This window comes from Solibacillus sp. FSL R7-0668, assembly GCF_038006205.1.
Lineage (GTDB): Bacteria > Bacillota > Bacilli > Bacillales_A > Planococcaceae > Solibacillus.
On the sequence record NZ_JBBOUU010000001.1, the window covers coordinates 307,672 to 365,342 of the forward strand.

Genomic DNA, 57,671 nt, shown 5'->3' on the forward strand with positions numbered 1-57,671 from the left:
ACTCCTTAGATATCATTGTCATCAAAGCTGTCTAAATCGAAGAAATCACCATCATCTTCGAATAAGTAAGATACATCATTTTCATCTGTTGTTAAGTAAGTATAGTTTGTCATATTGTATCAGCTCCTTTTTATAACTATACAATAATCAGAAAATTAAGTAAAGTAAAATGTAGTGGAGAATTTTCGAGGGGAAATTCTTGAAACCGCTTTATATCAAGCTATATATTGATTGGTTACGGTTACAAAATAAAGAAAAATTAGTTGATTTCTATTGTTTTTATACAGATTTTCATACATTAATTACTGAAAATTCATGTGGAGAATCTCGTTTAGACCAAAAAGGAGGGGAGTAAAATGGATAAAAAGCCATTTAATGACGTAGATGAGCACTATCAAAAGCATGTTGGCACACCAAGTTCATATAAATTAAAACAAATGCCAAAACCGATCCGTTATATTGGCTATTTTATGATTGGCTGTATGGTAATCGCTGCTCTATTAATTATTGGCGGTATTGTGATGGATAAAATATTTAGTTGAAAATGCATATACTTTTACAGATGGCAATAAAATGATTGGCAGTAAAGTTTGTAGGTTCGAATAATTATAAACGATAAATTTCGCTATAAAAAGCAAAAAAAATATGGTTTGTGTTAAAATATTGTTCGATAATTGATGTGTGGGGAGTGGTCGCATGGAACAACATATTTTTGTATCAAAGTTAATTCCTCCAACTCCAACGAATTACTATTTACGACGAGCGAATTTAATGAAGAAGCTAGCTGGTTGGCAACAAACGAAATGCACGATATTGCATGGGAGCGCAGGTTACGGAAAAACATCGCTTCTTAGTCAATTTATCCATGATAGTAAGGCTTTATGTGCGTGGTATCAAACGACATCAGATGATGATTCAATTTTTCCGTTTTTAAGGCATCTCATTTATAGTGTTCAACAACATTTTCCGTCATTTGGTGAAAACCTAAAAGGTTGGGATACGAACTTAAAGTTTCATAATGTAGAAGATTTATTGCAGCTTTCAAAGCAGCTTGTAAATGAATTGCATAAAATTACAAAGCCACTCATTATCGTGTTGGATGATTACCACCATGTGTCCCATGTGTTTGCGATAAATTATGTCATGAATCAGGTGCTTCAATATTTGCCCCGGCAACATCATTTAATCGTCGCCTCGCGAAAAATGTTGGAATGGAATTGCCTCCTTCCATTACGAATGAACAATCAACTGATTGAATGCTTAGAACATGAATTTATATTTTCTGAGGAAGACGTACAATTTTTATTTGAGACATATTTCGAACGCAAGGTGTCGGACGAAGAATGTGACTTTGTTATGCAAATGACAGAGGGGTGGGCAATGGCGGTCATGTTACTCGCCTATCAAGCCAAATATAACCAGCGTCAATTAGTTGATATTGCACAAGGGACAGTCGTGAATTTTTTTGCGTATTTATCAGCAGAAGTTTTTGAAAAGCTGGATGTACAGTTTCAGCAGGATTTGTTGAAGCTAGGCATTCATCAGGTTATTTCACTAGAAGAATTGACGCACTTTTATGGGGCAAATTGGGTAGAGAACATGCATGAAAAGCTGAAAAATCTGGCTTTTGTCATTCCTTTAGCAGGAGGCACGAAGTATCGTTTTCATGCGTTATTCCAACAGTTTTTACAGCAGCGTTTACAAGAGCATGCACCAGAACTTTTTGAGCAGTTTAATAAGGAGGCCGCATATTACTATGCCCGTCAGCAGCAAGGGATACAGGCTGTTTCTCATGCGGCTCAACTAAAAAATAGAGCTATTTATATAACGCTTTTATTACAGTTTTCGCCACAGTTTATTGAGGCGGGGCAGTTTGAATATTTGCTGGATCGGTTAAAAGATTTGTCTCCTGAGGATAAAAACTACCAATTGCTATTTTATGAAGGGGAGAGTCAGCGATACCGGGCACAATATGAAAAAGCGAAAAATGCGTACATGGCATGTTTTCATAAGGCACAATCGGCGCAAGATGCGTTGTTTATGATGCGGGCACAGTTTGGCTTAGCGAATATTTATTTGGATACATTACAGCCAGTGTTTGCTGAAGTTCACTTACAGCAGGCCATTGAATTATTAAAGCAAGTGAAGGTAAGCGAGGAAGAAAGGCAGCTAATTAACTGCTACTACACCGAAAATCTCATTAATTTAGGGAAAGCAGGCGAAGCACAGCGTTGGAGTAATGGGCAAAATTTGGAGCTCAGCTTAAATAATATTGATGCACGTATGTATTTACGTCAAGGTCAGCTCGAGCAAGCAAAGGACATCCTACAGCAACGGCAGGCGAGGCAATCACGGTGGGAAGAGGCCCATCGAACAACGGATTTATTACTTGTCCTCATTGATGTTTTAATGGGTGAAAATGAGCAAGCTTTTACACGCATTATAGAAAGTGAGAAAGAACAGTTAGTGGATATGCCCTTTACGCTTGCGATCACAAAGCTGAGAAAAGGTCTTGCATTATTAAATATAGATACAAAAGATTCGACCTTAGCCAAGCAGTGCTTAGATGAAACATTAGATTTGATGGAGCAAATTCATGTGAAGCGGGTAAAAGCAGAATGTTATATGGGTCTTGTTTTGTACTACCGAGATAATGTAAATGAGGCAAAACGTCATGCGCAACTAGGCTTGAAGGAAACAGAAAAAGTACATGATTACTGGATGTCAGCGCTACTTTTAGCGGCGTTGACGAAAGTGTTGGCAGAAAACAAGCATTATGAGGCGGCATTGGAGACGGCCAAACAAGCCCTTGCTTATTATACAAGTAGTGAGGATAGCTACGGCCAAATGATTTGTTCGTTTTGGTTGGCCTTTTGCTACGAGCAATTAGGGAAACGAACACAGGCGATGCAGGCATATGAAGTCTATTGGGATCTTTGCTCAGAAAAATATCCGTACTTTCTTAAAAAACGTACGCTATTTGGTCCACAAAATGCGCTATTATTTATCCGATTGGCACAATATGTAGGCAAGCAGCAGGATTTGCTTTCCCTGATGGTGGCAGAAAATATACCAAAGACAAAATTGGATTTAACGTTATTTGGTCCTGTGACGATTCAACGCGAGCAACAGGAAGTACATGATAAAGAATGGAAAAGAATGAAGGCGAAAGAATTGTTTTTATATTTGTATAGTAACCGGGATCAATTTGTGTCCAAACAGCAATTATGCGAAGTAATTTGGCAGGATGACGAGGAAGCGATGGTACGCGATATGAAGGTCGTCTACAATGCGATGTTAAAAACATTAGAGCCAAGCCGTTCAGCTCGTGAAGAAAGCCATTTTATAATCCGACGTCAGCATCTCTATAAGCTCCAAACAGCTTGGATTCAAAGTGATGTCGTTTTATTCGACTATTATTTGCAAAAGGGGTTTGATGAGCGGACACCGAAAGTTTCGAATGAATGGTTGAAGCTAGCGATTCACTTTGCAGACGCGCCATTTTGTTCAGACCTTGATCGGGAGTGGGTAGCTGCCTTGCGTACTTCTTATGAGGAGAAAGTGTTAAAGGGAATGGAACGCCTTGCCCAAAATTATGTGCGGCTACAAGAATTCACAAAGGTCATCCACTGGGCCAATCGCATGCGCACAATGGATCAGGGGCATGAAGAAGCGTACCGTTTGCTAATATTGGCGCATTATTACTTAGGAAACCGTAGAGAAGCGCTAAAAAATTATGATGACTGTGTCAAAGTATTAGACGAACACTATCAGCTCGCTCCAATGGAAACGACCGAGCAATTATATGAACTGGTTTTAAAAATGTAAAAGGCATTCCTTAAGTGATAACAACTTAAGGGATGCTTTTTTGTAACTCATTTGTAACTTGAGGTTGGTAAAGTACGATAAAGCAGCAATTCATGCTGAAAATATTGCTAGGAGGGACAGTTAATGAAAAAGCATTTATGGTTAGTTTTTGCGGTATTATCGCTATTTTTATTAGTTGCGTGTAATGACGACTCAAATGAAAGCGCTTCAACCAATACGGATTCAGACGTACAAGGAGACAGCGGTAAAGAAGAAGCTGTTTCAAGTGATCCTGTTAAAGTAGGCGTTCTTGCTTCATTAACAGGAGCGCTTGAATCGTACGGCAAGCAAACGAAGAATGGTTTTGAACTGGGCCTAGAGTATGCAACAGGAGGCACGATGGAAGTTGAAGGGCGCAAAATTGAAGTTGTTTGGGAAGATACAGAAACAAAGCCAGAAGTAGCAGTGCAAAAAGCAACGAAGCTATTAGAAGATGATGCAGTTGACTTTTTAGTAGGCTCTTCTAGCTCGGGGGATACGTTAGCTGTTTTACCGTTAGCTGAAGAGTACGAGAAAATTATGATAGTTGAGCCAGCAGTAGCGGATAGTATTACAGGTTCAGAATTCAATCCCTATATTTTCCGAACTGCACGTAACTCTTCACAGGATGCCTACGCAGCGGCGGCAGCCATTGCGGGAGACGGCGTGAAGATTGCAACATTCGCACCGGACTATTCATTTGGTTGGGATGGGGTGTCAGCGTTCAAAACGGCAGCAGAAGAATTAGGGGCTGAAATCGTTTTAGAGGAATATGCAGATCCAGCGGCAACCGATTTTACATCGAACTTACAAAAAATTATTGATGCCAAACCAGACTTTTTATTTGTTGTTTGGGCAGGAGCGAACTCTCCATGGAATCAAATTGCCGATTTAAAGCTTCAAGAAAAGGGCATTAAAATTTCGACAGGTGCGCCTGACATTATCGCACTTCAATTTATGGAGCCATTAATTGGTATGGAAGGCTTCACTGTGTATCACCATACATTACCAAAAAATGAGGTCAATGATTGGTTAGTAAAAGAACACAAAGCACGCTTTAATGGCGAAGTGCCTGATTTATTTACACCAGGTGGATTCTCGGCAGCAGTAGCGGTTGTAGAGGCTCTGAAAAAATCAGGTGGCGATGCGGATGGCAATACCTTAATTCCATTAATGGAAGGCATGTCATTTGATACGCCAAAAGGCACAATGACTTTCCGTAAAGAAGACCACCAAGCATTACAGCCGATGTATGCCATTAAATTAGAAAAAGTCGCAGAGTTTGATTACCCGATTCCGGTGCTAATTCGCGAACTATCACCAGAAGAAACAGAGCCACCGATTATGAATTAAACTGGCAAATACGAACAGATGACAGGGGTGTCGTCTGTTCTTCTTAACCACCTTCGATAAGAGGAAGGTGGCTAAGAAGAACAGGAAGGAGTGAGATGATGGAACCTATTTTAAAAACAACAAATCTATCAATAAAATTCGGTGAACATAAGGCTGTAGACAGTGTGAACTTTGAAATGCCGGCTAAACATTTCAAATCAATTATTGGTCCTAATGGTGCAGGGAAGACGACCTTTTTTAACTTAATTAGCGGGGAGCTTGAACCTACTGAAGGCGATGTATTCTTAAAAGGGGCATCATTAAAGAAAAAGTCCTCTGTTGATCGCACGCGCTTAGGAATTGGGCGTTCGTTTCAAATCACCAATGTATTTCCTAATTTAACAGTTTTAGAAAATGTACGCTTAGCAGTACAGTCCAAACGTAAAATTCGCTTTGATATGTTCCGCCATTTTTTACAATACAAAAACATTACAGCAGAGGCGGAGCAGATTTTACAGCAAGTGCTTTTAAAGGACAAAATGCATCAAGTAGCCAATCAGCTATCACATGGAGAAAAACGCAAGCTCGAAATCGGTATGCTTTTAGCGCTAGATACAGAGATTTTACTATTAGATGAACCGACTGCTGGCATGTCATTGGAAGAAGTACCTGCCATTTTAGAGGTGATCCGTTCGATTAAAGAGCGCGGTGACAAAACAATTTTATTAATTGAACACAAAATGGATATGATTATTGATTTGTCGGATTCCATCATGGTGTTATTTAACGGGACATTGCTGGCAGATGGGACGCCGAAAGAAATTATGGACAATGAAACGGTGCAACAGGCGTACTTAGGGGGGCTTGCGTATGAATGATATTTTAAAGCTAGATCAGGTAGAGACTTATATTTCGCAATACCATATTTTACAGGGGATTTCGTTTGAAGCGAAGGTCGGGGCGGTATCGGTGTTATTAGGCCGAAATGGCGCCGGAAAAACGACGACGCTTCGTACAATTATGGGATTAACGCCGGCTGCAAAAGGCTCGATTGTCTTTGATGGCAAGGATATTTCAAAGTTGACGCCATACGAAATTGCCAATCATGGAATCGGCTATGTACCAGAGGATCAAGGGATATTTGCACAACTAACCGTAGAAGAAAATATGCGTGTAGCCATTCGTAAGGAAACCGAATCCGTTATGCAAAAGCAAGAGTATATATTAGAGCTCTTCCCTGATTTAAAAAAGTTTTGGAAAAAGCATGGTGGCAATTTATCGGGTGGTCAAAAGCAGATGCTGGCAATGGCGAGAGCGTTTGTGAATGACAGCAAGCTACTACTCATTGATGAGCCATCTAAGGGGCTAGCGCCAATCGTAATTGAGAAAGTAATGGAAGCAATTACAGAAATGAAAAAGCATACATCGATTTTACTTGTCGAGCAAAACTTTATGATGGCCAGTCGAATTGGTGACACGTATACATTAATTGATGATGGGTGCACAGTGCAATCCGGTACGATGAAAATGCTGATTGAAGACGAACAATTGAAACGTAAATATTTGGGGATTGGTTAAAGGAGGAGTTGGCAATGGAGTTAATTATCAGTTTGACAATCAATGGTTTGGCAACCGGTATGCTTATTTTCTTATTAGCAGCAGGGCTAACACTGATCTTTGGCTTAATGGATGTATTGAATTTTGCGCATGGCGGCTTATTTGTGTGGGGCGCTTATACAGGGGTGTTCACTTATGCATGGAGTGAGAGTTTCATAGTAGGAATTATCGCCGCCATTGTTACTGGTCTTGTACTTGGCTTTGTTACGGAAAAGCTCATTATTACCCCGGTTTATGGCAATCATGTGCAACAAATTCTCATCACATTAGGGTTTATGCTCGTGCTTCAAGAAATGATTAAGGTTGTATTTGGTCCGAATGGTGTGCCAGTAAAGGTGCCGCATTATTTAGCGGGAAGCTGGGAAATCGGTGAACTAACGATTATTAAGTATCGCGTCTTTATTATTGTTGTCGGCTTTGCTTTATTTGGAATACTGCAATTTATTTTAAAGCGTACGAAAGTCGGGTTAATTGTACGTGCCGGAGTGATGAATAAGGAAATGACACAAGCATTAGGAATTAATATTAAACGTGTGTTCCTACTTGTATTTATGTGTGGCGCGGCGCTTGCTGCTTTAGGCGGTATGCTAATGGCTCCTTATTCAGGAATTGTCTATGCCGAGATGGGGATGGAATATGCCATTTTAGGCTTTATCGTCGTTGTAATTGGCGGAATGGGCAGCTTCCAAGGCTCTTTAATGGCCGCAATATTAGTTGGTCTTGCTGGGAGCTTCATGGCGTATTATGTCCCGTTTTTATCGGTTGCGGTCAATATGATTTTAATGGCAATCGTGTTAATTTTCCGTCCTCAAGGCCTATTTTCAGTAGCGAAAGGGTGAGCATATGATCAAGCAACCATCAATTTTATCAAAAACAAATGTCTTTTATACGCTGATCGTTGGCGTGATGATTGCGTTACCATTTGTGATGGATTCCAGAACCTTAACGATTTTGTTAACGCAGTTTTGTATTTTTGCCATTTTAGCGATGAGCTATGATATTTTATTAGGCTACACGGGAATTATTTCATTTGGTCACGCGATGTTTTTTGGAGTGGGCGCTTATTCAACGGCGATTATGCTCAGTGATTATGGACCATCTATGGGGATTTTTATCGCTTCAATGGCTGTTGGTGTGGTGCTATCGGTCTTAATTAGCATCGTTAGTGGCGCGCTTACATTGCGACTAAAAAATCACTTTTATGCGATGTTTACGATGGCGATTTCGGGTTTATTCTTAGTTGTTGCAGAAAAATGGCGTACGGTGACGAAAGGCAATGACGGGTTTACATTTCGAGCACCAGAGTTATTCCGTGAGCGTCTCTATTTCTATTTATTCGTCGTGATTTGTTTAGTTGTTGTCTTTATTTTACTGAAACGATTTGTCGCTTCTCCGTTTGGAAAGGTGCTTGTTGCGATTCGGGAAAATGAGCAACGCACTCGTTCATTAGGCTTTAAAACATTAGGGTATAAAATTGTGGCCTCTGTTGTAGCTGGCGCCGTCGCAAGTGTAGCGGGCTCGTTGTATGCGGTGTCATTACGATTTGTAAATACGAGTGTCATGACAATGGATATTACATTGGATGCGCTCATGATGACGATTATCGGTGGTGTCGGAACATTAATTGGACCGATCATTGGCGCGGGTGTGATTGAGTTTGCACAGCATTATTTATCGGGGCTGGCACGAGATTATCCGATTTTTGAACGTTGGATTATTTTCTTCGGCATTTTATACATTTTGGCAGTGATTTTCTTCCCTCGAGGAATTGTTGGGACGGTTCAATTAAAATATCGCGAATGGACCGTGATGAAGCAGCGTAAGTCGACACCTACAATAGTGATGGAAGAAAAGGAGGGACATCAATGATTGGAATGACGGGGCTTGGGGTGTATTTGCCAAAAGGACGTATGACAGCAGAAGAAATTGCAACGCGAGCAAACATCCCAAAAGCGGTAGTAGAAGCCAAAATGGGCATTATCGAAAAGGTTGTCGCAGGACCAACTGATCATCCGGTTGAAATGAGCATTAAAGCGGCGCGCAATGCCATTTCAGAGGCGCGAATCGATGCAAAGGAAATTGATGTCGTGATTTATATCGGCGAGGAGCATAAGGAATATCCGCTTTGGACGGCAGCGATAAAAATTCAAGAAGAAGTGGGCGCTGTGAATGCGTGGGCCTTTGATGTACAGCTAAGATGTGGGACGGCCATCATGGCGATGAAGGTGGCAAAAAGCTTAATGCAGGCAGATGAATCCATTCGTACGGTGTTATTGGCGGGCGGCTATCGCAATCATGATTTTATTGATTATCAAAATGAGCGTACCCGGTTTATGTTTAATTTAGGCGCGGGTGCAGGCGCAATGGTTTTACAAAAAAATGCAGGTGGTCATGAAGTGCTTGAAACAGAGCTCATTACAGATGGCTCCTTTTCAGAAGATGTGGTCGTCCCTGTTGGCGGAACGAGGGAGCCTTTAACGCCAGAACACTTACAGCAAGGCAAATATATGTTAGATGTATTAGATCCTGAAGGCATGAAGCTTCGTTTAGAGCAAAAATCATTGGAAAACTTTTTAAAGGTAATCCGTCGTTCTTTGGAGAAAAGTGGTTATAACGAGCGGGATTTGAGCTATGTGGCGATGTTACATATGAAAAAATCTGCGCATGATTATGTTTTAGGGGAGCTTGGATTGACGGAGGATCATTCCATCTACTTATCGCATTATGGGCATATTGGCCAAATCGATCAAATTTTATCGCTCTATCTTGCAAGAGAAGCAGGGATGCTCCAACAAGGGAATATCGTTTCTCTAGTGAGCGCAGGGATTGGTTATGCGTGGGGCGCAATTACTGTTAAATGGGAGGCTTCAATATGAATCAAGTAGATACTTTACACAAAGTTGAATTATCCAATGGTGAAACATTATCTTATCGTAAGCGTGATGGTGGTGCGGAGGTCGTTGTGCTAATTCATGGCAATATGACATCCTCCAAGCATTGGGATTTATTAATGGAAGCACTTGATGAGCGTCTTACCATTTACGCAGTCGATATGCGTGGCTTTGGTGAATCGACGTACCATCAGCGAATTACAGCCATTAAAGATTTTAGTGAAGATATCAAGCTATGGGTGGATGCGTTACAGCTAAAGGATTTTACCCTTATTGGCTGGTCAACGGGTGGCAATGTGGCGATGCAGTATTGCGCAGATTACCCAAATGACAGTAAAAACCTCGTACTTTTTGCATCAGGCTCAACGCGTGGCTACCCATTTTATAGCTCAAATGCAGATGGCACACCGAATGTAGCGGATCGCCTTGTGACGCTTGAGCAAATCGAGCAAGATGTGGTGAAAACGATTCCAATGCAGCAAATGTATGATACAAAAAATCGCGATGGCTTAAAATTTGTTTGGAATAGTGCCATCTATACGCACAACCAGCCAGATGAAATGCGCTACGAGCAATATGTGGATGATATGCTGACACAGCGCAATTTAGCGGATGTTTATCATGCACTTAATACCTTTAATATGAGCGCGGTTGATAATGAAGTAGCAAAAGGAAAAAATCAAGTGAGCGCCATTCAAATCCCGACGTTGATATTGTATGGTGACCGGGATTTTGTCGTAATCGAGGCCATGACCAATGAAATTATTGAAGACTTCGAGGGACGAGCACACGTAAAAAAACTACAAAATTGTGGACATTCGCCACTAATTGATTGTTTAGACGAAACAAAGGAAAGCATTGAACGATTTATTTTTATATAAAAGGGGATGAGAGAATGCGTTTAGAAAATAAAGTAGCCGTCATTACCGGTGGTGCAGGAGGCATTGGTTATGCAGCGGTCAAGCGCTTTTTACAAGAGGGGGCAAAAGTGGCGATTGTGGATTATGATCAAGCGCTAGGCGAAAAAGTGGTCGCTGAATTAGGAGACAATGTCGCCTTTTATGCTGTTGATATATCGGTATTAGCGCAAGTTCAAGAAATGGTCCAAAAGGTTGTCGCACATTTTGGGAAAATAGATATTTTAGTTAACAATGCGGGCATTACACGAGATGCAACATTAGTGAAAATGAGTGAAGTGGACTTTGAAAGGGTCATCCAAATTAATTTAAATGGGGTGTATTACTGCACGCAGGCTGTCGCGCCACATATGATTGCACAGGGATCAGGGAAAATTATCAGTACCTCCTCTGTAAGTGGTGTTTACGGAAATTTTGGACAAACGAACTATGCGGCCACAAAAGCGGCGATTATCGGCATGACAAAAACCTGGGCGAAGGAGCTTGGGCGTAAAGGGATAAATGTGAATGCCGTAGCACCGGGCTTTACCGCTACACAAATGGTAGAAAAGATGCCCGAAAAGGTACTACAGCAAATGGAAGGCATTACGAGCTTGCAACGTTTGGGGAAACCTGAGGATATTGCAAATGCGTATTTATTTTTAGCATCAGAAGAATCAAATTACATTACAGGTCATGTCCTGCATGTAGATGGTGGAATTATGATGTAAAAGGTGGGAAGGCGAATGCAACAACTCGATTTTTGGATTGCTAAACGTGCATGCCAATCACCAAATAAGACGGCCTTAATTCAAATGGAAACCGGTGAATCCTGGACATATGAACAGCTCATGCAGCATGTAAATGGTTGGAGTACATGGTTTTCTCACCAAGCATTTCAAAAAGGGGATCGAATTGCCGTATGCATGGAAAACACGATACACAGCTTTGCGATTATATTTGCTTGTCGTCTGAATGAGCTGATATATGTTCCGTTAAATACAAAGCTGTCCAATGCTGAGTTGGGCGCTGTGCTAGCGGATTGTACACCGGTACAAATAATTTGCGATCAAGTTCATGAGGCACGAGCAAAGCTTCTTATGCCGGGGCGAACATCGCGAGTAGAGCAGTGCAAACCAGCGCAACATTCTCCATATGAATGGCAAGATCAGCCAACATTACCGTGGCTGATAATCTATACAGGTGGGACAACGGGAAAATCTAAAGGGGTAGTACTATCCTATGAAGCAGTGACAGCCAATGCGATGAATACAGTGATTAGTTGGGGATTAAATGACCAAGATTGTACGCTAAATTTTATGCCATTATTTCATACAGGTGGCATTAATGCCCTAGCATTGCCGATTCTTCTTGCCGGGGGTACCGTTGTCATCGGTCAAAAATTCGATCCGGAGCTAGCTATTCGCGCTCTTAATGATTACCGAACAACGATTTCACTCTTTGTACCGACGATGTATCAATTGATGACAGACACATCCTATTTCAAGGAATCTCCTTTCCCAACCGTGAAAGTATTTTTGTCTGGCGGTGCTCCCTGTCCGAAACCGATTTATGACCGTTTTAAAAAGCGTGGCTTGTTATTTAAGGAAGGCTATGGCTTAACAGAAGCTGGTCCAAATAATTTTGTCATCGATGCAGAAATCGCCATGATTAAACAAGGCGCTATAGGTAAAGGCATGCTATTTAATGAAGTCCAAATTATGAATGATGCTGGTGAAGCATGTGCCCCAAATGAGGTGGGCGAGCTTTGTTTAAAAGGAAGCCATGTTTTCTCGAACTATTGGAATAATGAGGAGGAGACGGCCAAGGCATTTCGAAATGGCTGGCTAAAAACGGGTGATCTAGCAAAGAGGGATGAAGATGGCGACTATTATATTGTTGGTCGAAAAAAAGAAATGATTATTACCGGTGGCGAAAATGTCTATCCACAAGAAGTGGAACAATGTTTAATCGCAGAGCAGTACGTAGATGAAGTATCCGTCATTGGTATCCCGAATGATAAATGGGGAGAGTGTGTTGTGGCATTTATTGTAGCAAAGCAGCCAACCGAAGCGCTAGCACACGCATTGAAAAAGGTGTGTAAGGAGCGGCTGGCGAATTATAAAGTACCGAAGCGATTTTATTTTTTATCCGAGCTTCCAAAAACAGTCGTTGGGAAGATTGATAAAAAACAATTAGCTAATTATGCGATAACAGAAAATGGAAGTTGAATAAAAGTGAAATTAAAGTGCAAAGGGAATGTACCAGAATTTTTTCTGTGACATTCCTTTTTGTTTGAAGAAAGCAAAAAATATTATATTCAAAGTTTATATAAAGTTTATATTCCTTTTTTATAATCGAAACGTAACAAAAAGGAGGAACTTATGAATAAATTATTACATCCGATTACGGACTGGGTATCAACAAAGCGTGGTGCTTGGATTACGTTAATTATTTGGCTTGTTCTAATGATTGGTTTAAGTGCTGGTCCAAAGCTAAGCGAATATAAAACATCAAATTTCCAATCACTACCGGATGATGCAAAGTCAATTATCGCAGAAAATAAATTAACCGAATACTTCCCGAATGAACAGGGAACACCAGGGATTCTCGTTTTCCATAATGAAAAGGGCGACATTAATGCTGAAAGTGTAACAGCGATAGTAAATGCAATTATTGCTGAAAGTATTGAAGGCATTGACCAAATTATCGATATATCACAGCTACCACCGCAAGCATTAGAAGGCTTCATATCAGAAGATCAATCGACAATGATTATACCAATGACACTTGAAAAAGGACTTGGTAATGCAGCTTACGAACAAATCAACGACCATGCTTCTGAAATAGGAAATGAAGCAGCGAAAGCGACAGGCGACACGAAATTCTACATTACAGGTCCAGCTGGGATTGCTGGAGATACAATTAAGCTGTTTGAACAAGCAGACTTCCAGTTATTATTTGCGACAGTCTTTATTATTTTAATTTTATTAATCATTATTTACCGTTCCCCATTACTAGCGATTATTCCATTACTTGCAACAGTTATCGTGTATCAAGTAGCCAACCAAACGATTGCATTAATGGGGGCTGCTGGCTTAGAAATTAACAATTCAACGACTTCAATTATGAGTATATTATTATTCGCAGCGGTAATTGATTACTCATTATTCGTGTTCTCACGCTATCGTGAAGAGTTAAACCATTATGCAGATAAATACGAGGCGATGAAGCATGCGATGCGTGCAACAGGTGAACCAGTATTTTTTGCGGGTGGTACCGTTTTAGCAGCGATGCTTGTGTTATTCTTCGCTGATTTCCGTGATTATCAAAACTTCGCGCCAATCTTTGGTATGGCAGTATTCATCATCATGCTCGGTTCAGTAACATTAGTACCGGCGTTATTCGCATTATTTGGACGTAAAGCATTCTGGCCAAAAGTACCGAAATATGGCGAAATTAAAGAAGTAAAGCACGGTATTTGGGGACCAATCGCCAAATTTGTTGTGAACAAACCGTATATTTCAGGTGGTTTAGTATTAGTGTTCATGATTATTACATCGCTAAACGTTCTTAACTTAAAGTATGAATTTGATACGGTAAAATCATTCCCAGACGATTTACCTTCACGTGTTGGCTATGAAATCGTGGAGTCCCGCTTTGATAAAGGGGAGCTTGCACCAACGTCTCTACTTGTAGAAAGTAAAGAAGCGATTACAGAGCAGCAACAGCAAGCATTAACAGCAAGCTTGTTAGCGGATGAGCTGATTGCTTCAGTTCGTCCATCAGCGGTGTCTGAAGATGGCACAAAAGTAAAGCTATCAATGGCATTCAACTTAAATCCATACTCTCCAGAAGCAATTGAAAAGCTAGAAAATATGCGTGACAATAGCGCAGACTACTTAAAAGAGGCTGGCATTGACGGCGAATTATTATTTGCAGGCACAACAGCGAAATTAGTAGATGAACGTAATGTGAATAACGCAGATATTTATAAAATTGTTTTACTAGAAACATTATTAATTTTAGGATTATTATTCGTATTAACACGTTCTTGGAAAATGCCAATTTATATGATGGCAACAATTTTAGTGTCGTACTTATCGGCATTAGGCTTAGGGTTATTCTTAGTGGATGTATTATTCGGCTATGAAGCAATTAGTACACGTGTACCGGTATATGCGTTCATCTTCCTGGTAGCGCTTGGAATCGACTACAACATTATATTAGTATCACGTTTCCTTGAAGAACGTAAAACTCATAGAGTGAAAGAAGCGCTTGAAATTGCAATTCGCAATACAGGTGGTGTGATTTCATCGGCTGGTGTGATTTTAGCAGCAACATTTGCAGCACTTATGACAATGCCAATTGCTGATTTATTCGTATTCGGTTTCATGGTAGCGGTCGGAATCATTATCGACACCTTCCTGGTACGCGGTATGCTATTACCGATGCTCATACTAACATTTGAAAAAGAGAAGAAATAACGAGTAATATGATGAGGGATCGAGTAAATCGATGCCTCTTTTTAAACTATAAAAGTAGGTGAACGCATGCAAATTTTAGTGGTAGATGATGATGCATTTATTCGGAAATTAATTGGCATTCATCTTAAGAAAGAAGGCTACACTGCACATTTTGCAAGTGATGGTATAGAGGCACTGATATTGCTTTCAGAACATGATTTTGATTTAGCAATCGTCGATGTGATGATGCCAAAAATGGACGGTATTCAATTAACAAAGCGTTTGACTGAACAGGATATACCTGTGTTAATGCTAACGGCGAAAGCAACATTAGATGATAAAGAAAAAGGCTTTTTAGCAGGAGCCGATGATTATATGATCAAACCGTTTGAACCTAAAGAGCTCTTGTTTCGAGTGCGTGCCATATTACGCCGCTTTCAAAAAATGGAGCGGGGCATAACAAAAATTGCGAATATGATGATTGACCGTCAAACATTTGAGGTGAAGGTAGGGGAGCAGGGGTTACTGTTACCGTTAAAGGAGTTTGAATTATTAAGTATTTTATGTAGTCGTCCAGAAGTTGTGTTTTCACGCAATCAGCTAATGGAGCATGTGTGGGGGTATGATTATGATGGAGATGATTTTACCCTGACAACGCATATTAAGCGTCTACGTACCCGTTTAGAAGAGGTAAACGCGAACGTAAAAATTCAAACGGTGCGCGGTATTGGTTATAAGGTTGAAGAAATAAAATGAAAACATTATATAAGCAGTATATTATTGTGACACTAGTGGTCATTGTAGCAAGCATTACACTGTCAATGCTATTGCTTGGCCAAATTTATAATGCGCAAATACGTCCTGATACGGATGAGGAAAACTTTGAAGTGGCGCAAGAAGTAAAGCAAATCTTAAATGCTATGCCAGAGGAAAGCTACGACGCATATTTCCAGGCAGTTGCCAAGTTAGGATATCAAGTAACGATTGCAAACGAATCGGGGCAAATGACACATTACGGGTCAGCGTTTAAAAAAAATGAATTGAATAGAGCGATGCGTGCAATTATCGGTACAGAAAATGTTTATCACGGCATTCAAGGGTATAAGGAAAGATTTTTCTTTATGAACCATTTTGCGAATGATGTGCAAAATACAATTGGTGTTTCGATTTCATTGAGTGGAGAGCCTCATGCGCTATTTATTCGTCAAGATAATGCGACATTGTTTTCAGAAATGCATTTTTTAATTGTTGGCGTGATTATCATTAGTGGGATTATTATTTTAGGCACGATGATTTTTTTAGCGCGACAGCTTGTACAGCCGCTAAAGCAATTACAAAAGGCAACGGAACAAATCGCGCAAGAAAACTATGATATTCAGTTAACTATTGAACGTGATGATGAACTTGGAATGCTTGCCACTCAGTTTCAAAAGATGGCAAAGCGTCTAGCGGAAAATGATCAGACAAAAAAGGATTTCATAAATAATGTGTCACATGATTTTCAATCGCCGCTGCTCAACATTCAAGGCTATGCTAATGTGTTGAAGGATGGGGAGAACACCGAGGAAGAGCGAGTTCAATACTTAGGAATTATAGAGCAGGAAACGAAGCGATTATCGGCGCTAACGAAGCAACTTCTATTATTAAGCTCGCTTGATCAAAAAAGCTTACCGATTGATAAAACGTATTTTTCACTTGATCAACAGTTGAAGGAACGTTTATTTTCGAAGCGTTGGAAATTGGAAGATAAGCAATTGGAGCTGATTTATGAATTAGAGCCGGTTGAAATTTATGCAGATCAGCATTTACTTGAGCAAGTATGGGATAATTTGTTATCCAATGCGATTCGTTATAGTGAGGGGGGCAGTAAAATTGCTGTAACGTGCAGTAAAAAAGAGGGTTTTGTGCAAGTCGTCATTCAAGATAACGGCATCGGTATTCCTAAAGAAGCGCTCGAAAAGGTAAAGGAGCGTTTTTACAGAGTTGATCCATCACGTTCTAGTCAAAGTAGTGGTTTAGGACTTGCAATCGTCACGGAAATTGTGAAGCGTCATGACGGAGAGTTTATTATTGAAAGTAAGCTGGGAAAAGGCACGAAAGTAACAGTGCGCTTTAAACATTAATAATCCGCTTTATGTCGGTGCTATTGCTGTGGAAAAATAGCGAATGAAAAACGTCTAACATCGTACAGGCCTCATTTCTCAACATATAGGAACTATCCAGAGAGGGCTTTCTGGATAGTTCTTTATTTTTACATTATTTTCGCTTCTTCTAATGTAGGGAGTGCTTTGATTGCGCCTACCTTTTCACAAACTTTAGCGCCCACACGGTTTGCAAATTCAATAATGGCTACCCATTCTTCTTGGGAAAGCGTCGCTGTGTCACGCTTCGCCAGTTCATACAAGACAGCGCCAACAAAGGCATCACCCGCTCCTGTTGCATCAATCGCGTTGACCGCAATGGAAGGAATCGTCGTAATGCGCCCATTTTGGATAAATAATGTACCTGCTGCCCCCTGTGTAATGGCGATGGCTTTATTTTTGAATGGCGTTGCCCATTTTAATGCTTCCTCAAAACTATCTGTACCCGCGAATAATAGCAGTTCCTCGCTACTCATTTTAATAAAATGCGCGGCATCGATAAACGGTATACATTTTTCGATAAAGCGCTCTGTATCACCTTTCCATAGATTGGCGCGGTAATTCGGATCAAATGAAATAAAATGATTTTGCATGAGCAATGTTTGCATCAACTGCTCGTAGGTTTTACTAAAAGGCTCACTAAGTAGTGCCGTAGCAGAACCGAAGTGAATAATATCCATGGCCATGAGCTTTTGTAAATGCAAGTCTTCAATGCGTAGCAGCTCATCAGCCCCACGATTAAAAATAAAGTCGCGCTCGCCACCGATTTCGCGCGAGACAAAAGCAAGTGTTGTTGGTGCAGAAGAGTCAAAAATGAGCTGTTCCGTGCAAACGCCTGCCTGTTGCAAGGTTTGTTGTAAAAAGTGACCAAACGCATCATCGCCTACTTTACCGCAAAAGTAAGCGTTTCCACCGAGCTTGGCAATAGCTGCTGCGACATTTGCTGGAGCTCCACCTGCCTGTTTTTCAAACGTTGTTGCTTCTATAAGAGATTGCTGAATTTCAGTCGTAAAAAAATCGATTAATAATTCGCCAATGCAAAGAATTTTTTTCAAAAGAGAGTCCTCCTAATTATCATCATCCTTTAAATTTTGGCATAAACACAACTAAATTAAAAATAATTACGCTGACATTGCGTTATAAAATGTATAAAAATAACAATAATGTGTCGGCTTACTAGGTTGTTATCCACTGAAATACAAAAACACCTTCACAATGAAGTGAAGGTGTTCAAAAGCTCAATATTAGCTAGCATGCTTATGTAAGCAGCCACATTGCCGTAGTTATTATAGAAAGTTTTAAACCACCACTCCTCAAAGTGGGTGTTCGCAAATGTTATCTTGTCTATCCCAGAGTCAAAAGAGTCCGGGCACGCCATTCCAACATCGATGTAAAACTCCCTGTATAAGTATAAAGGTTAAAACTTAATATTCGTACGTACAACGTAGCCTTATTGTTATCATATAGTAAGTGTTTGTGCATTGCAAGAAAGTATGTTTTCGAAAAAAAGTCAAATAATTTGAATGCATTTATTGAATATCGTGTACCGTAATTTCTGAATTCGCTTGGAATTGTAGGCTATATTTTCTTTGGTAGTAGATGTCAGCATAGCCTTCCTTTTTACCGTCGCGATTATCGACTTTTTCGTCCATATAAATGAAAACCGAGTCATAGCGAAGTTCATCTGCATCAAGTGCAGCTTGAATCTCCTTTACCGTCTTTAAAAAAGCTTCCTTCGATTCACCTTTATACAAAGCAAATTCAATCGTGATCGAAGGGGCGACAGGTACATCAACAGTCGGTGTCCATTCTTTTTGTGGGAACTGTTTTGGCACCTCAATAGAATAGCTGACACCACCGCTAAAAACGTCTGCTAATAATTTTTTTACGTAGCTGGACCCTTGCACACTCCATAGAGATGACATGCCTTCATCCTTCGAGTCGTAATGGAGCGTTGCTGTTTCTATGGATATTGGGCTATATTTTGGTCCAATTTCAATTGAATAAGTCCAATTGTTTGGCGGCTCATAAAAAGTGACATCAAACATATACGTGCCCGATTTAAAATTATAGCCACCTTTTTCTATTTGAACATTTGTATCGGTATAGGTTTCGGTTAAATGCTTCTTCAACGTAGATTTGGCGATTTGTTTGGATATAAAATTGCCGTTAAATTCATTATAGCCAAAAAGTACAAAGCCCGTAATGATGAGTGCAGGTATAATAAAAAGCCATTTTTTCATGAGGCATCCTCCTTTTTAAATGCTTGAATAAGTAGTTTTACAACAATGACACCGAGTATCGTAAATAGGGTATGGATGAAGGCTGTGAAGATACAACCCCAAACGGTATTCAGAACTAATGACAACGCAGAGGAATAATGCTCAATTTGCTGTGTATACCAATTCGAATAGGAGCCGAAAGATTGAATCGTTGCATAAATAGACCAAATCAAGATTGGTAAAAATGAGAGTAACAGCGTCAGCAGTACATGGCGATAAAAATAAAATGTAACAGCGCCTAAAATGAAATAAGACAAAATAAAGGCAAAGCTCTCATTTAATAAAGACGTATTGATGGCAAAAACAAAGGATAGCACAACGAATAGGAGCTGATAAATCGTCAGTTTCACTTGGACATGCTTCATCATTGCGGAAGCAGATTTTTTAGGTGGTATTAATTGTGGCATTGCTTCCATCACATTAGAAGTAAGGTTTCGGCAGTTGGTACAGTTTGATAAATGCTGCTTGATCCATTGCTCCGTTTCCTGGTGCACGAGTTTTTCTTCATATAAAGGCAATAAATCTTCGACGATTTTACAGGCATTCATGATATATCCTCCTCTCGCTGTAACTTGATTTTTTGTCGGTGAAAATTGACACGTACATAGTTTTCGCTGAGCTCAAGCAAATCGCCAATTTCCTTAAAGCTGAGTTCGCCAAAAATTCGGAGTAGCACAATGTCCTTAAATGGAGGGGCGAGCTGCTCGATTTTGAGTAACAGCCGTTTCGATTCCTCTTTTAGTTCAACCAATTGCTCGATCGTAAACAATGGTACGGCTGGCTGTAATTCGATTTTAGTTAATAAGTTTTTTTCATAGTTCTTTTTGCGATAATGTTTTTTTAATAAATTGTTGGCGATCTTAAATAACCAAGTCGAAAGGGCAGCTTCTCCGCGATATGTATGAATCGATTTTGTAGCTTCGTAAAAAACATCCTGCGTTAAATCTTCAGCGATGGCTGAGTTAGACGTTTTAATATAGAAGAAAGCGTAAAGCTTTGGCTGTAACTCCCGATAAATTTGCGCTAACGCATCCACTCAGTTCACCTCTCAAAATGATCTTCACTAGTATAGTACCTTCAATGGAGGTTTCGTTACAAAAAAGTCAAAATAAAAAAGCCTTCCTGCCATTTCGGAAGCCTTTGTAGTTAGTCTATATGCTGTTTTAAAATGCTTTCAGTGAGCTCTGCAATATCGATGACCGTTTTTTCAGCGACTGCATCCGTTAAAATTTCGTTGCGGAAGTATTGGACACTTGTTGGTAAGTTGATGAGCAGCAGCTTAGATAATGCAATTTGGTACATATGAACAAATTCTTGGTCTGTATTGCCACGCTTTAATTCTGCGAACGACTCGTAAAACTGATCCAGCTTATCGGCAAATTCGAGTAAACGGCCTTCGATTGTGCCATCCTTACCTTCTTTCATCCGCTCAAAAAAGATGGCTTGCAGGTCTTCTGGGATTTCTTGGACAATAAATTTCTCCATCATCTTTTCTTCAACATGAGAGAGCATTTGCTTTAACTCCACGCTTGCATGTTTGACGGGTGTTTTAATATCGCCGATGAATACTTCTGCAAAATCGTGGTTAATTGTTTTTTCATATAACGATTTCCAATTAATTTCGTTACCTGCACGCTCCTCAAGAGTGGCAAAAAACAACGCATACTGTGAAACCTTCCAAGAATGTGCTGCTACATTATGCTCTTCAAATTTAAAGCGCCCAGGACAGCGAATAATGCGTTCAAGATCATTTAAGCTCGTAAAAAATGTGTGGATTCCGATAATGATCACTCCTTTTGATTGATTACTTATATTTTACTACTTGTTATACCCGAAAAATGTTTTTTTAAAAGTTCTTTAAAAAACTTTAACAAGACATTTACAAAATGGCAATATAGACACCCACAATGTGAGTGTCCATAAAACAGTTAAATCTGGATATCGATTGCTTGCCCTTTGTATGGGTGGGCTGCAGGCGCCGCTTGTTGTTGTGGAAGGTTCTCCATCATTTCAACGACACCAGCTGCACCGGTAGTCATGGCCTTGTCTAAAATACTCATTTGCAATGTTTGTTGAAGAGAAGCAAGTTGAGCAGACATCATCGCGTTCAATTCCATTTTGATCCCCTCCTTTTTTATTTTTATCGACATCTTCCTCAAAAATTCGAATGGTTATTGATGTATTTATTATGTAAAAACACTTAAATTTCCAATTTTTATCGAAAAAAGTGCCTACTGATGGTTAAAATACCGAAAAACTGCGAATGCTGATAGTAAATTTATGATATTTATCCATAAATTTTGCCAAGTTTTTGTAGCGCGTCGTCGTGGGAGCAGTGTCATTAATAGGGACATTGCAATTATTCAAAAGAAACGGGAGGAACGTGAACATTGAGTAGTAAAAAGATACTTGCATTAGCATTAGCATTAGCTGTGGCATTAACCACAGGTGGACTTTTGGCAAAAGAGGTAGCGGCAGAAACGTATACGATTCAACCTGGTGATACACTGTATTCAATCAGTCAGCAATTCAATACAACCGTTGAATCGTTGATGGAACTCAATCAATTATCAAGTGATTTAATTTATGCGGATGATACGATTGAAATCAGTTCAGAGGACGAGTTATACATGATCGAATCGGGCGATACATTATTTGAAATTGCCATTGCCTACAATACATCTGTCAAGCAATTACAGGCATGGAATGGCTTAAACACAGATTTGATTTATGCAGGTGAAGCATTGGCTGTTTCGGGACCTATACAAGTAAAGGACGAAGCAATAAATCAAATGAGTACATCAAATGAAGCGCCTGTTGTAAAGAGTGATCCAACAGAAGCTACCACATCTCAGCGTGTTGAGACATCTGCGCCAACATCGGATGTCGAGCGTACGATGACAGTGGAAGCGACAGCCTATACAGCCTATTGTAATGGCTGCTCAGGTACGACGGCGAACGGTACAGATTTACGGGCAAACCCACATTTAAAAGTAATTGCGGTAGATCCTCGTGTGATTCCATTAGGAACAAAAGTATGGGTTGAAGGCTACGGGGAGGCAGTGGCAGCAGATACAGGTGGCGCGATTAAAGGGAATAAAATCGATGTATTTATTCCGAATAAATCAGGTGCTTATGAATGGGGTCGCCGAACGGTAACAATTAAGATTTTAGATTAATGAATTCAGTCAAAAATGCCATCTTCTACGTACAGAAGATGGCATTTTTTTCTTGGCATAGCTTTTTAAAAATGTGAAATACTACTGCATAAAGGAGTGGTGATATGCGGAAAGTATGGATTTTTAGTTGTGTGATGCTATTATCAGGCTGCAATTATTTTCAATCCGAAAAAATTCCAGTAAGTACTTCAGAAGCTCAATCGGCTAAAGCATTGATGTATAATACGAAGAATGAATCAATTGGCGAAATCACATTTAAAGAAACCGATGAGGGAGTGGAGTTAACGACTAATTTAGAAAATTTGAAGCCTGGAAAGCATGGGATACACCTACATGAGGTTGGTAAATGTCAAGCTCCCACATTTGAAACAGCAGGTGCGCATTTTAATCCGACAAAAAAACAGCATGGTATCGATAATCCATTAGGCCCACATAAGGGAGATTTGCCAAATATAGAGGTAGATCAAGCAGGAAAAGTGCAAGTGAGTTTTGTAACCGCCGATTTTACATTGAAAAAAGGTCAGCCAACGTCAATTTTTGATGCGGATGGTACGTCGATTGTAATACATGAAAATATAGATGACTATAAAACAGATCCTTCTGGAAATTCAGGTGCGCGAATTGCATGTGGGGTCATCGAGTAAACTGTATTCTTATTGGAGTACAGTTTTTATTTTGTATCAAATAAAAATTTGATATTGATTCCGTTGAAAGATCGAGTAGTGAATTGATTTATACAAAAAATATGCATTTTTCCGTTGGTAGAGACTAATTTTTGTATAGATTATAAAAGAGTTTTTGCGAAAATAGTAGAAAATAAAAGTTTATTAGAGTTATATGTTAATTGTCGAATATAAAAAAATATTAATATAATTATTGACTTTAGAATAATTATGTATGTAAAATGGAGCCATAGTAAAGTACAAGGGGGATATTTTACATGTTTAAATCTAAAAATATGTTATTCATGTTTATTTTAAGCGCTTTCATTTTAGTGTTAGCAGCATGTGGTGGAGATGATAAAACTTCAACAGATTCTGGCACTTCAGATTCGGGTACAGATAAAGAAACAGAAACAACGGGAACAGATTATAGCGGCGAGTTTTTAAGTATTTTAACAGGTGGTACACAAGGAACTTACTATCCATTAGGTGGAACGTTCGCTGACTTAATTACTTCAGAAACAGGCGCAAAAGTAACAGCTGAGGTTTCACAAGCATCTGCTGCCAATATGACAGCTCTTGATGCAGGTGAAGGTGATGTAGCATTCGTACAAACGGATATCGCGTACTATGCAACAAACGGCACGATGATGTTTGATGGACAAAAAATCGAATCGGTTTCTGCATTAGGTGCATTATATCCAGAAACAATTCAATTAGTAACATTAGCAGATTCAGGCATTAAATCATATGCAGATTTAAAAGGTAAAAAGGTATCTGTAGGTGCACCAGGCTCTGGTACATTTGCAAACGCAGAACAATTATTAGAAATCCATGGTTTATCAATGGATGATATTAAAGCACAAAACTTAGATTTCGGTGAATCAACAGATGGTATTCAATCTGGTCAAATCGATGCGGCATTCATTACAGCAGGTTATCCTACAGGTGCTGTAGAGGCATTAAATGCTACAAAAGGTGTATTTATCGTACCGGTTGAAGCAGCAAAAGCAGAAGAGTTAATTGCGAAATATCCATACTATGCAGTGGATAATATTCCAGCAGGCACATATGGCTTAGAAGCAGACACACCAGCTGTTTCAGTTGGCGCGATGTTAGCAGTTAAGAAAGATTTACCAGAAGATTTAGTATATGCAATGACAAAGGCGATTTATGATAATACAGATAAAATCAGCCATGCAAAAGGTGCGTTCATTAAAGCTGAAACGGGCTTAGATGGAATCGGTATTGATGTTCACCCAGGTGCACAAAAATACTTTGATGAAGTGAAGTAGTATCGGAAAGTAGAGGCCTCTGGTGCAATTAGCTCAGAGGTCTTTTTTAGTGGGGTGGGACACCGTGTTTGAATAAAGGCCACGTTTTTCCCTCCTCATTATGAAAGCTTTTGAAACTGCAGGTGATAACGATGAAGAAATGGTTAGCCCTTATCATTCTAGTGCTTAGTGTAGTAATGGTATTTATTCCATATGAGCGCAGCATAACGTTTACAGAAACACGGACGGAGCAGCCTGTTATGTTTTATTTGCCATTGGATAAGGAATATAATTTTCAAATTATCTTTACACACTCCATCCATTTAACAGATGTAATCGAAAGCTATCAGGTGCTGCCAACGAATGAACTACAGCTATTGTCTATGCAATACGAAGATGTCGCAATTGGCATGCCAAGCTCAGCAGAAGCGGGGCAAACCTTAACGTATGAAAATGGTCGATACATCCTGCGTTATGACGATGCTAAACTAGAGGAATTTACGCTACATATTGGCGATGTAGATTATAAACTAAATCTGCAGCATAACAATGAAGTAATACCATTAAAGGAAAAACTAACACGTGGAAAATCCTACGTACTAAAAATTGAAAAACTATCATTTTATCAAAAAATGAAAGGAGTCGAATTAGATGAGTAAGGAACAAACAATTAACCCAGAAGAGCTACATGAAAGCTTATCGCTTGAAAAACAGCAAGAATTACTTGAAAAATTTGATATCGAATCGAATCAACGTGATCCACAAAACATTATGAAATATGTTATTTATTTTGGCCTTTTAGCATTTACATTATTCCAATTGTATACTGCTATTTTCGGTCAGTTTCCAGCACAAATTCAACGTACGGTTCACTTAGGATTCGCATTGGTATTTATTTTCCTGCTTTTCCCGGCAGTGCGTAAATTATCGAAAAAGGGCATACCGTTTTACGATTATTTATTAGCGCTCGTTTCGATTTTTGTGGGGAGTTATTGGGTATTAAATTATGAACGTCTTGTACAAAGTCTAGGGAAATTAGAAACACTAGACTTTTATGTCGGGCTTTTGGCGATTATTTTAGTTTTAGAAGCAGCAAGACGAGCGGTAGGATTACCGATTGCGATCATTGCGGTACTATTTTTACTGTACGCTTTCTATGGCCGGTACATGCCTGATTTCATGGCACACCGTGGTCAAAGCTTAGAAGGTATCGTCAATTTAATGTACTACTCGACAGACGGGATTTTGGGGACACCGTTAGCGGTATCTTCTACATTTATTTTCGCCTTCCTCTTATTCGGTGCATTTTTAGTGAAAACAGGCGTTGGTCAATATTTCAATGATTTGGCGATTTCGGTTGCTGGTAAGCTAGTAGGTGGTCCAGCGAAAGTTGCGATTTTCTCGTCTGCTTTACAAGGAACGATTTCAGGAAGTTCTGTAGCGAACGTCGTAACATCTGGTTCCTATACGATTCCAATGATGAAACGACTTGGCTATAATAAAAACTTTGCTGGTGCGGTAGAAGCCTCTGCCTCAACAGGAGGACAGTTAATGCCACCGATTATGGGGGCGGCTGCCTTTTTAATGGTTGAATTTATCGGTCGTAATATTACGTATTGGGATGTAGCGAAAGCAGCAGCGATTCCTGCATTGCTTTACTTTGTAGGGATTTGGATTATGACTCATTTTGAAGCGAAGCGTTTAGGCTTACGTGGCTTAAAAGATGAGGAAATGCCGGATCGTTCACATGTATTTAAAAAGATCTATTTATTAATTCCGATTGTATTAATTATTGTGTTGATGGTATCAGGAGTACCTGTTATTCATGCAGCATTATACGGGATTATTTCTTGTGTTGTTGTTGGAATTATTAATCCAGATGTTAAATTTGGAGTGAAAGAATTTGTTGACGCATTAGTAGATGGTGCCCGTTCGGCATTAGCGGTAGCAGCAGCAACGGCATGTGCGGGTATTATTGTAGGTGTTGTTGTTAAAACGGGCTTAGGTTTATCTTTAGCGAATAGCTTAGTGAAACTTGCGGGTGGTAGCATTTTATTAACATTATTCTTCGTCATGATTGCATCGCTAATTTTAGGGATGGGTGCACCAACAACGGCGAACTATGTTATTACATCAACAATTGCTGCGCCAGCGATTATTGCATTGCTTGCACCTGATGTACCAGCAAGTGCTGCACCAATTGTCATTGTATTATCAGCACACTTCTTTGTGTTTTACTTCGGGATTATTGCAGATATTACACCACCTGTCGCACTCGCCGCCTTTGCTGCCTCTGGTATTTCAGGCGGAGATCCGATTCGTACAGGTGTAAACTCTGCAAAACTAGCCATTGCGGCATTTATTATTCCGTATATGATTGTATTCTCACCAGCTTTGTTAATGATTGATGTGTCCATTGGTGAAATTGTGTGGGTTGTATTTTCAGCGGTAATGGGAATGATTGCGATTGGCGCGGGTGTTATCGGCTATTGGTACCGAAAAGTGAACGTAATTGAACGTCTCGTATTAATAGCAGCCGGCTTAGCGATGATTTACCCAGAGTCTTTATCAGATACAATTGGTTTAATTGTCTTCGCGGTTATGTTTGTTATTCAGTGGATGACGAGAAATAAAGATGAAGGCCCAAAAGTGGCTACTTCATAAATGAAAGCTACATTGAGAATGCATTTTCTCGGTGTAGCTTTTTTAATTAATCGTTCTCAAAATGAGATAGGTTTTATAGTTTTTTAGCATACATTGTGTTTAATCATTGAATTTCGCTGTATTATACGATATTATTTAAAATAATTAAAAATTCAAATAATTGAAAGGGTGGATGAAAATGAAACATGCAACATTGTTAAATTCAACGTTAGAAACGTATTTATTGGATGAGGAATTGGAGTTTGAAGCGCTAGAGCTAGAAGAAACGGAACAGGTAGAACAGCGTACACAATACCCAAGCGGCTTCTTTTCAAGCTTATAAGGAGTATAGAATCATGACACAACTCAATTCAATGTAGCAGCACCTATCATACATAGCGTGCTGCTTTTAATATGCCTTCTATTAGGCAACAATACTGCGGCATACGAAGTTTTTGCTGTATACTAGTAATAATAAATTTAATTCGAGGTGCAATACATGTTGGCGGTAAAATCGAGTGAACAAATGATATTTGATTGGTTTCAGCATTTCCATGCAAATCCGGAAGTTAGCTGGAAAGAAGTGAAGACAACTGCGAGATTAGCGGAAATTTTAAGTGGCATGGGTGTAGCCTTCAAACGTTTTGATGATGTGACAGGCATAGTCGCAGAAATTGGCACAGGTAACGATGTAATTGCGGTTCGTGCGGATATTGATGCACTTTGGCAAGAGGTAGACGGTATGATGCAGGCCAACCATTCTTGTGGTCATGATGCCAATATTTCGATGGTATTAGGCGCACTTCACGCATTAAAAGATGAAAAATTAACAAAACGCATTCGCTTTATTTTTCAACCGGCTGAAGAAACAGGTGGTGGTGCGCTAGCGATGGTTGAGCGCGGGGTGATGAAGGATGTAACGCATTTATTTGGGGTGCATTTGCGACCGCAAGAGGAGCTGCCACTTGGTAAAGTCGCACCGGCCATTTATCACGGGGCTGCTGCATTTTTAGGTGGTACCATTTCCGGAGCAGATGCACATGGAGCGCGTCCGCATCAGGGGAATAACGCTATTGATGTAGTCGTTGCGATTCAGCACATGTTAAAAAACATTCATATCGATCCGTTTGAAGTGTATTCGGCGAAGTTAACGAAAATTGTTGCAGATGGCGGCAGTGTAAACATTATTCCAGGGAATGCTAGCTTTTCAATCGATGTACGTGCACAAAAAAATGAAATACTCGCGCAAGTACAGCGATATGTAGACAAAGGGCTAAAGCAAATTTCTGACATGTTCGAGATTGACATTGCTTGGGATTGGCAAGATGTGACACCGGGTGCGGAAGTGTCAATAGAAGCGGCAGCAATAGCGGAGCGTGCGATTGTGGAAGCGTTAGGGGAGTCGTATTTAGCACCAGCAGTCGTAACGCCTGGTAGTGATGACTTCCACTTTTATACGATTAAAAATCCGCAATTAAAAGCGGCGATGATCGGTATTGGTGCAAATCTAGGACCGGGGTTACATCACCCTAAAATGACATTTGATGCCCAAGCGTTGTTAGACGGCGCCAAAGTAATAGCTACCACATTAAAAATGATGGCAACAAAATAATAGAATGAAAAACGATGCTACCTATTCAGCGTAGCATCGTTTTTCTTATTTAATTGGGCAAAAGCCACAAGCGATTAAGCCGGGAATATCTTTTGAAAAGCAGCAGCTTTTACGGACAGGTTGATTGATTAGCGCAGATGGACTTTGACCACCTGTGTAATTTAGGAATAATGATTTGTCTGAGAAATGACGCCATACATGTTTATCCTCGAGCATATCTAAATCCTCAAATGCGCGGTCTGCTAATGCAGGGTTTGCAAGTAAAGTATGGAAATGCCAGAGCATATAGCCGAAAATATTCTCCCATAATGTTAGAGGGGAAATGGATGTTGTTTTGCGCAATTGGCCAATGATTACGGACGTTTTATACAAAAGGTCGGTCATAACACGCTCACGCTCATCATCCTCTACATAGCGGAAATCATTTGGATTAATGTACATCCCTAATGTATGAATACCGAATTCTGGAACCATCGCAAAGCGTAAGTCTTCTGGCTTTCCATCCCAAATTTCATCATAGGTTGTGAGCATATAAAATTGCATGGCCACAAACATACCGTAGCGGCGTCCAAAGTGAGAAATCGCAGCTGCCTCTGTTGCAGCATTCGTAATGCCCATCATTAAATTGCGAAAATCGGTTAAATAAAAATCCTTATGCAAATTCGCTAATGTAAAAAGTGGACGCTGTGGCTCTTCTGTAAAAATACTATAGGAATTTAATTGGCGTACTTGATCGTATGAAAGTGCAGGCATTGAAATCACCTTTTCTAAAATTAGTTTAACTTTACTATAACATTTCTCTTCACAAACGCGTAAAAAAACGTTAAACTAAATAAAACTTATCAGAAAGGTTGGTTTTAGATGACGAAACCGATTTCTATTCCGAGGCCTTTAGTGCGCGTCAATCAATGGACAATTTTTCTTTCCGTTATTTTAACGTGGGTTACAGGGCAGTACGGGCTTATAGCGATTCCTTTAGTGGCAAATCTACTAGGTGTTTTAACTGGGTTTAATCCCATCATGCGTTTTGCGAAGCTTTTTTTAACGAAGGATATAAAAGCATATATTCCTGAAGATGTCGGACAGCAAAAGTTCAATGCGACTATTGCCTGTGTATGTTTAGCGGGAGGGCTTGTAGGATTTGTGCTAAATATTTCAGTGTTAGCTTATAGTTTTACATTCATGGTTGCACTTGCTTCATTTATTGCGCTTCTAGGATTTTGCATTGGATGCTTCCTACATTTTCAATTGAAGCAATTTCAATACCGTAATTCGTTGAAAAATTCTTAAAATAAATATTGACAATGATAGTGATAATCATTATCATATAAATTGTAGCAAGAGCTTATTTGTAATTCAGTACAAGTAAGTCCTGAGCAAACCTACTTTTCTCCAGGAGTAGGTTCGCTCAGGTATTGCATTCTAAACCCCCTCAATTTAGAATGTAGTTTGACTTTTTCAGACATGAGTTTTTCACCCTTTATGTTTTTCTTCAAAGTTGTACTTCCCGTATCATGCGTAGATGCGGGTTTTTTCATTTGGTCAAAAAACGGATGACACGATTATGTGTGATCCGTTTTTGTTAGGGAAAGCTGCTTTCTACTGGCGAGCATTGTATGGTAGCTATGTAGTAACATGCCGATAATGATGACGGCTAAGCCTGCTAACGCAATAGGCTGTGGTAAAGGAACGCTTAGTAATACCATTTCACCAATCATCGCAAACAGCACCTCAGTTGATTGGGTTGCTTCAACGGCTGCTAATTTCCCTTGGTCGTGGCGCACGCGATCGGTGGCGATGAAAAACAATACCGTCGCAATTACTCCTGAAGACACGGCAACGAGTAATGACTGAAATACTTGGTTCGAGGAGGGCATACCTACTGTAAATGCTGCGTAAATAGCAAGAATAATCCAAGCAGGTAGGGAAGCAATCGTCATACCAAGCACTCGCTGAAATGGATCGACGCGCCCACCACAAAGCTCCATCATTTTACGATTCCCTAGCGGATACGCAAAAGCCGCAATGACGACTGGTAAAATGCCAAGCAGCAAACTTTTAGTTGAAACACTTTGGGCTTGTGGGATTTGAATCATTAAGATGCCGATTAAAATAATGCTCGATATACCAAGTGAAATGAGCGGGATTTTGGCACGAATAGGTTGACCAGATGTGACGGTCACAAAAAGTGGGGCAAGTAGCACACCCGCTACAATTGTGAATTGCCATGTGCCTGAAACGAGCCAGCCCGGACCGAATGCGGCTGCGAATGTTAATGGTGCATAAAACAAAACAAAGCCGACAAAGCTCCAAATGACCCAAGCTCCTGGATGTTGCTTCATTTCTGAAGTCATGATGCGAAAGCCACCCTTTCCGCGAATCGCAACGATAGCGATTAAAAACGGGAGCATAAAGAAATAGCGAAGTGACGAGCTCCAGAGCCAGCTGCCACCTTCTAGCTCCATGGAATGATTTAACACAAATGTGACAGCGAAAAAGAGCGCTGCTAAAATACCGATTAATAATTCCTTCATATGACACCTCACTTTATTTTGGATTAAGAATTTTCTGATAATATTGTACGAAAAAATCGAGGTGAACGGAATCACCTCGATAAAATTTTTTTATTCTAGTTACGTTTTTCAAATAACTGAACAATTTCAATAATCACTTCAGTTGCCTTTTCCATCGTTTCGCCTGATACGAATTCATATTTACCGTGCATGTTTTCGCCACCAGCGAAGATGTTTGGTGTTGGTAAGCCCATGTATGAAAGTTGAGAGCCGTCAGTACCACCACGAATTGGTTCAACGATTGGCATAATATCGAATTTCGCAAATGCTTCTTTTACGATATCCACAATTTCCATCACAGGTTCGATTTTTTCGCCCATATTGTAATATTGATCGTCAATTTGTACGGTAATCGCGTCTTCACCGTATTTTGCTTGCATATCTTGTCCGACCTTTGCCATGAATGCTTTTTTCTCTTCGAATTTCGTGCGGTCATGGTCGCGGATAATGTAAGACATTGTTGATTCTTCGATGCCACCTTCAAAGTGCATTAAGTGAATGAAGCCTTCGTAGCCGTCTGTTTTTTCAGGAACGGCGTCTTTTGGCATTTCGTTTTGGAATTCGATTGCTTTTGTAATCGAGTTGACCATCTTATCCTTGGCAGAGCCTGGGTGAATATTCGTGCCGCGTGTTGTGACTTTTACGCCAGCTGCATTAAAGCTTTCGAATTGTAATTCACCAAGTGGGCCGCCATCCATTGTGTACGCGTAGTCAGCGCCAAATTGTGCGACGTCAAATTTATGTGGGCCACGACCGATTTCTTCATCTGGTGTAAAGGCAACGCGGATTTTACCATGCTTAATTTCGGGATTGTTCACTAGGAACTCCATAGCTGTCATAATTTCAGCGATCCCAGCTTTGTCATCTGCACCGAGTAATGTGTTGCCGTCTGTTGTAATTAGTGTTTGTCCCACATAATTTTTTAAGTTCGGGAAGTAGTCAGGTGACATAACTAAGCCATTTTTTAATGTAATTGCTTCACCGTCATAGTTGTCGATTCGTTGAGGCTGGACATTTGTACCTGTGTAATCAGTTGTTGTATCCACATGCGCTAAAAAGCCGATTGTTGGTACGTCTTTATCTGTGTTTGCTTCTAATGTTGCGAAAAGGTAGCCGTTTTCATCTAATGTAATGTCTGTTAAACCGATTTCAGCTAATTCGTCTTTTAAAACATGCAATAGATCAAATTGCTTCATTGTTGAGGGGGTTGTTTCTGAGTTGAAATCAGATTGTGTGTCGATTTTCGCATAGCGTACTAAGCGTTCAATAACTTTTTCTTTCATGGGGAAATGCCTCCTAATTAAATACGTTGCTTATATTGTACACTCTTTATTTCGGTTTTTGAACTATTTTGAAGTATTGCGTAATGCTAAGCATAAACAAAAATTGTGCGCCGTAATACGTTGACATAATCAGCTCATGTGAATAAGCTACGGGGAACATAAATTTGTTGATGGCTAAAATGGAATCCGACGCAATAAACAGCAGTGCCCCCGCAATCGCTAGCGAGCTACCTGTACGAAATGATGTCCAGCCCATCATTAAAATGACCGACATGTACGCGACAACAGCAACCGCTAATATCGTATCGCCACTTTTGAAGACAGAACCAGCCACCCACACCAGCATAAAAAGTCCATATGCAACTAAAAGGATTTTTACGTAGGTGGGTGTTGTGCTGACATTGGTGGATTGAAAGGCAAAAATATAAAAAACATGCCCAATTAAGAAAAAGCTGAGCCCGATAATAAACCATTGCAACGTATAGTCGCCAATCGCACAAAAAATGAGTCCGATCGAAATAAGCCAGTAATAAGGCGCTTTTATAGGTACTTTTGTCGAAAAGGCAAGCCCGATGAGCAGCAACATTGGAATGAGCTTAAATACCATCTTTAATGAAGCATCGATGGAGTCAAAAAAGAATACATAATAGAAGCCGAAGCCTAAAAAGAATAAAATAAGTAGTTTTCTTGTCATACTATTCCTCCTGTTAATCCTAATTTTCTATTGTTTATGAATCTTTTTTTCTAGTTATTCGTAAATAATACAGAAGAGAGGATGATTCCAATGGGACAATTATTTTTGCTAACCGCAATTGGCTCACTAATCATGACGCTACTATTAGTGCCATTTTCGAAAAAAATCCGCAATAAAGAGTTATCGACTAAGGCCGTTTTGATTAGTGCGGTCATTGTATTTATTGTAAGTTTTATTTCGATATTTGTAACGATTTATATTTCAAATCTTGATTTATCATGGACAATTTTTTTATATGTGTTGCCGGTAGTGGCATTATGTGGTGCAATCATTGCAGTCGGTATGGAGCAAAAAATGAAGTCGTTTATCGTTTTAGTAGGAATTATCGGCATTGGCTATTTAGTATCTGCGCCATTTTTAAATGCGGAAGATAAGTATAATTCTGCTGAAATGCAAGAACAAACGGAAATTGCGCCGTTTGATGAAACGAAAACGCCAGCGAGTGTACCACCACAATTTGTGAAAAATAAAATGAAAAAAGCGTTTGGTCAAGTACCGAATACAAGTTATTATGAGTTAGGGAATTTACAAATTCAAAAGGTAAACGGGGCGTATGTATATATTGCGCCGGTTGAATTTTCGGGCTTTTTTAAATGGTTCAATGGTAAAACAACACCGGGTTACTTTACGATGAGCGCAACGGATTCTAGTGATAATCCAAAGTTTATTAAACAAGAGATGCGCTATATTCCGTCTGCTTTTTTAAATAAAAATTTAGAGCGTCATATGCGTTTGCAGCATCCAACGTTAATTTTCAATGGGGAACCACAACTCGAAATTGATGAGGATGGGAAACCTTATTACATCCGCTCTTATGGTGAATTTATTTCAGCCCGTAATGGTTTTGATGTAAAAGGGATTGTATTAGTAGATGCTGCTTCAGGGAAAACAGAAAAACTCGCATTAGCGGATGTGCCAGAATTTATTGACGGCGCGGTATCACCAGAAACGGTTAGTCTACAAAATAGCTATTATGGGAATTATGTGCACGGTTTCTGGAATAGCTTAGTTGGCAAAAAGGATGTAAAAGTGCCAAGCGATGAAGGAACAGAGGCCAATGTAAGTCCAATCTTTATGGAAGACGGCGAAATGTATTACTTCACGGATTTCACGAGTCCAAAAGAGGGCGTGGATTCGATGCTAGGTTACGCGCTGACAAATGCGCGTACAGGGCAGGCAACGTACTATACAGGGAACTTAGAGGAGTCTTACATGGATTCACAGGGAGCGCTTGACATCATCGAGAAGAAGTTCGTGGAAAAAGAATGGGAAGGCGAAATGCCGATTCTCTATAATTTCTATGGGGAAGCGAGCTGGCTATCTGCTGTATTAGATGCGAATGGCTTCTTGCAAAACTATTTCATTGTATCCGCTGCTAATCCTGAGATTTCTGCGTATGGTACGACACCAAACGAAGCGTTAAAGCTATATAAAACAGCGCTTAGCCGCGGAGGCAGTACAGTGGATGGGACGTCAAATGCAGAGGAAGCAAAGGCCACTGTGGAGGTAGTACGTGTGTATAAAGAGCGTGTGGGGGATTTCACCATCGTATCCTTCCTAACGACAACAGGTGAAAACTTTATCGTCAGCTCAGAGGTTGTGCCGTTTGCGATTTATTTACAAGAGGGTGATCAGGTAGCAATCACCTACGCCAAAACTGGAGAGACCTTCCAGCCGATAAAAGCATTGCAAATTAAAGGCTTATAGCAAAAAGGAGAGCGCGATTTTAGCGTTCTCCTTTTATTTTTTCAAAATCCCTTATATAATCAAGCATTTTCTTGCGACGCATTTCGATATGCTCGTTTGAATACAACGTAATCTTTAAGAACTTTTGACGTTGTTCAGCCAACACTTTACGGGCATGTTGGTATAACTCGGCAGGCTCATGATCTAATATGTATTTTAAATGGAACAGCTGCATCAATGCGACTTCGGGATCTTCTAAATTGCAGACAAATTTGATGTTCCAAATATGTGTGTGTGAAATATATTGATTTACATAGGTAGTGGCTGCTTCGTATTTTATGTCATCGATATGCGGTGCGAGCTGCTGATGGATGTCCTTTAGCGCGGTGTTAATATCGACAATTTGTAAGGATAGCTTGCGTACAGATTTTAAGTGCTGACGCTCCATTGATTTCGCTACAAAATTTGAACTCATTTGAAATCCTCCTGACAGTTTCCTAACAATATTCTACCAAAAATAGTACTAGTGGTTTTAGGTACAATAGATTGATTTTTTTACTAAATTTTCTTGTTACAAGATTCCATTGGATGCTTAATGCTTATTATTTTGCTGCTCATAGTTATGGATATAGTCACGTATCTTACCTTCACGTAAGATTAACTGCTCATTTGAGTAAAGCATCATATGATGAAATTTATTCGTTAACTCCTCTAAATTGGAGCGAATGGATGTGTGTAGGTGAGCAGGCTCAGCAAGTAAAATGAATTTTAGATGGAAAATCTGCATCAAGGCCACTTCAGGGTTTTCGAGATTATTGTAGAATTTGAGATTCCAAATATGCGTATGCGAGATATATTGGTTGGCATAGGAGGAAATGGCTTCGTATTTTGATGCATCGATATGTGGTGCGATTTGATCATGCAGCACTTTCAAATTTTCATTGAGCGTTGCGATCTGTAGAGGATATCGGCGTATCGTTTTTAAATGTGATTTGGATGTAATCGTGATGCTCATTTTAAATCATTCCTTTATTTTTATGTTAAGCTATTTCGTAAAACAGACCAAATCTCCATAGAAATAATAAATGCTTTTAGTTCTATTATCCTGTTGCTATTATAGGCATATATTAAAATAGAATCAAATTTTTTAAAAACAAAAAAGATACACCGCTTTAGTTTAAAGGGTGTATCTTATAATTATTATTTCCAAGTAAAGCCTTGTGATGCTAAGAAGTCTTTAATGAACGGACGTTTTTGATCAATGAGGAAATCGGCCATTTGCTTTGTCCAAGTAGCTAGCTTTTGATTGGATGAACGGCTTGCGTAGTAGCTTTCCATTGTCGCATCATATTCAGCAAGTAATGTATCATATTTTTCCACATCATAGCTGTTTTCATGTAGGACGGCTGCTACCGGCAAACGCGGCTTTGTTTCGTTGCGTTTCGTTGGTGTACCGATAGTCATCGCAAACAGAGGGAACACATATTCAGGTAAATTGAATAGCTCGCTAATTTCTTTTGGATTTGTACGTGCACCGCCAATATAGCAAATGCCGTAGCCCATCGACTCTGCTGCGATAACAAAGTTTTGTGCGAATAATGATACATCCGCAACCCCAACAAGTACGTTTTCAGCAGAATCCGCTACGATGTCGACACCATGCATTTTCCCAGCCACATGTAGTCGCTTGAAGTCTACGCAAAATAGGAATGATGCGCCCGCTGTTCCAAATTGAAATTCATTTTTTGATAGTTCGCCAAGCTGTTTCTTTTTCTCTTCATCTGTTACCCAAATGACGCTATAGGCTTGTACGAAATGTGAGCTTGCGGCCATTTGAGCGGTTTCGATTAAGTCGATAACGGTTTCCTTTGAAATTTCCTCGCCTGTATATTTCCGAACAGATGAGTGACTACGTAATAATTCTCTAGTTTCCACGTGAACATCTCCCTTGTATGTATTGCTAATAAAAAAAGCTTAAAGGATTTCTCCTTTAAGCTTATTTTAGTCAATTTTCGGATTGAAGTCGATTACAATAATCCGAGCCATTTCCAATAAGTTGCACTGAAAATGATAATTAAGATAAAGCCGAAAATGGTTAATGGAATCCCTGATTTTAAGAAATCCTTTGTTGTGAATGCACCGGTACCATAAGCGAGCATGTTTTGTGGCGCACTTACAGGTAATAAGAAACCGAAGCAAATGACGAATTGCTGAATCAGAACGAAGCCAATTTGGTTTTCAACCGGTATTGGTAAGCTTAAGGCTAATGCGATAAATACCGGAATTAGCGCCGAAGCTAAACTTGTTGCGGATGCGAAGCCTAAGTGAATCACGATGTTAAAGATTGTGACTAATGCGATTGTTGCTAAAATCGGCATTGTATCTAGGCCAAGTGAGCCGAAAATCGTATCGGATAACCAAGCGGCCCCTTTTGTGTTTAATAATGTAGTACCTAATGAAATCCCTACCGCAAAGACAATTAATGTACCCCAGTCAATACGGCTAGAAGCTTCTTGCCAGTTGAACACGCCTACTTTAGGAGCTAATAAAAAGGCAATCGCGATAATTGTTACGGTTGTTGTATCGAATGGATGTACTTTACCTTCTGTTGCCCAGAAGAATAAAAGGACTAATGTTGTAATGATTAATGTTATTTCTTTGCGTTTTAATGGGCCAAGCTCTGTTAACTGCTTGCGGATGACATCTTTACCGCTTGAAATATTATCTGTTTCCGGTTTGATTAATTTGATCATGACGAAGAATAAAACAACGGACATGATGGCAGAAAATGGCGCAGCATACATGAACCACTCGCCCCATGTAATATCGATACCGAATTCTGTTTTAATGAAGCCAAGTGCAATTAAGTTTTGTGCTGCTGCTGTTTTAATCCCGATATTCCAAATCGAAACAGCCTGTGCTGCGGTAATGACTAATAATGCGGCAAGCTTACTTTCCTTAGTTAAACCAAATGCCGCGACAATTCCTAATAAAATCGGTACAACTGCACCCGCTCGAGCTGTTGCACTTGGTACAACGAATGCTAAAACGATTGCGACTAAAATCGCACCAAATACTAATGCATTTGTTTTTGTTCCAACTAATGATAATACCCAAAGTGCGATTCGTTTATGTAAATTAGTAATTTGCATCGCAGCTGCTAAAAAGAGCGCCATCCCAACAAGTGCGACCGCCGAGCTACTAAAACCACCTAATGCTAATTTTAGTGCACTGCTTGTCCCCATTTGAACAGATGGATCTTCCATACTTGGTGCCAAACCAAGGAGCACAGCGATTAATGCTAAAATCATGGCTGAGCTAACCGGGTATGCTACCGCTTCAGTTACCCATAAAATAACGGCAAATGCTAAAATCGCTAAGGCTCGTTGACCAGCAACAGGTAAATCACCGTCATTTGGTAAGAGCGTAATCGTAATGAGTGCGGCAAATGCAAGTAAAATCCAAAGCGGCTTTAAATTACGTTTTTGTTCAGTGGAACTTGAATTTTTTTCACTGATTGCTGCCATTATAATAGCCTCCTTTTCACTCTATAAAGTTTTGTTTTGTATAATAATTTGGGTGAAGACATTTTCTAGAGATAAAGATATGACAAGATGACTTGTATAAGTATCAATGTGTTATCTCAACAAAGATATGTAAAATAAAGTATTTGTCATTGTTTATTATAGCAATAAATGGAGATTCCTGATGTTAATATTTAGTGAATTTTATTGTTTTAAAATAAATAAATTACTAGCTAGATTAAAGGAGAAAGATAGAAATATTTAAGTTAAAATAGAAAAATATGCGTTTTTTACTTGGTTGGATTGAGTGTTCAGAAAAAGAGAAAAAATAAATTTCAGAAAATTTATGAATTTCATATTGACGAATGGAAATGTTCTGTTTTATACTGTGAAACAACGATGGAACATAAATCACATATCTCTTATCAAGAGCGGCTGAGGGAATAGGCCCTATGAAAGCCCAGCAACCAGTGAGTGATGAACTGACTAAGGTGCTACGTCCTACAAAATGAACAATCATTTTGGCAGATAAGAGGAGGTTAACTTGCTCATATGCGGGGGACGCTCTTCTTAACTGAAGAGGGTCTCCCTTTTTTCATTTAAAAATGGACCCTCCTCAAAATAACACCGATTTCACCATCGATTAATTTTAGGAGGCAATATAATGACAAACTTACGACCAGAAACATTATTACTACATGGAGGTCAAAAGCCAGATCCAGTAACAGGTGCGATTGCTGTCCCGATTTACCGCTCGACGGCTTATGCATTTAAGGACACTGCTCATGCGCAACGTCTTTTTGCATTAGAAGAGCCGGGGAATATTTATTCACGCATTATGAACCCAACTGTAGGTGCTTTTGAAGAGCGCGTGGCGTTATTAGAAGGCGGAACAGCGGCAGTAGCACTTTCATCTGGTGCAGCGGCAGTAGCGTTTTCAATCTTAAACTTAGCGGGCGCGGGCGATGAAATCGTGGCAGCGGGTTCACTTTATGGTGGTACGTATAATTTATTTGCGACAACATTACCTCGCTACGGTATTACAGTGAAATTTGTGGATGAATCCGATCCAGAAAACTTCCGTGCAGCGATTACTGACAAGACAAAAGCAGTATACGCAGAAATTATTGGTAACCCGAGCTTAAAGGTATTAGATATTGAAGCGGTAGCAAATATCGCGCATGATAACGGTCTACCATTATTAATCGATAGCACATTTGCTTCGCCATATGGTAGTAACCCAATTGAGTTTGGCGCGGATGTTGTCATTCACTCTGCAACAAAATGGATTGGCGGTCACGGTACTACAATTGGTGGTGTCGTAGTAGATGCCGGTAAATTTGATTGGACACAGGGCAAGCACCCAGGCTATACAGAGCCAGACGCTTCTTATCACGGAATTCGTTATGGAATTGACACTCGTGCTGCAGCATTTGCCACAAAGCTTCGTGTACAATTACTACGCGATTTTGGTCCGACTTTATCAGCAGACGCAGCATTTAACTTCTTACAAGGGCTAGAAACGCTTCATTTGCGTATTGTCCGTCATAATGAAAACACACAAAAAGTAGCCGAGTATTTAAAAAACCACCCATTCGTGGAATACGTCAACTACAATGGCTTTGAAGATTTTGCTACACATGACTTAGCGAAAAAGTATTTAAAAAATGGCTTCGGCTCAATCATTACATTCGGTATTAAAGGTGGACGTGAAGCAGGGCGTCAAGTCATTGATAATGTGCAATTATTCTCACACGTAGCAAACGTAGGGGATGCGCGTTCGTTAATTATTCACCCAGCAAGTACAACACACCAACAGCTATCTGTGGAAGAATTGAAAATTGCAGGCGTATCAGAGGAGCTCATTCGCTTATCGATCGGCCTAGAAGCAGCAGAAGATATTATTGCAGATTTAGAACAAGCATTAGCTAAGGTAGCAACAGCTATAAACGCTTAATATAATAGAAGAAACTCGCTTGTAAGTTCCCATTCGAAATACAAGCGAATTTTCTAATAATTAATCCCTAGTATTTTAATGAGTTTTATTGACAACCTTAAAACCAAGTAATACAATAGGAATATAAGTTGATATTCACAAATAAACGAAAAGGAGTTGTTCAACATGGGAAAAGTTTATAGCGCACAAAACGTTGCTGCTTACATCATCTATGAATTAAATGAAGAAAAGGAATTCGTGAACGCTTGTTCAATCCAACAAATTTTGGCGGATGTGAATGCGATGTGGCACAGCGTTTTTGGACACCATGCTTTCTCAGAAACAACTCATGATTTTCTCAAATTTGGCTACACGGTACAAGAAGTAGCAGATGAATATAAAGAGCATGGTACAGCACATATTTTAGAACCTGCAAAAGAATGGTTTTTAAAATATGGTGAATTTCAATTAGTGCAACGCCCATACGCAGTGCCTAATTTTTCAGTGAAAGAAGAAATTGTGATGCATAAAATTTTAACTGCCTACCGTTTACGTACCTATAATTTAGTAAATGTGGCCGTTTGAAATATTTCTCAAGCACTGGTAAGTCCCCCTTGCCGGTGCTTTTTGCTATTTTATAATAAGATTTGAATGATTAATGACTTTTTACAGAAAACAAATGTCTTTCTAGGAGAGATTTTTCTTGTTTTCGTGTATTATATAGGATAGAATTTTCTTTAAGATAAATTATTTGAATTATTTATTAATTTCTCGGACGCAATTACGCCGAGGTGAAATTGAATATCGTTTGTTTTTTGAATTTGGAGGAGAAAGGCATGGCAACAATCAAGGCAGCCATTTTAGGATTTGGCACAGTAGGTCAGGGGATTTACCATATTTTAAATGAGAAGAGGCAGGAGCTCCGCGAAAAGTTAGGCGTTGAGCTAGAGGTCGCAAAGATTTTGGTAACAGATGCGAGCCGTGAGCGTGTACCGGGCACAAAGCATTTAATGACAGAGTCAATGGACGAGGTTTTAGCAGAGAAGGGCCTACAAGTCGTGTTTGAGGCGATCGTCAATGAAGAGCCAGCATTTGGCTATTTAAAACGTGCGGTGGAAGCAAAATGCCACGTGATAACAGCAAACAAAGTAATGTTTGCGAAGCGTGGAGAAGAATTAGAGGCTTTAGCAAAGGCAAACGGTGTGTTCGTAGGGTTCGAAGCATCCGTAGCTGGCGGTGTGCCGATCATTAAAACAATGAAAAATATTTTACTTGTTAATGATGTGAGTCGCGTACAAGGTATTTTAAACGGAACGACAAATTATATTCTTACAAAAATGCGTGCAGAGGGCTGGAGCTTTGAGCAGGCATTACAGGAGGCACAGCGCTTAGGCTATGCAGAGGCGGACCCATTCAATGATGTGTCAGGTCAGGATGCCTTTAAAAAATTGATGATTTTATCGAGCCTAGCATTTGGTGAGCAGCCAAATTGGTCAGATGTAGAAGTCATTGGAATTGATACAATTTCTTCAGAGCAAGTGGCAGACGCAACGGCAAAAGGCTTACGCTATCGCCATGTTGCTGAAGTAGAAAAGTTAACAGATGGCACAATTCAAGCAAAAGTTGCACCATTATTAGTGGATAAAGATCATCCGCTTTATCCGGTTGATGATGTGTTCAATGCGGTTGCGATGGAAACAAATTATATCGGGACACTGTCGATTACGGGACCGGGTGCAGGAATGTATCCAACAGCGAGTGTGATGGTAGAGGACTACGCAGAAATCATCGGAAAGCGTGCGGGATTTACAGTGACAATCTAAAAAACAAGCGAACTCAATAGGTTGAGTTCGCTTTTTTCATGTTTTTTTATTAATCCTCGTCCTTCACGTCCATATCCTCAGGAATCGGTGTGTTGCGCCAGATTTCGATTTCCTCTTTAATGCGTTCTAATTGTTCGTGGTAGGTGTCAAACTGCGCGCTATTAATTAAAAAGCTCTCCCCATCATGAACAGCTTTAATACGCCCCTCATAAATGTATTTTATAATTTGATGCTCGGGCATACCGATATCCTTAGCTGTTTCTTCAATTGATTTAAACATGTGATGGTCTCCTCCTTTTAATTGTTGTTAGTATTCATTATAATCGCATTTAAAGTAAACTGCATCTCGATATGTAATGGCAAATGAATAGAAATCTTCAGAATTTCTTAAGAATTTCCATAGCCAGTTATTAAGAACTGTAACTTATTATAAAACTATAAGAAAAAGTAGTGAGGTGAGCTTGATGAGTCAGCTGACAGTGTTAGTAACGGATGATGATAAAGACATTCGTGATGGTATTGAAATTTATTTGAAAAATGAAGGGTATCATGTATTGAAAGCAGCGGATGGGCTTGAAGCGATCGAGCTGTTAGAGAAAAACGAAGTACATTTAATTATTTTAGATATTATGATGCCGAAAATGGACGGCATTACGGCAACCTTTAAAATTCGAGCAGAGCGCAATATTCCCATTATTATGCTGAGTGCAAAGGCCGAGCAAACGGACAAGATTCATGGCCTTTCTGTTGGGGCGGATGATTATATTACAAAACCATTCCACCCATTAGAGCTGATGGCACGCGTCAAATCGCAGTTGCGCCGCTATGTCAATTTGGGGAATTTTGGGGATGCAGCGCAAGTGGATGGGCTAGAGCTTGATGTAGCTGCGCGTGAAGTACGGGTGGACGGTGAGCCTGTGAAATTAACGCCAACCGAATATAAAATTACCGAGCTGTTACTAAAAAATGCTGGACGTGTCTTTTCCATCGGTGAGATTTACGAGCTTGTGTGGAATGAGCCAGCGTATAATGCCGAAAATATTGTGGCTGTCCATATCCGAAAAATCCGAGAAAAAATTGAAGCCGATCCGAAAAATCCACGCTATTTAAAAGTTGTGTGGGGCTTAGGTTATAAAATTGAAAAATAAAGCATTGTCTTGGATTGGTGGCATCGCGGCAGTGGTTGGTGTGTATTATCTCGGCACGTATTTTATGGATTATTTAACAGAACGCTTCGTCCCCTTAGTGAAGCAATTTCTATACTTTTTATAAGGAGGAATGGTAAATGAAAAACAAAAAAACCCATCTCCAACTTTTTCTTATGTTTGTTGTGGTGTTTGCGATTATGGTTGTCTTCGTACAAGGGAATCGCTATTTTGGAAAAAACTATTTCGAGTCCAATTCATTCGATTCGGAAGCAGAGCAATTTGCGTTAGCTGTTGCGCGCTATGAAATAAACCCGTTAACAAAAGAAGATTTTTCGGAGGTTTTAGAGGTAACAAAAGATGAAATCCAGCGTTATCGTTTGTATTACGGTACTTTAGCAGAGCAAATTCAAAATATTAAAGACCAATATGCGGATGATATTAATAACGCACAGGATGAGGATGTACTACAGGCATTAAAAAATGAACGTGACGCAAAGGTGGCAGATATTCAAAAAAACTTTGCAGATGATGCCTATGTAGCGGATAAAATTAAAGTCATAAAAGAAAATGTCGTCAATGAAATTTTAGAAGACGAAAAGCAAAAGGAACAGGCATTCTTTGCTGAGAACAAGCAATTTGCCTATGAGTTAAAGGATAATCAATCTGAGTTAACATTCAAAAAAGGGGATGTTAATGCCGCAAAAGTCTTTGAGGAATCCATTAACAATAATGATTTCGGTACACATACGAAATCGGTTAATTTATACGAATATGAGCAAGCCGGTTATTTAGATAAAACGTATACCATTGAAAAAGACTATTCGACCATTTCAGGGACGGTGACGATTCCTAAATCCATGCTGTCAAAAACAGAATTTGGTCATGATTTGCAGGCATTTACAACGGCGAAATATATTTACTATAGCTTTATCCTTGCAGGTATTGTGAGTTTGATCCTGTTACTAAAGGTTTTTCCATTCCGTCCAGAAGAAATGAACATTCAGAGTATGCTACGCGATGAAATAAATCGCTTACCAATCGATCTAAATGCATTCATTGTCGGGTTCGTGGCCTATCTTACATTAAGGATTATAGGCAACATGACGTATGTTGGGCAATCTATTGCGTATTATTTCCAAGGTCAAAATTATTATATGAACTTTATTGAAAATCTATTTAGCATGGTTGTAGCCTGCGCGATGTTTGTATTAAGTGTTCACCTGCTCGTTTGGATATGGGCACGTATGAAAGCATATAAAACGGATGATAAAATATGGGAAAATACATTCCTATCAAAGCTTGTGAAGACCTGTATCGCGGTGTTTGAAAACCGTTCGATGGGCATACAATCCCTTATTTTATTACTGGTGATTTTCCTTGGGGGCTTTGGTGTACCGGTCGTTATGATGACGGGGTCGTTTGGTGTTTTACTATTTTATATGTTCCTATTTGCTGTATTCTTCATTCCGGCGCTGTATATTTTCTTGCGTCGTATTGGCTACTTAAACCGCATTATGAAGCATACGGACGATATGGCGCATGGTCGCTTAACAGAGGATTTGAAGGTCAAAGGGAAATCACCATTAGCGAAGCATGCACAGAACTTGAATGGTCTACGTGAAGGGGTTCGCACAAGCTTAAATGAGCAAGCAAAGAGTGAACGCTTAAAAACGGAGCTCATTACGAATGTTAGTCATGATTTACGCACACCGTTAACATCGATTATTACGTACACAGATCTCCTGAAAAATCCAGATATTACAGAGGAAGAGCGTAAAAAATATATTGATATACTAGATGCAAAATCAGGTCGCTTAAAAACATTAATTGAAGATTTATTTGAAGTGTCGAAGATGGCAAGTGGCAATATTGAAATTTCGAAGCAACGTGTTGATCTTGTTCAGCTATTGCAGCAGGCTGTGGGCGAGCATGAAGAGGACTTTGTGAAAGCAAATTTAGATATGCGTGTTACCATTAGTGAACAACCGATTTTTGCTTACGTGGATGGGCAAAAATGGTGGCGTGTTATTGATAATTTAATCGTCAATGCCCGCAAGTATTCATTAGAAGGTACGCGTGTCTATGTGAACTTAAAAGTGAATAATGGCAATGCCGAGTTAACTGTAAAAAATGTGGCGAAATACGAGCTAAATGAAGATGCAGGGGAATTAATCGAGCGCTTTAAACGTTCTGATACATCGCGCCATACAGAGGGCTCTGGTTTGGGGTTAGCCATTGCCCAATCAATTGTTGATCTACATGGCGGTCAATTAGATATTGCTGTGGATGGTGATTTATTTAAAGTTACAGTATTTGTACGCGCGGAGAGATAGCATAATGGGATGTGTTAAAGGGTTTTTTACCTTTAGCACATCCTTTTTTAATGCGGTACATTCTTAATCTATAGTAAAATAGCAGTTAACTAAAAATAACAACAACGATAGGAGCAAACATTATGCGGGTAGTAGTTGGCATCATGGCGATAGCAATCTATAGTGGTATCACGATCTATCTTGGCTGGAATATGCGCGCGTGGCTTTTATCGATGCAGGCATATCGTTGGCCGTATTTATTTTGGGGCGTATTATTTGTCATTGCTTTTGGCTATTTGATTGGAAAAATGCATAAAGTGTTAACACCGTTTAGTGTGCTCGGAAGCTACTGGATGTTCGTTTTACAATATGGGCTGATGCTCTGTATTTTGGGCAACCTCATTGTTTTATTGACACCCCTTTCTGTAAAGGTCGTGGGCACGGGTGTTATTGGGATCCTGCTTGTCCTCTTGATAGCGGGTACTTATTTTGCCTATACACCAGTCGTGCGTCATGCGACAATAGAAATGAAGAAGCCGGGGGAAGATATGCGTGTTGTAGTGGGGTCGGATTTTCATTTGGGCTTGCTAGCTGGGAAGGGACATTTAGCAAAATTTGTAGCATTATCGAATGAACAGCAGCCGGATTTGGTGTTACTCGCAGGGGATATTGTCGATGATAGCCCGCAGCGTTTTATTGATAAAGGTATGGGAGATGTCATGAAAAATTTGCAGTCTACATATGGTGTTTATGGCGTGCTCGGCAATCATGAGTACTACGGCAAAGAAATTCCAGCATTTAAGAAGGCAATGCAAGAGGCGCATGTGCAAATTTTGATGGATGAAACTATTTTGGTTGCAAACCGTTTGTATTTAACAGGAAGAGAAGACGTAACAAATAAACAGCGCTTGCCAATCCGTGCTTTGCAACCGGACGAAAAAGAGTTACCATGGCTTATGATGAATCATACACCAAATGATTTGGATGAACCGGCGAATGCGGGAGTAGATCTCCATATATCAGGTCATACGCATAAAGGGCAAATGTGGCCCAATCATTATATTACGCAAAAGGTATTTGAGCTCGATTATGGCTATCGTCAAAAGGGAGCGATGCATGCACTTGTATCCAGTGGCTTTGGTTTTTGGGGGCCACCCACGCGCATTGGGAGTCAATCTGAATTGTGGGTAATTGATATAACATTTGGTAAGTAATTTATGGGGAAAAGGAGATTTCTTGATGGAGTGGTTTGAGTTATTAAAGGCGTTAATATTAGGGTTTGTAGAGGGGATGACAGAATTTGCCCCGGTATCGTCTACAGGACATATGATTATTGTAGATGATATGTGGCTGCAAACGAAGGAATTTCTAGGCTCGGGCTCGGCGAATACATTTAAAATTGTCATTCAGCTCGGTTCGATTTTAGCAGTTGTTGTCGTCATGTGGAAACGTATTTTAAGTATCGTAGGCTTGTATAAAATGGAAGGCCAACAATCGCAGCGCTTTAATTTAGGGCATGTAATCGTGGGGATTATTCCTGCAGGTGTGTTCGGTGTTCTGTTTGAAGATTTTATCGATGAAAATTTATTTAGTATTAATACGGTTATTGTTGGTTTGATTATCGGGGCGATTTTTATGATTATTGCCGACAAGTTTGGACCTAAGAGACCAGCGATTACATCATTGGATGAAATTTCATATAGTAAAGCATTAAAAATCGGCTTGATTCAATGTTTATCATTATGGCCAGGCTTTTCACGTTCGGGCTCAACGATTTCGGGTGGTGTTTTATTAGGGTTAGACCATAAAACGGCGGCTGACTTTACATTTATTATGGCAGTACCGATTATGGCAGGGGCAAGTGGCTTATCGCTGGTGAAGAACTGGGATCAAATCAATATCGATCACCTATCATTCTATGTAGTGGGCTTTGTTAGTGCCTTTATCTTTGCATTATTGTCAATTAAATTCTTCTTGAAATTAATTTCAAAAGTAAAGCTAATGCCATTTGCCATTTATCGAATTGTACTTGCTTTAGTGTTGATTTTCGTTATATTTGTATAATTTTTAAGAGACGTCAAATTGTTGTCAAAATTTGGCGTTTTTTTATTACCCTTTTCTCCGTGTTTTCTTGTAATAAATGGATGTATAGCCTATATTGGATTATAAAATGACTGAATAATATGGAAAAAGAGGGGGGAAATCGTGTTTTCTTTTAAAAAAAAGTCGACTGTTGCTAAGTTGGAAAAAGTAGATTTTCAAAATGTAGGCATCTTTATTACGAATCCAGATCGACTTGCACAAATGCAAATTATTGGATTAAATATGGAGGATTTGAAATTATTAAGAACGATTAAACCATTTGTCGAAGTGCGGATTTTAGAGGTGGTACAGGCATTTTATTCGACAATCGAAGCAGTTCCTCAGTTTAAAGACATTATTACTAAAAATAGTACATCTGAACGTTTACGCCAAACGCTGCGTCACCATATTGTTGAAATGCTGGAGGGCAGAATTGATGATAAGTACTTAGAAAATCGACGTAAAGTATCACTTATGCATGTGCGAATTGGGCTTTCGACAAAGTGGTATTTAGCCTCTTTTCAAAAGCTAGAGGCCAGCTTACGTCAAATTGTCTATTCACTTGATGTGGAATCTGAGCAAAAGCAAAAAATGATTGATGCCATTGGGCGCGCCTGTAATTTTGAGCAGCAGCTCGTATTGGAAGAATATGAACTTGTTTCAGCCGGGATTCAACAGCAGCAACAAGAACAAATTAAACAAGAAGTGAAATCGATAGTCGGTACTATTTCACAGGATTTAGAGCGTCAATCCCGCGATACGAATGAGACCGTATTGACCATGATGGAGCATACGAAAGCAGTGGATCAATATGTACATAACAGTATCGAGGCTGCAACGGATACGAAAATGGCTTCCAAAGAGGGCTATGAGCAGATGGTACTAATGACGAAGCAATCGAATGAAATTAATGAAAAAACGGTCGAAATGTCGCGCATGGTGGAGGCGTTGAACAATTCTTCGACAGAAATTTATGCAGTTATTGAAATTGTGAAGGGGATTGCGGGTCAAACGAATTTACTCGCATTGAATTCGGCCATTGAAGCAGCACGTGCAGGCGAGCATGGGAAGGGCTTTGCAGTTGTTGCCGATGAGGTACGGAAGCTAGCGGATCAAACGAAAACATCTGTAGAGCAAATTGCGGGGTTAATTGCCGTTTCGGGAAATGTGACCAATGAAGTGATTGAAGCCATTCACCATATTCAAGAGCTTGTACAAAACGGCATTTCACAAAATGAGCACTCCATCCGTGCGTTCGACAAAATTACTACGGCAGTCGATGGAACGATAGATGACTTCGAACATGTCGGTAAGCAAGTACGTGAGCTGAAGCATGTCGTTGAAACCATTGGCGAATCGACCAAATCGCTTGAGTATGCAGCCAGTAAGCTAGAGGAAACGATTCAAACATTTTAAAAAAGCGCGGAAACCGTTACGAAATGTAATGGCTCCGTGCTTTTTTGTTTGTTAAGAAAATTATAGATATTCGCATTGTGTATAACTTTTTAGCAAAGATTTGCTTTACGTCTAGGCTAAAGCGCCAGCCCCTCGGTCATTTCGAACCCTCCTGCAAAAGTGGTGGAGCGTTTACTTTTGCGTCGGGCCCTCCAATGCCTGTCGGAGCTGGACGGGCGCTTTAGCGCTTTTGTTCTATCAAATTATTTATTGAACATATCGAACAGTCCGCCAATACCGCCTTCACCTGAGTTTTGACCGCCACCGCCTTGGGAAACCGGAGCTGCTGCGAATACACGGCTTGCTAGACGGCTAAATGGTAATGACTGTACCCAAACCGTTCCTGGACCAGATAATGTAGCGAAGAATAAGCCCTCACCGCCAAATAGCGCTGTTTTAACGCCGCTAACCATTTCGATATTATAATGAACATCCTGCGTCATGGCGACTAAGCAGCCCGTATCGATACGTAATGTTTCGCCTGGCTGTAATTGGCGTTCATAAATGGTACCACCAGCGTGCACGAAAGCCATCCCATCACCTTCAAGCTTTTGCATGATGAATCCTTCACCACCAAAGAATCCTGTGCCTAGTTTTTTCTGCAGCTCGATGCCGACAGAAACACCCTTTGCTGCTGCTAAAAAGGCATCCTTTTGACAGATGATTTTGCCGTTGAGCTTACTTAAATCCATTGGAATGATTTTACCTGGATAAGGCGCTGCAAAATAAACTTTTCGCTTGTCGTGCCCTTCGTTTGTAAAGGTTGTCATAAATAAGCTTTCGCCTGTAATAAGACGTTTACCTGCACCGAGTAATTTTCCCATAATGCCAGAGCCTTGGTTGCTCGATGCGTCTCCAAAGACCGTTTCCATGCGAATGCGGTCGTCCATCATCATTAAGCTCCCGGCCTCAGCAATTACCGTTTCCTGCGGGTCTAATTCTACTTCAACGAACTGCATGTCATCTCCGTGCAATACATAATCGATTTCATGATTTTTCATGTTTTTTGTCCCCTTTAAATAAACTATTTCTATAAGTTACGTTTTGTTGCACGAGAAGTTTCAGAAAAAAACGATTTAGTAGCTCATTTTTTATAATTGTCAATTAATCTCGGTTTATATGAATAATGTTTTAGAGAAAAAAAGGGTATAAGTGAGAAAATGTCGAATATTAAAAGATAAATATGAGTTTGTGAGGTGGCGAAATGGAACTGTTAAATTTTATTGGTGGTCAATGGATTGAAAATGAAAAATTACAGGAAATCCCTGTTGTAAACCCAGCAAATGGGGAGCAAATAGGAACGGTCCCGCTTTCAACAAAAGAGCAAGTCGATTTAGCTGTACAAAAAGCAAAGGCTGCACAAAAAGAGTGGGCGCTCATTCCAGCCCCAAAGCGTGCAGATTATTTATATGAAATTGCGTTTAAATTAAAGGAGAAAAAAGAGTACTTAGCGCAAATGCTCACAAAAGAAATGGGCAAAGTGATTGAAGAGGCACGTGGCGAAGTACAAGAAGGGATTGATATGGCGCTGTATATGGCAGCAGAGGGTAGACGACTCTTTGGTGAAACGGTGCCATCTGAATTGCCCAATAAATTTGCGATGAGCGTACGTGCGCCGATTGGGGTAGCGGGGCTCATTACACCGTGGAATTTCCCGATTGCCATTGCGACGTGGAAGGCATTTCCTGCGCTCGTTGCAGGTAATGCTGTTGTGTGGAAGCCGTCCAACGAAACCCCTATTATGGCCTATGAACTCGCAAAAATTTGTGAGGAAGTCGGGTTGCCAGCAGGTGTGTTAAATGTTGTATTTGGCTCAGGTCCGACAGTAGGGACGGCGATGATTGAGCATCCAGATATTCGCATTATTTCTTTTACAGGCTCTACTGTTACAGGAAGTAAGGTGGCTGAGCTTGGCGGCAAGCATTTAAAGAAGGTATCACTTGAAATGGGTGGTAAGAATGCAGTCATTGTGATGGATGATGCGGATTTAGATTTGGCGCTAGAAGGCATTTTATGGAGTGCTTTTGGGACAGCGGGTCAGCGTTGTACAGCATGTAGCCGTGTGATTGTGCATAAAGATGTAAAACAGGAGCTTGAGCAGCGTTTAGTGGCGTTAACGAAAGAATTACTTGTTGGGGATGGCTTAAATCCAGCGACAAAGGTTGGACCCGTCATCAATAAGGCAGCGCTCGAAAAAATCAATCATTATGTTCAAATCGGTAAGCAGCAAGGGGCAATCTTACTAACAGGCGGCAATATTTTAAATGAGGGCGACCTCGCGAATGGCTACTATTTTGAGCCGACTATTTTTACGAATGTAGAGGCTACAAGTATTTTAGCGCAGGAGGAAATTTTTGGTCCGGTCATTAGCATTATTGAAGTTGCGAATTTAGATGAAGCGATTGAGGTGAACAACGGGGTGAAGTTTGGCTTATCGAGCTCGATCTTCTCGCAAAATGTGAATACTATTTTCAAAGCACAGCAGCTACTGGATACAGGGATTGTTTATGTGAATGCTGGTACGACGGGCGCGGAAATTCACTTGCCGTTTGGTGGTACGAAGGGTACGGGGAACGGCCATCGTGATTCTGGCCAAGCAGCACTTGATGTTTACACGGAATGGAAAAGTATATACGTAGACTATAGTGGCAAATTACAGCGCGCACAAATCGATAACAATGCATGAAGTCCGCGATTGCGGGTGTCATAGATTACATTTACTTATTCTACAAACAAAGGGGATGTTTATATGAAGGTAGTAGTGTTAGGTGCAGGTTTAATGGGGAAAGAAGTTGCACGCGATTTAGTGAACAGTCATGATGTCGAAAACGTATTATTAGCGGATGTATCAATCGAAAAAGCGCAGGCATTCGTGGATACACTGAATACGAATAAAGTGGAAGTAGTACAGCTAGATGCGGATAGCGATAAGGACTTACGCGATGTCATTTCGCGTGGGGATATTGTCGTCAATGCACTCTTTTATACATTTAATGAGCGAGTAGCACGTGCAGCGATTGATGTAGGGGTGCATGCGGTTGATTTAGGTGGTCATATTGGTGGGGTGACGGAGGCTGTTTTACAGTTAAATGATCTAGCCGTGGCTAAAGGGGTTACAATTGTGCCAGATTTAGGCGTTGCGCCGGGCATGATCAATATTTTGGCGGGCTATGGTGTGACAAAATTAGATGAAGTCGATTCGATTAAGTTGTACGTAGGGGGGATTCCGACAGAGCCGAAGCCGCCACTCCATTATACGCAGGTATTTTCATTAGATGGTGTATTCGATCACTACACAGAGCCTTCAAAAATGATTCAAAAGGGTGTGCTGTCAGAGGTGCAATCATTGACAGGCATTGAGCCAATTTATTTCGATGAATTTGGTGTGTTAGAAGCGTTCTATACGTCAGGTGGCATTTCGACATTATACAAAACCTTCCCCGATGTCAAAACATTAGAATACAAAACAATTCGCTATAAAGGACATGCTGAAAAGTTCCAGCTGCTTGCGGAGTTAGGTTTTTTAGACAAAGGGAATGTTGTCGAAGCAGGTGGGCATGAGGTCAATGTTCGTGAAGTCACACGTGAAGTTTTAAAGAAAAAGCTAGATTTAGGGAAGAAGGTTGACGCGGTATTATTACGTGCGATTATTTCTGGTGAAAAATCAGAAGAGCAAATTACGTATGAATATGAAATGGTTGTACGGAAGGATTTAGAGAACAATGTGACAGCAATGGCGCGTGCAACCGCCAATACGATTTCAGTTGTCGCACAAATGATTGGTAAAGGCTCCATTATTGCACGTGGTGTATTTGCACCAGAAACCGTTGTACCAGGTAGAGAGTTTATTCAGGAGATGGCTAAGCGTGGTGTTGTAATTAAAGAAACATCACATCGTTCATCCATGATTGTAAAATGGTAGGAGTGATCATATGAACTTCGAATATACAGCAGAACAAACGCTTTTACGACAAACCGTACGCCAATTTGTGGATGCCGAAATCATGCCAAATATTGCGCAGTGGGATGCACAGGGCGGCTTTGATCAAGGGATTTGGAAGCGTTTAGCGGAACTAGGGTTGATGGGGGTATGTGTACCTGAAAAGTACGGCGGTGCAGGGATGGATTACAACTCACTGGCGATTGTATGTGAGGAGCTAGAGCGTGGGGATACGGCGTTTCGTACAGCGGTTTCTGTGCATATTGGGCTAAATAGTATGACGCTCATGCAATGGGGGACAGAGGCACAAAAGCAAAAGTATTTAACACCTCAGGCAAAGGGAGAAAAAATCGGTGCGTTTGGGTTAACAGAGCCAGGAGCGGGTTCGGATGTGGCGGCCATGAGCTCCTATGCAAAGCGTGAAGGGGATTACTACATTTTAAATGGTCAAAAAACGTGGATTTCACTTTGCGACGTAGCGGACCATTTCATTGTTTTTGCTTATACGAATAAAGAAAAACGACATTATGGGATTTCAGCCTTTATCGTTGAACGTGACTGGGTAGGCTTTAGCTCGAAGGCCATTAAAGGGAAGTACGGAATTCGTGCGGGCAATACAGGTGAATTATTTTTCGAGGATGTAAAAATTCCTGCCGAAAACTTGCTCGGTGAAGAAGGAGAGGGCTTTAAAATTGCGATGTCAGCGCTGGATAATGGACGATTTACGGTAGCTGCAGGCGCGGTGGGCTTAATGCAGGCGTGTATTGAGGCAAGTGTGAAATATTGTAAGGAACGCGAAACCTTTGGCAAGCCGATTGGAGAACACCAGCTTGTAGGGCAAATGCTCGCAAAGATGGAAGCCGGCTACGAAATGAGCCGTTTACTTGTATACCGCGTTGGCGAGCTAAAAAATGCAGGTGTACGCAACACGCGCGAAACATCGCTTGCAAAATGGCAGGCCTGTGATTTTGCGAACAAGGCAGCAGATGATGCGATGCAAATTCATGGGGCATATGGCTATTCCGATGATTATCCAGTGGCACGCTATTTGCGTAACTCAAAAGCGCCGGTGATTTATGAAGGGACGCGTGAAATTCATACGATTATGCAGGCGGATTATGTGCTAGGAAAGCGTGAAGATAAAAAGCTGCGCTGTATGCTACCAAGCTGGCCATTTGAATAATTTTTTGCGATAAAACGAGATGGAATGATAAATTTCTCTCGTTTTTCGTTTGAGCAAAATATTTTTAATAAAATAAAGAAAATTCTGTAACTTTATCATTAGTCGCAAGTCTAATTGAGTATATATCGTAAAAAATGAAGGAGGGGTAATAATGAAGAAGGGCAAGATTTTCGGAATAGGCATTGCATTAGCATTAATGGCGATTGTCGGGTTGTCATCGCTGTTTTATGTTACAAAGGATACAGCCTATGCAAATGGCGTCATCTTTGAAGGGGAAGCGTATACCGTACAGCTCCCAAATGCATTGACGAAGGACAGTGTCACAAACGGGGCGGTAATTGTAAAAGATGCGAATGGGAAAGTAGTACAGGCAACACTTACGCTGGATACTACGGCAAAAGTGTTGACGGTAGAGAATTTGAAGGCTGGACAATACGAGGTAATCATTAAGAAAAATGCCTATGCCAAAGCATCAAAATTTGTGCGTGAGCAAAGCATTCCGCTAGATGTGATTCAAAAGGTGAGTGCCCTGAAAACAGAGGCGGATTTACAGGCTTATTTTAAAGGGTATCTTGCGGCTGAAAATGCGCGCTATCAAGGGCGCGGGGAGGAAAGTACACAGGAGTTTTCAAGTGCTGAGAGTGAGAATAGTTCAAGTGATAAAGCAAGCGGTGGTCAGAGCTATTCAACGACAAACAACCAAGTGGAAGGTATTGAAGAAGGCGACATTACGATTACAGATGGGAAATACATTTACACAATTGTCGATAATAAAATTATGATTGTGGATGCGAAATCTTTAAAAATGGTGAAGCGTTTAACGGTTGGTAAAGAGATTTATCCCACACATTTAATGCTGCATAATGAGCTATTAGTTGTTGGTTATACAGCCTATGTGGAAACACAAAAAGAATCCTATTACGATTCGAAATCGGTAACAAAAGTGGCATTTTATAATGTCAAAGATGCCGCAAATCCAACGCTTGTGCGTGAGGTAGGGCAAGATGGTGACCTTACGAATATTCGTAAATTAGGGAACTATTTATATGTAGTTTCAAGCAAAACACCAAATTACTGGATGCTGCCAGAAAATCAAGAGGTGGAATTACGCCCTGCAACCTATGATGGCGGTAAAGAAAAGCTCTTACCGGTTGATCAAATTCGTCTTTTACCTGAAAGCAATCAACCGAGCTATTTAATGGTTTCGGCGATGGATATCAGCAATATTAAATCCAATGAATGGAAAACCGTGAGCTTTTTAGGGAACAGCGGGCAAATGTACATGTCTGAAAACGCGATTTACATTGCATCGATGAACAATCAATTCTGGCCAACAGTTGATATTGCGGTCGATTCCACAGAGAGAGCCAGTGTACCTGTACAAAGTAAAAATGAAACGACGCTTTATAAAATTGCCATTGCGAAAACAAATATCCGCTTGGCAACAGAAGGTAAGGTGAAAGGTTCGGTATTAAATCAGTTTTCGATGGATGAGCATAACGGCTATATTCGCATTGCAACGACAGAGGGCAATGCTTGGGGTACGGATGCCAATTCGAAAAATCATCTCTTTATTTTAGACGAGAACTTAAAGCAGGTCGGTGCAGTCCATGATTTAGCGCCAGGAGAACGTATTTATTCGGCACGTTTCATCGGTGACAAGGCGTATTTAGTAACGTTTAAAGAAACGGACCCACTATTTGTCATTGATACGAAAGATCCAAAAGCACCGAAAGTATTAGGGGAGCTTAAAATTCCAGGCTTTAGTAATTATTTACACCCGATCGATGAAAACCATTTACTAGGTATCGGCTATGATACAGAGGTGCGAATGGAGCCAGGTGTGAAGGAGCCAATCGTGCTAACAAAAGGTATGAAGTTAAGCCTATTTGATGTATCTGACTTGAAAAATCCGAAAGAAAAGCAAGCAGTAGTAATTGGTGGGCGTGGTACGTATTCATCGGTGCAACATGACCATAAAGCGCTATTTAGAGACCCACGAAATCATTTATACGGCTTCCCGGTGACAGTCTATTCAGAAACGGATGAACAAGACCGCCTGAAATACGAGGGAACGGGTGCCCAAATTTATCAAGTAACCACTTCGGGCATTAAATTAGTGGGGAATTTATTGGAGCAAGCGCGCCCAGGGGAGCAATATGAGGATGCATACAATGTCGTACAGCGTATGCTTTATGTTGAGGATGAGCTATACGCGGTATCTCGCTCGAAGGTGACGAGCTATAACGGCAAAACCTATAAAAAGCAACAAACGCTTGGATTTTAAGGAGTAACTAAAAATCTGTGTCAGGGCAAATGTTCTGATGCAGATTTTTTTCATTTCTTAAGAATATCTTCATTTTTGTCATGCGAAAACCTTAAGATTTAACCTTTACACTGTAAGTATAAAGGAGTGGAGAGCGATGATTGAAGTGAAAAATGTCCAGCATACGTTTTTAATTGGGAAAAAGGGGAAGGAAAAGCGCGTGCCTGTATTGCGCAATGTTTCATTAGAGGTGCCATCAGGCGATATTATTGCGGTCGTCGGGAAAAGTGGCTCGGGGAAATCGACGCTGCTGCAAATATTGGCGGGTTTTATGAAGCCTGAACATGGCTCGATATGTGTCAACGGTCAGGAAATTGCGGCCTTTACCGAGGCACAGAGCGCGGCCTTTCGTCTCAAAAATTTCGGTTTTATCTTTCAAAATTTTCAATTGATGCCAAGTTTGACCGCGTTTGAAAATATTGAACTACCGCTTAAATTACAGGGCATCAGTCCAGCCATTCGCAAAAGCCGTGTCGAAGAAATAATGGCGCGTGTGGGGTTAGTGGAGGTGAGCGACCACTTTCCAAATGAATTATCAGGTGGTCAGCAGCAGCGTGTGAGTATTGCGCGTGCATTAGTTACGAAAGCGCCGATTTTACTTGCGGATGAGCCAACAGGGAGCTTAGATTCTGAAACCGAGCAAGAAATTTTAGCATTGATAGAGCAGCTCAATCGAGACTTAAATTTAACATTTGTCATTATTACGCATGATGAGGAAGTGGCGAATATTGCCGATCAGCGTTACCGCATGCATGATGGGGCGTTAGTGAAAGAAGGTGTCGTTCATGCGATTTAAAGATCAACT

General features: G+C 40.2%; 54 protein-coding genes, 1 other RNA gene and 1 riboswitch (1 of these 56 running past the window's edge). Of the genes, 38 read left to right on the top strand and 17 right to left on the bottom strand.

All coding sequences use genetic code 11. The features are described 5' to 3' along the window. The first annotated feature begins 356 nt into the window (after positions 1 to 356). The 14 genes from MKX47_RS01525 to MKX47_RS01590 all read left to right on the top strand — a co-directional run bounded on the left by MKX47_RS01525 (position 357) and on the right by MKX47_RS01590 (position 17,171). Positions 357 to 542, top strand: coding sequence for an amino acid transporter (locus MKX47_RS01525; protein WP_340770339.1), 186 nt, complete (start codon positions 357 to 359; stop codon positions 540 to 542). Positions 543 to 696: 154 nt separating this feature from the next. Beyond that, positions 697 to 3,828, top strand: a complete 3,132-nt coding sequence (locus tag MKX47_RS01530) for a BTAD domain-containing putative transcriptional regulator (protein ID WP_340770342.1) — start codon at positions 697 to 699, stop codon at positions 3,826 to 3,828. A 123-nt stretch (positions 3,829 to 3,951) separates the two neighbouring features. Then, positions 3,952 to 5,199, top strand: a complete 1,248-nt coding sequence (locus tag MKX47_RS01535; protein ID WP_340770344.1) for a substrate-binding domain-containing protein — start codon at positions 3,952 to 3,954, stop codon at positions 5,197 to 5,199. A gap of 98 nt (positions 5,200 to 5,297) precedes the next feature. Further along, positions 5,298 to 6,056 (top strand): ABC transporter ATP-binding protein, encoded by a 759-nt coding sequence (locus MKX47_RS01540; RefSeq protein WP_340777683.1) that lies wholly within the window; start codon positions 5,298 to 5,300, stop codon positions 6,054 to 6,056. Next, positions 6,049 to 6,756, top strand: coding sequence for an ABC transporter ATP-binding protein (locus MKX47_RS01545; RefSeq protein ID WP_340770345.1), 708 nt, complete (start codon positions 6,049 to 6,051; stop codon positions 6,754 to 6,756). The genes MKX47_RS01540 and MKX47_RS01545 overlap by 8 nt, the downstream gene beginning before the upstream one ends. A 14-nt stretch (positions 6,757 to 6,770) precedes the next feature. Beyond that, the gene (locus MKX47_RS01550; protein ID WP_340770347.1) at positions 6,771 to 7,634 is read left to right on the top strand and encodes a branched-chain amino acid ABC transporter permease; all 864 of its coding nucleotides are present in this window, start codon (positions 6,771 to 6,773) and stop codon (positions 7,632 to 7,634) included. A gap of 4 nt (positions 7,635 to 7,638) precedes the next feature. Beyond that, positions 7,639 to 8,664, top strand: a complete 1,026-nt coding sequence (locus MKX47_RS01555) for a branched-chain amino acid ABC transporter permease (protein WP_340770349.1) — start codon at positions 7,639 to 7,641, stop codon at positions 8,662 to 8,664. After that, positions 8,661 to 9,671, top strand: coding sequence for a 3-oxoacyl-ACP synthase (locus MKX47_RS01560; RefSeq protein WP_340770350.1), 1,011 nt, complete (start codon positions 8,661 to 8,663; stop codon positions 9,669 to 9,671). The genes MKX47_RS01555 and MKX47_RS01560 overlap by 4 nt, the downstream gene beginning before the upstream one ends. Beyond that, the gene (phaZ, locus tag MKX47_RS01565; RefSeq protein ID WP_340770353.1) at positions 9,668 to 10,567 is read left to right on the top strand and encodes an intracellular short-chain-length polyhydroxyalkanoate depolymerase; all 900 of its coding nucleotides are present in this window, start codon (positions 9,668 to 9,670) and stop codon (positions 10,565 to 10,567) included. The genes MKX47_RS01560 and phaZ overlap by 4 nt, the downstream gene beginning before the upstream one ends. A gap of 14 nt (positions 10,568 to 10,581) precedes the next feature. Beyond that, entirely contained in the window at positions 10,582 to 11,313 is a 732-nt protein-coding gene (locus MKX47_RS01570; RefSeq protein WP_340770356.1) for a glucose 1-dehydrogenase, read from the top strand. 15 nt (positions 11,314 to 11,328) lie between these two features. Beyond that, positions 11,329 to 12,813 carry a class I adenylate-forming enzyme family protein gene (locus MKX47_RS01575; RefSeq protein ID WP_340770361.1) on the top strand — a complete coding sequence of 495 codons (1,485 nt, stop codon included), beginning with the start codon at positions 11,329 to 11,331 and terminating at the stop codon, positions 12,811 to 12,813. A gap of 153 nt (positions 12,814 to 12,966) precedes the next feature. Then, a complete protein-coding gene (locus tag MKX47_RS01580) occupies positions 12,967 to 15,069 on the top strand; it encodes an MMPL family transporter (protein WP_340770363.1) in 2,103 nt (700 codons plus the stop codon). A gap of 66 nt (positions 15,070 to 15,135) precedes the next feature. Continuing rightward, a complete protein-coding gene (locus tag MKX47_RS01585) occupies positions 15,136 to 15,804 on the top strand; it encodes a response regulator transcription factor (protein WP_340770365.1) in 669 nt (222 codons plus the stop codon). After that, entirely contained in the window at positions 15,801 to 17,171 is a 1,371-nt protein-coding gene (locus tag MKX47_RS01590; RefSeq protein WP_340770367.1) for a sensor histidine kinase, read from the top strand. Before MKX47_RS01585 ends, MKX47_RS01590 begins: the two co-directional genes overlap by 4 nt. Positions 17,172 to 17,299: 128 nt before the next feature. Here the strand turns inward: MKX47_RS01590 and MKX47_RS01595 are convergent, their stop codons facing one another. The 7 genes from MKX47_RS01595 to MKX47_RS01625 all read right to left on the bottom strand — a co-directional run bounded on the left by MKX47_RS01595 (position 17,300) and on the right by MKX47_RS01625 (position 21,588). After that, positions 17,300 to 18,244, bottom strand: a complete 945-nt coding sequence (locus MKX47_RS01595; protein WP_340770368.1) for a carbohydrate kinase family protein — start codon at positions 18,242 to 18,244, stop codon at positions 17,300 to 17,302. Positions 18,245 to 18,451: 207 nt separating this feature from the next. Continuing rightward, a non-coding RNA gene (gene ssrS / locus MKX47_RS01600) (6S RNA) lies at positions 18,452 to 18,643 on the bottom strand. A 75-nt stretch (positions 18,644 to 18,718) separates the two neighbouring features. Next, entirely contained in the window at positions 18,719 to 19,432 is a 714-nt protein-coding gene (locus MKX47_RS01605; RefSeq protein ID WP_340770371.1) for a YfjL-like protein, read from the bottom strand. Further along, complete coding sequence (locus MKX47_RS01610; RefSeq protein ID WP_340770374.1) at positions 19,429 to 20,019, bottom strand: zf-HC2 domain-containing protein; 591 nt, start codon at positions 20,017 to 20,019, stop codon at positions 19,429 to 19,431. The genes MKX47_RS01605 and MKX47_RS01610 overlap by 4 nt, the downstream gene beginning before the upstream one ends. Further along, the gene (locus MKX47_RS01615; RefSeq protein WP_340770376.1) at positions 20,016 to 20,507 is read right to left on the bottom strand and encodes an RNA polymerase sigma factor; all 492 of its coding nucleotides are present in this window, start codon (positions 20,505 to 20,507) and stop codon (positions 20,016 to 20,018) included. Before MKX47_RS01615 ends, MKX47_RS01610 begins: the two co-directional genes overlap by 4 nt. Positions 20,508 to 20,617: 110 nt before the next feature. Beyond that, on the bottom strand, positions 20,618 to 21,262 hold the full coding sequence (locus tag MKX47_RS01620) for a YfbR-like 5'-deoxynucleotidase (RefSeq protein ID WP_340770378.1): 645 nt from the start codon (positions 21,260 to 21,262) through the stop codon (positions 20,618 to 20,620). A 137-nt stretch (positions 21,263 to 21,399) separates the two neighbouring features. Further along, complete coding sequence (locus MKX47_RS01625) at positions 21,400 to 21,588, bottom strand: putative motility protein (protein WP_340770379.1); 189 nt, start codon at positions 21,586 to 21,588, stop codon at positions 21,400 to 21,402. A 273-nt stretch (positions 21,589 to 21,861) separates the two neighbouring features. On the opposite strand from MKX47_RS01625, the gene MKX47_RS01630 reads away from it, so the two are divergent. From MKX47_RS01630 to MKX47_RS01660, 7 genes are all read left to right on the top strand, one after another. Continuing rightward, the gene (locus tag MKX47_RS01630; protein ID WP_340770380.1) at positions 21,862 to 22,650 is read left to right on the top strand and encodes a LysM peptidoglycan-binding domain-containing protein; all 789 of its coding nucleotides are present in this window, start codon (positions 21,862 to 21,864) and stop codon (positions 22,648 to 22,650) included. 104 nt (positions 22,651 to 22,754) lie between these two features. Next, the gene (locus tag MKX47_RS01635) at positions 22,755 to 23,294 is read left to right on the top strand and encodes a superoxide dismutase family protein (RefSeq protein ID WP_340770381.1); all 540 of its coding nucleotides are present in this window, start codon (positions 22,755 to 22,757) and stop codon (positions 23,292 to 23,294) included. Between the two features lie 296 nt (positions 23,295 to 23,590). Beyond that, positions 23,591 to 24,607 carry a TAXI family TRAP transporter solute-binding subunit gene (locus MKX47_RS01640; RefSeq protein ID WP_340770383.1) on the top strand — a complete coding sequence of 339 codons (1,017 nt, stop codon included), beginning with the start codon at positions 23,591 to 23,593 and terminating at the stop codon, positions 24,605 to 24,607. Positions 24,608 to 24,738: 131 nt separating this feature from the next. Then, entirely contained in the window at positions 24,739 to 25,245 is a 507-nt protein-coding gene (locus MKX47_RS01645) for a DUF1850 domain-containing protein (RefSeq protein ID WP_340770384.1), read from the top strand. Then, positions 25,238 to 27,250, top strand: coding sequence for a TRAP transporter permease (locus MKX47_RS01650; RefSeq protein ID WP_340770385.1), 2,013 nt, complete (start codon positions 25,238 to 25,240; stop codon positions 27,248 to 27,250). The genes MKX47_RS01645 and MKX47_RS01650 overlap by 8 nt, the downstream gene beginning before the upstream one ends. Positions 27,251 to 27,428: 178 nt before the next feature. Further along, a complete protein-coding gene (locus tag MKX47_RS01655; RefSeq protein WP_340770388.1) occupies positions 27,429 to 27,572 on the top strand; it encodes a hypothetical protein in 144 nt (47 codons plus the stop codon). Positions 27,573 to 27,728: 156 nt separating this feature from the next. Then, positions 27,729 to 28,841 carry an amidohydrolase gene (locus MKX47_RS01660; RefSeq protein ID WP_340770390.1) on the top strand — a complete coding sequence of 371 codons (1,113 nt, stop codon included), beginning with the start codon at positions 27,729 to 27,731 and terminating at the stop codon, positions 28,839 to 28,841. A 45-nt stretch (positions 28,842 to 28,886) separates the two neighbouring features. Here MKX47_RS01660 and MKX47_RS01665 read toward each other — a convergent pair whose 3' ends face one another. Further along, complete coding sequence (locus tag MKX47_RS01665; RefSeq protein ID WP_340770391.1) at positions 28,887 to 29,594, bottom strand: Fe-S oxidoreductase; 708 nt, start codon at positions 29,592 to 29,594, stop codon at positions 28,887 to 28,889. 108 nt (positions 29,595 to 29,702) lie between these two features. On the opposite strand from MKX47_RS01665, the gene MKX47_RS01670 reads away from it, so the two are divergent. Beyond that, the gene (locus MKX47_RS01670; RefSeq protein WP_340770393.1) at positions 29,703 to 30,131 is read left to right on the top strand and encodes a DUF4395 domain-containing protein; all 429 of its coding nucleotides are present in this window, start codon (positions 29,703 to 29,705) and stop codon (positions 30,129 to 30,131) included. Positions 30,132 to 30,403: 272 nt separating this feature from the next. Here the strand turns inward: MKX47_RS01670 and MKX47_RS01675 are convergent, their stop codons facing one another. The 3 genes from MKX47_RS01675 to MKX47_RS01685 all read right to left on the bottom strand — a co-directional run bounded on the left by MKX47_RS01675 (position 30,404) and on the right by MKX47_RS01685 (position 33,391). Beyond that, complete coding sequence (locus MKX47_RS01675) at positions 30,404 to 31,375, bottom strand: DMT family transporter (protein ID WP_340770396.1); 972 nt, start codon at positions 31,373 to 31,375, stop codon at positions 30,404 to 30,406. A gap of 95 nt (positions 31,376 to 31,470) precedes the next feature. Then, positions 31,471 to 32,697 (bottom strand): peptidase T, encoded by a 1,227-nt coding sequence (gene pepT / locus MKX47_RS01680; RefSeq protein ID WP_340770398.1) that lies wholly within the window; start codon positions 32,695 to 32,697, stop codon positions 31,471 to 31,473. Positions 32,698 to 32,743: 46 nt separating this feature from the next. Beyond that, on the bottom strand, positions 32,744 to 33,391 hold the full coding sequence (locus MKX47_RS01685) for a lysoplasmalogenase (RefSeq protein WP_340770401.1): 648 nt from the start codon (positions 33,389 to 33,391) through the stop codon (positions 32,744 to 32,746). A 90-nt stretch (positions 33,392 to 33,481) separates the two neighbouring features. Between MKX47_RS01685 and MKX47_RS01690 the strand changes: the two genes are divergently transcribed. Beyond that, positions 33,482 to 35,158, top strand: a complete 1,677-nt coding sequence (locus tag MKX47_RS01690) for a hypothetical protein (protein ID WP_340770404.1) — start codon at positions 33,482 to 33,484, stop codon at positions 35,156 to 35,158. A 19-nt stretch (positions 35,159 to 35,177) separates the two neighbouring features. Here the strand turns inward: MKX47_RS01690 and MKX47_RS01695 are convergent, their stop codons facing one another. The 4 genes from MKX47_RS01695 to MKX47_RS01710 form a co-directional block, all read right to left on the bottom strand. After that, positions 35,178 to 35,612, bottom strand: a complete 435-nt coding sequence (locus MKX47_RS01695) for a hypothetical protein (RefSeq protein WP_340770406.1) — start codon at positions 35,610 to 35,612, stop codon at positions 35,178 to 35,180. A 117-nt stretch (positions 35,613 to 35,729) separates the two neighbouring features. Beyond that, on the bottom strand, positions 35,730 to 36,152 hold the full coding sequence (locus tag MKX47_RS01700) for a hypothetical protein (RefSeq protein WP_340770409.1): 423 nt from the start codon (positions 36,150 to 36,152) through the stop codon (positions 35,730 to 35,732). 185 nt (positions 36,153 to 36,337) lie between these two features. Continuing rightward, complete coding sequence (gene nfsA, locus MKX47_RS01705; RefSeq protein ID WP_340770411.1) at positions 36,338 to 37,072, bottom strand: oxygen-insensitive NADPH nitroreductase; 735 nt, start codon at positions 37,070 to 37,072, stop codon at positions 36,338 to 36,340. Positions 37,073 to 37,164: 92 nt separating this feature from the next. Further along, positions 37,165 to 38,664: a DASS family sodium-coupled anion symporter gene (locus tag MKX47_RS01710; RefSeq protein ID WP_340770413.1), complete on the bottom strand. Its 1,500-nt coding sequence runs from the start codon at positions 38,662 to 38,664 to the stop codon at positions 37,165 to 37,167. 416 nt (positions 38,665 to 39,080) lie between these two features. Continuing rightward, positions 39,081 to 39,196: riboswitch (SAM riboswitch) on the top strand. Positions 39,197 to 39,325: 129 nt separating this feature from the next. Here MKX47_RS01710 and MKX47_RS01715 point away from each other — a divergent pair. The 3 genes from MKX47_RS01715 (at position 39,326) to MKX47_RS01725 (ending at position 42,420) form a co-directional block, all read left to right on the top strand. Continuing rightward, entirely contained in the window at positions 39,326 to 40,618 is a 1,293-nt protein-coding gene (locus tag MKX47_RS01715; RefSeq protein WP_340770415.1) for an O-acetylhomoserine aminocarboxypropyltransferase/cysteine synthase family protein, read from the top strand. Between the two features lie 165 nt (positions 40,619 to 40,783). Further along, a complete protein-coding gene (locus tag MKX47_RS01720) occupies positions 40,784 to 41,182 on the top strand; it encodes a hypothetical protein (RefSeq protein ID WP_340770417.1) in 399 nt (132 codons plus the stop codon). 251 nt (positions 41,183 to 41,433) lie between these two features. Beyond that, complete coding sequence (locus tag MKX47_RS01725) at positions 41,434 to 42,420, top strand: homoserine dehydrogenase (protein ID WP_340770421.1); 987 nt, start codon at positions 41,434 to 41,436, stop codon at positions 42,418 to 42,420. A 49-nt stretch (positions 42,421 to 42,469) separates the two neighbouring features. Here MKX47_RS01725 and MKX47_RS01730 read toward each other — a convergent pair whose 3' ends face one another. Then, entirely contained in the window at positions 42,470 to 42,700 is a 231-nt protein-coding gene (locus MKX47_RS01730) for a DNA-binding protein (protein ID WP_340770423.1), read from the bottom strand. Between the two features lie 184 nt (positions 42,701 to 42,884). Here MKX47_RS01730 and MKX47_RS01735 point away from each other — a divergent pair, with 184 nt between their 5' ends. The 6 genes from MKX47_RS01735 (at position 42,885) to MKX47_RS01760 (ending at position 49,378) form a co-directional block, all read left to right on the top strand. After that, complete coding sequence (locus MKX47_RS01735) at positions 42,885 to 43,568, top strand: response regulator transcription factor (protein ID WP_340770424.1); 684 nt, start codon at positions 42,885 to 42,887, stop codon at positions 43,566 to 43,568. After that, positions 43,558 to 43,692 carry a hypothetical protein gene (locus MKX47_RS01740; RefSeq protein WP_340770427.1) on the top strand — a complete coding sequence of 45 codons (135 nt, stop codon included), beginning with the start codon at positions 43,558 to 43,560 and terminating at the stop codon, positions 43,690 to 43,692. Before MKX47_RS01735 ends, MKX47_RS01740 begins: the two co-directional genes overlap by 11 nt. 13 nt (positions 43,693 to 43,705) lie before the next feature. Next, positions 43,706 to 45,901: a HAMP domain-containing sensor histidine kinase gene (locus MKX47_RS01745; protein ID WP_340770429.1), complete on the top strand. Its 2,196-nt coding sequence runs from the start codon at positions 43,706 to 43,708 to the stop codon at positions 45,899 to 45,901. 122 nt (positions 45,902 to 46,023) lie between these two features. Next, positions 46,024 to 47,094 carry a metallophosphoesterase gene (locus MKX47_RS01750; RefSeq protein WP_340770432.1) on the top strand — a complete coding sequence of 357 codons (1,071 nt, stop codon included), beginning with the start codon at positions 46,024 to 46,026 and terminating at the stop codon, positions 47,092 to 47,094. Between the two features lie 25 nt (positions 47,095 to 47,119). Continuing rightward, complete coding sequence (locus MKX47_RS01755) at positions 47,120 to 47,944, top strand: undecaprenyl-diphosphate phosphatase (RefSeq protein ID WP_340770436.1); 825 nt, start codon at positions 47,120 to 47,122, stop codon at positions 47,942 to 47,944. Positions 47,945 to 48,085: 141 nt separating this feature from the next. Continuing rightward, a complete protein-coding gene (locus MKX47_RS01760) occupies positions 48,086 to 49,378 on the top strand; it encodes a globin-coupled sensor protein (RefSeq protein WP_340770438.1) in 1,293 nt (430 codons plus the stop codon). A 242-nt stretch (positions 49,379 to 49,620) separates the two neighbouring features. On the opposite strand, the gene MKX47_RS01765 is transcribed toward MKX47_RS01760, so the two are convergent. Beyond that, positions 49,621 to 50,418: a TIGR00266 family protein gene (locus MKX47_RS01765; protein WP_340770440.1), complete on the bottom strand. Its 798-nt coding sequence runs from the start codon at positions 50,416 to 50,418 to the stop codon at positions 49,621 to 49,623. 203 nt (positions 50,419 to 50,621) lie between these two features. Here MKX47_RS01765 and MKX47_RS01770 point away from each other — a divergent pair, with 203 nt between their 5' ends. The 6 genes from MKX47_RS01770 to MKX47_RS01795 all read left to right on the top strand — a co-directional run. Next, a complete protein-coding gene (locus MKX47_RS01770) occupies positions 50,622 to 52,103 on the top strand; it encodes an aldehyde dehydrogenase family protein (RefSeq protein WP_340770442.1) in 1,482 nt (493 codons plus the stop codon). Between the two features lie 63 nt (positions 52,104 to 52,166). Beyond that, positions 52,167 to 53,339 (top strand): saccharopine dehydrogenase family protein, encoded by a 1,173-nt coding sequence (locus tag MKX47_RS01775; RefSeq protein WP_340770444.1) that lies wholly within the window; start codon positions 52,167 to 52,169, stop codon positions 53,337 to 53,339. A gap of 10 nt (positions 53,340 to 53,349) precedes the next feature. Then, positions 53,350 to 54,540, top strand: coding sequence for an acyl-CoA dehydrogenase family protein (locus tag MKX47_RS01780; protein ID WP_340770447.1), 1,191 nt, complete (start codon positions 53,350 to 53,352; stop codon positions 54,538 to 54,540). Between the two features lie 151 nt (positions 54,541 to 54,691). Then, positions 54,692 to 56,827 (top strand): beta-propeller domain-containing protein, encoded by a 2,136-nt coding sequence (locus tag MKX47_RS01785; protein ID WP_340770449.1) that lies wholly within the window; start codon positions 54,692 to 54,694, stop codon positions 56,825 to 56,827. Positions 56,828 to 56,963: 136 nt separating this feature from the next. Then, the gene (locus tag MKX47_RS01790) at positions 56,964 to 57,662 is read left to right on the top strand and encodes an ABC transporter ATP-binding protein (protein WP_340770451.1); all 699 of its coding nucleotides are present in this window, start codon (positions 56,964 to 56,966) and stop codon (positions 57,660 to 57,662) included. Beyond that, positions 57,652 to 57,671, top strand: partial view of an ABC transporter permease gene (locus MKX47_RS01795; protein ID WP_340770453.1) — the beginning only. It continues 1,297 nt past the right edge of the window; only the first 20 of its 1,317 coding nucleotides appear in the window; its start codon is at positions 57,652 to 57,654; the stop codon falls past the right edge of the window. The genes MKX47_RS01790 and MKX47_RS01795 overlap by 11 nt, the downstream gene beginning before the upstream one ends.

Coding starts and splice junctions, on each gene's coding strand:
- MKX47_RS01625 (WP_340770379.1), bottom strand. CDS start 21,588: ATGGAATTGAACGCGATGATGTCTGCTCAACTTGCTTCTCTTCAACAA.
- MKX47_RS01710 (WP_340770413.1), bottom strand. CDS start 38,664: ATGGCAGCAATCAGTGAAAAAAATTCAAGTTCCACTGAACAAAAACGT.
- MKX47_RS01570 (WP_340770356.1), top strand. CDS start 10,582: ATGCGTTTAGAAAATAAAGTAGCCGTCATTACCGGTGGTGCAGGAGGC.
- MKX47_RS01765 (WP_340770440.1), bottom strand. CDS start 50,418: ATGAAAAATCATGAAATCGATTATGTATTGCACGGAGATGACATGCAG.
- MKX47_RS01730 (WP_340770423.1), bottom strand. CDS start 42,700: ATGTTTAAATCAATTGAAGAAACAGCTAAGGATATCGGTATGCCCGAG.
- MKX47_RS01720 (WP_340770417.1), top strand. CDS start 40,784: ATGGGAAAAGTTTATAGCGCACAAAACGTTGCTGCTTACATCATCTAT.
- MKX47_RS01745 (WP_340770429.1), top strand. CDS start 43,706: ATGAAAAACAAAAAAACCCATCTCCAACTTTTTCTTATGTTTGTTGTG.
- MKX47_RS01545 (WP_340770345.1), top strand. CDS start 6,049: ATGAATGATATTTTAAAGCTAGATCAGGTAGAGACTTATATTTCGCAA.
- MKX47_RS01670 (WP_340770393.1), top strand. CDS start 29,703: ATGACGAAACCGATTTCTATTCCGAGGCCTTTAGTGCGCGTCAATCAA.
- MKX47_RS01535 (WP_340770344.1), top strand. CDS start 3,952: ATGAAAAAGCATTTATGGTTAGTTTTTGCGGTATTATCGCTATTTTTA.
- MKX47_RS01555 (WP_340770349.1), top strand. CDS start 7,639: ATGATCAAGCAACCATCAATTTTATCAAAAACAAATGTCTTTTATACG.
- MKX47_RS01585 (WP_340770365.1), top strand. CDS start 15,136: ATGCAAATTTTAGTGGTAGATGATGATGCATTTATTCGGAAATTAATT.
- MKX47_RS01640 (WP_340770383.1), top strand. CDS start 23,591: ATGTTTAAATCTAAAAATATGTTATTCATGTTTATTTTAAGCGCTTTC.
- MKX47_RS01530 (WP_340770342.1), top strand. CDS start 697: ATGGAACAACATATTTTTGTATCAAAGTTAATTCCTCCAACTCCAACG.
- MKX47_RS01655 (WP_340770388.1), top strand. CDS start 27,429: ATGAAACATGCAACATTGTTAAATTCAACGTTAGAAACGTATTTATTG.
- MKX47_RS01735 (WP_340770424.1), top strand. CDS start 42,885: ATGAGTCAGCTGACAGTGTTAGTAACGGATGATGATAAAGACATTCGT.
- MKX47_RS01785 (WP_340770449.1), top strand. CDS start 54,692: ATGAAGAAGGGCAAGATTTTCGGAATAGGCATTGCATTAGCATTAATG.
- pepT (WP_340770398.1), bottom strand. CDS start 32,697: ATGAAAGAAAAAGTTATTGAACGCTTAGTACGCTATGCGAAAATCGAC.
- MKX47_RS01540 (WP_340777683.1), top strand. CDS start 5,298: ATGGAACCTATTTTAAAAACAACAAATCTATCAATAAAATTCGGTGAA.
- MKX47_RS01695 (WP_340770406.1), bottom strand. CDS start 35,612: ATGAGTTCAAATTTTGTAGCGAAATCAATGGAGCGTCAGCACTTAAAA.
- MKX47_RS01675 (WP_340770396.1), bottom strand. CDS start 31,375: ATGAAGGAATTATTAATCGGTATTTTAGCAGCGCTCTTTTTCGCTGTC.
- MKX47_RS01575 (WP_340770361.1), top strand. CDS start 11,329: ATGCAACAACTCGATTTTTGGATTGCTAAACGTGCATGCCAATCACCA.
- MKX47_RS01770 (WP_340770442.1), top strand. CDS start 50,622: ATGGAACTGTTAAATTTTATTGGTGGTCAATGGATTGAAAATGAAAAA.
- MKX47_RS01690 (WP_340770404.1), top strand. CDS start 33,482: ATGGGACAATTATTTTTGCTAACCGCAATTGGCTCACTAATCATGACG.
- MKX47_RS01775 (WP_340770444.1), top strand. CDS start 52,167: ATGAAGGTAGTAGTGTTAGGTGCAGGTTTAATGGGGAAAGAAGTTGCA.
- MKX47_RS01560 (WP_340770350.1), top strand. CDS start 8,661: ATGATTGGAATGACGGGGCTTGGGGTGTATTTGCCAAAAGGACGTATG.
- MKX47_RS01755 (WP_340770436.1), top strand. CDS start 47,120: ATGGAGTGGTTTGAGTTATTAAAGGCGTTAATATTAGGGTTTGTAGAG.
- MKX47_RS01665 (WP_340770391.1), bottom strand. CDS start 29,594: ATGCCTGCACTTTCATACGATCAAGTACGCCAATTAAATTCCTATAGT.
- MKX47_RS01525 (WP_340770339.1), top strand. CDS start 357: ATGGATAAAAAGCCATTTAATGACGTAGATGAGCACTATCAAAAGCAT.
- MKX47_RS01780 (WP_340770447.1), top strand. CDS start 53,350: ATGAACTTCGAATATACAGCAGAACAAACGCTTTTACGACAAACCGTA.
- MKX47_RS01715 (WP_340770415.1), top strand. CDS start 39,326: ATGACAAACTTACGACCAGAAACATTATTACTACATGGAGGTCAAAAG.
- MKX47_RS01635 (WP_340770381.1), top strand. CDS start 22,755: ATGCGGAAAGTATGGATTTTTAGTTGTGTGATGCTATTATCAGGCTGC.
- MKX47_RS01660 (WP_340770390.1), top strand. CDS start 27,729: ATGTTGGCGGTAAAATCGAGTGAACAAATGATATTTGATTGGTTTCAG.
- MKX47_RS01650 (WP_340770385.1), top strand. CDS start 25,238: ATGAGTAAGGAACAAACAATTAACCCAGAAGAGCTACATGAAAGCTTA.
- MKX47_RS01700 (WP_340770409.1), bottom strand. CDS start 36,152: ATGAGCATCACGATTACATCCAAATCACATTTAAAAACGATACGCCGA.
- MKX47_RS01605 (WP_340770371.1), bottom strand. CDS start 19,432: ATGAAAAAATGGCTTTTTATTATACCTGCACTCATCATTACGGGCTTT.
- MKX47_RS01645 (WP_340770384.1), top strand. CDS start 24,739: ATGAAGAAATGGTTAGCCCTTATCATTCTAGTGCTTAGTGTAGTAATG.
- MKX47_RS01725 (WP_340770421.1), top strand. CDS start 41,434: ATGGCAACAATCAAGGCAGCCATTTTAGGATTTGGCACAGTAGGTCAG.
- MKX47_RS01580 (WP_340770363.1), top strand. CDS start 12,967: ATGAATAAATTATTACATCCGATTACGGACTGGGTATCAACAAAGCGT.
- MKX47_RS01590 (WP_340770367.1), top strand. CDS start 15,801: ATGAAAACATTATATAAGCAGTATATTATTGTGACACTAGTGGTCATT.
- MKX47_RS01685 (WP_340770401.1), bottom strand. CDS start 33,391: ATGACAAGAAAACTACTTATTTTATTCTTTTTAGGCTTCGGCTTCTAT.
- MKX47_RS01610 (WP_340770374.1), bottom strand. CDS start 20,019: ATGAATGCCTGTAAAATCGTCGAAGATTTATTGCCTTTATATGAAGAA.
- MKX47_RS01550 (WP_340770347.1), top strand. CDS start 6,771: ATGGAGTTAATTATCAGTTTGACAATCAATGGTTTGGCAACCGGTATG.
- MKX47_RS01790 (WP_340770451.1), top strand. CDS start 56,964: ATGATTGAAGTGAAAAATGTCCAGCATACGTTTTTAATTGGGAAAAAG.
- phaZ (WP_340770353.1), top strand. CDS start 9,668: ATGAATCAAGTAGATACTTTACACAAAGTTGAATTATCCAATGGTGAA.
- MKX47_RS01750 (WP_340770432.1), top strand. CDS start 46,024: ATGCGGGTAGTAGTTGGCATCATGGCGATAGCAATCTATAGTGGTATC.